This window comes from Arthrobacter sp. B3I9 (assembly GCF_030816935.1).
Taxonomy (GTDB): Bacteria; Actinomycetota; Actinomycetes; order Actinomycetales; family Micrococcaceae; genus Arthrobacter.
Window position 1 is genome coordinate 2,160,230 of record NZ_JAUSYO010000001.1, and the last position, 57,671, is coordinate 2,217,900.

48 protein-coding genes and 2 pseudogenes (2 of these 50 running past the window's edge) are annotated in these 57,671 nt (G+C 67.1%); 38 read left to right on the forward strand and 12 right to left on the reverse strand.

Annotation, left to right across the window (positions count from 1 at the left end):
• The 17 genes and pseudogenes from QFZ65_RS10185 to QFZ65_RS10265 form a co-directional block, all read left to right on the forward strand.
• Positions 1-395, forward strand: the end of a protein-coding gene (locus QFZ65_RS10185) for a replication-associated recombination protein A (RefSeq protein WP_306910063.1). The gene continues 1,066 nt to the left of window position 1, outside the view; 395 of the gene's 1,461 nt are visible here — the last part of the coding sequence; the start codon falls outside the window, past its left edge; it ends in the stop codon at positions 393-395.
• A 201-nt stretch (positions 396-596) separates the two neighbouring features.
• Positions 597-974, forward strand: a complete 378-nt coding sequence (locus QFZ65_RS10190; protein ID WP_306910065.1) for a cupin — start codon at positions 597-599, stop codon at positions 972-974.
• 205 nt (positions 975-1,179) lie between these two features.
• On the forward strand, positions 1,180-1,806 hold the full coding sequence (gene rpsD, locus QFZ65_RS10195) for a 30S ribosomal protein S4 (protein WP_138769222.1): 627 nt from the start codon (positions 1,180-1,182) through the stop codon (positions 1,804-1,806).
• 145 nt (positions 1,807-1,951) lie between these two features.
• Positions 1,952-2,326, forward strand: a complete 375-nt coding sequence (locus QFZ65_RS10200) for a DUF948 domain-containing protein (protein ID WP_306910069.1) — start codon at positions 1,952-1,954, stop codon at positions 2,324-2,326.
• Between the two features lie 19 nt (positions 2,327-2,345).
• A pseudogene (locus QFZ65_RS10205) lies at positions 2,346-2,555 on the forward strand (DUF6167 family protein); the annotation flags it as partial.
• 237 nt (positions 2,556-2,792) lie between these two features.
• Positions 2,793-5,471 carry an alanine--tRNA ligase gene (alaS, locus tag QFZ65_RS10210; protein WP_306910070.1) on the forward strand — a complete coding sequence of 893 codons (2,679 nt, stop codon included), beginning with the start codon at positions 2,793-2,795 and terminating at the stop codon, positions 5,469-5,471.
• 10 nt (positions 5,472-5,481) lie between these two features.
• Positions 5,482-6,066, forward strand: a complete 585-nt coding sequence (ruvX, locus tag QFZ65_RS10215) for a Holliday junction resolvase RuvX (RefSeq protein ID WP_306910072.1) — start codon at positions 5,482-5,484, stop codon at positions 6,064-6,066.
• Positions 6,063-7,427: an endolytic transglycosylase MltG gene (gene mltG / locus QFZ65_RS10220; RefSeq protein ID WP_306910074.1), complete on the forward strand. Its 1,365-nt coding sequence runs from the start codon at positions 6,063-6,065 to the stop codon at positions 7,425-7,427. The genes ruvX and mltG overlap by 4 nt, the downstream gene beginning before the upstream one ends.
• A complete protein-coding gene (locus QFZ65_RS10225; protein ID WP_306910076.1) occupies positions 7,424-8,353 on the forward strand; it encodes a shikimate dehydrogenase in 930 nt (309 codons plus the stop codon). Before mltG ends, QFZ65_RS10225 begins: the two co-directional genes overlap by 4 nt.
• 26 nt (positions 8,354-8,379) lie before the next feature.
• A complete protein-coding gene (aroC, locus tag QFZ65_RS10230) occupies positions 8,380-9,579 on the forward strand; it encodes a chorismate synthase (protein ID WP_306910077.1) in 1,200 nt (399 codons plus the stop codon).
• Positions 9,579-10,169, forward strand: coding sequence for a shikimate kinase (locus QFZ65_RS10235; protein WP_373427577.1), 591 nt, complete (start codon positions 9,579-9,581; stop codon positions 10,167-10,169). Before aroC ends, QFZ65_RS10235 begins: the two co-directional genes overlap by 1 nt.
• On the forward strand, positions 10,166-11,257 hold the full coding sequence (aroB, locus tag QFZ65_RS10240) for a 3-dehydroquinate synthase (RefSeq protein WP_306910079.1): 1,092 nt from the start codon (positions 10,166-10,168) through the stop codon (positions 11,255-11,257). The genes QFZ65_RS10235 and aroB overlap by 4 nt, the downstream gene beginning before the upstream one ends.
• On the forward strand, positions 11,257-11,775 hold the full coding sequence (locus tag QFZ65_RS10245) for a tetratricopeptide repeat protein (RefSeq protein ID WP_306910081.1): 519 nt from the start codon (positions 11,257-11,259) through the stop codon (positions 11,773-11,775). The genes aroB and QFZ65_RS10245 overlap by 1 nt, the downstream gene beginning before the upstream one ends.
• A 237-nt stretch (positions 11,776-12,012) precedes the next feature.
• Complete coding sequence (gene efp, locus QFZ65_RS10250) at positions 12,013-12,576, forward strand: elongation factor P (RefSeq protein WP_306910083.1); 564 nt, start codon at positions 12,013-12,015, stop codon at positions 12,574-12,576.
• Positions 12,576-12,986: a transcription antitermination factor NusB gene (gene nusB, locus QFZ65_RS10255; RefSeq protein ID WP_056429591.1), complete on the forward strand. Its 411-nt coding sequence runs from the start codon at positions 12,576-12,578 to the stop codon at positions 12,984-12,986. Before efp ends, nusB begins: the two co-directional genes overlap by 1 nt.
• A gap of 206 nt (positions 12,987-13,192) precedes the next feature.
• On the forward strand, positions 13,193-13,621 hold the full coding sequence (locus QFZ65_RS10260; protein ID WP_306910088.1) for a serine hydrolase: 429 nt from the start codon (positions 13,193-13,195) through the stop codon (positions 13,619-13,621).
• A complete protein-coding gene (locus tag QFZ65_RS10265; protein ID WP_306912549.1) occupies positions 13,600-14,094 on the forward strand; it encodes a serine hydrolase domain-containing protein in 495 nt (164 codons plus the stop codon). The genes QFZ65_RS10260 and QFZ65_RS10265 overlap by 22 nt, the downstream gene beginning before the upstream one ends.
• 25 nt (positions 14,095-14,119) lie before the next feature.
• On the opposite strand, the gene QFZ65_RS10270 is transcribed toward QFZ65_RS10265, so the two are convergent.
• Positions 14,120-15,358, reverse strand: a complete 1,239-nt coding sequence (locus QFZ65_RS10270; protein WP_306910090.1) for a PrsW family intramembrane metalloprotease — start codon at positions 15,356-15,358, stop codon at positions 14,120-14,122.
• Between the two features lie 41 nt (positions 15,359-15,399).
• Positions 15,400-17,174 (reverse strand): annotated as a pseudogene (locus tag QFZ65_RS10275) (endonuclease).
• Positions 17,175-17,447: 273 nt separating this feature from the next.
• Between QFZ65_RS10275 and pyrR the strand changes: the two are divergent.
• The 13 genes from pyrR (at position 17,448) to QFZ65_RS10340 (ending at position 33,010) form a co-directional block, all read left to right on the forward strand.
• Positions 17,448-18,047, forward strand: a complete 600-nt coding sequence (gene pyrR / locus QFZ65_RS10280) for a bifunctional pyr operon transcriptional regulator/uracil phosphoribosyltransferase PyrR (RefSeq protein WP_306910091.1) — start codon at positions 17,448-17,450, stop codon at positions 18,045-18,047.
• Positions 18,044-19,045 carry an aspartate carbamoyltransferase catalytic subunit gene (locus QFZ65_RS10285; protein WP_306910093.1) on the forward strand — a complete coding sequence of 334 codons (1,002 nt, stop codon included), beginning with the start codon at positions 18,044-18,046 and terminating at the stop codon, positions 19,043-19,045. Before pyrR ends, QFZ65_RS10285 begins: the two co-directional genes overlap by 4 nt.
• Positions 19,045-20,448: a dihydroorotase gene (locus tag QFZ65_RS10290; protein WP_306910095.1), complete on the forward strand. Its 1,404-nt coding sequence runs from the start codon at positions 19,045-19,047 to the stop codon at positions 20,446-20,448. Before QFZ65_RS10285 ends, QFZ65_RS10290 begins: the two co-directional genes overlap by 1 nt.
• On the forward strand, positions 20,448-20,966 hold the full coding sequence (locus tag QFZ65_RS10295; RefSeq protein WP_306910097.1) for a hypothetical protein: 519 nt from the start codon (positions 20,448-20,450) through the stop codon (positions 20,964-20,966). The genes QFZ65_RS10290 and QFZ65_RS10295 overlap by 1 nt, the downstream gene beginning before the upstream one ends.
• The gene (gene carA, locus QFZ65_RS10300; protein ID WP_306910099.1) at positions 20,947-22,275 is read left to right on the forward strand and encodes a glutamine-hydrolyzing carbamoyl-phosphate synthase small subunit; all 1,329 of its coding nucleotides are present in this window, start codon (positions 20,947-20,949) and stop codon (positions 22,273-22,275) included. Before QFZ65_RS10295 ends, carA begins: the two co-directional genes overlap by 20 nt.
• Complete coding sequence (carB, locus tag QFZ65_RS10305; protein ID WP_306910101.1) at positions 22,275-25,637, forward strand: carbamoyl-phosphate synthase large subunit; 3,363 nt, start codon at positions 22,275-22,277, stop codon at positions 25,635-25,637. The genes carA and carB overlap by 1 nt, the downstream gene beginning before the upstream one ends.
• Positions 25,630-26,535: an orotidine-5'-phosphate decarboxylase gene (gene pyrF / locus QFZ65_RS10310; protein WP_306910104.1), complete on the forward strand. Its 906-nt coding sequence runs from the start codon at positions 25,630-25,632 to the stop codon at positions 26,533-26,535. The genes carB and pyrF overlap by 8 nt, the downstream gene beginning before the upstream one ends.
• A 173-nt stretch (positions 26,536-26,708) precedes the next feature.
• Entirely contained in the window at positions 26,709-27,026 is a 318-nt protein-coding gene (gene mihF, locus QFZ65_RS10315; protein WP_306910105.1) for an integration host factor, actinobacterial type, read from the forward strand.
• A 37-nt stretch (positions 27,027-27,063) separates the two neighbouring features.
• Positions 27,064-27,636 (forward strand): guanylate kinase, encoded by a 573-nt coding sequence (gene gmk, locus QFZ65_RS10320; protein WP_306910107.1) that lies wholly within the window; start codon positions 27,064-27,066, stop codon positions 27,634-27,636.
• A gap of 39 nt (positions 27,637-27,675) precedes the next feature.
• On the forward strand, positions 27,676-27,936 hold the full coding sequence (gene rpoZ, locus QFZ65_RS10325; protein WP_306910109.1) for a DNA-directed RNA polymerase subunit omega: 261 nt from the start codon (positions 27,676-27,678) through the stop codon (positions 27,934-27,936).
• Between the two features lie 34 nt (positions 27,937-27,970).
• A complete protein-coding gene (locus QFZ65_RS10330; RefSeq protein ID WP_306910111.1) occupies positions 27,971-29,305 on the forward strand; it encodes a phosphopantothenate--cysteine ligase family flavoprotein in 1,335 nt (444 codons plus the stop codon).
• Between the two features lie 78 nt (positions 29,306-29,383).
• Positions 29,384-30,619 (forward strand): methionine adenosyltransferase, encoded by a 1,236-nt coding sequence (metK, locus tag QFZ65_RS10335; protein ID WP_306910113.1) that lies wholly within the window; start codon positions 29,384-29,386, stop codon positions 30,617-30,619.
• A gap of 153 nt (positions 30,620-30,772) precedes the next feature.
• Complete coding sequence (locus QFZ65_RS10340) at positions 30,773-33,010, forward strand: primosomal protein N' (RefSeq protein ID WP_306910115.1); 2,238 nt, start codon at positions 30,773-30,775, stop codon at positions 33,008-33,010.
• A 182-nt stretch (positions 33,011-33,192) separates the two neighbouring features.
• Here QFZ65_RS10340 and QFZ65_RS10345 read toward each other — a convergent pair whose 3' ends face one another.
• Genes QFZ65_RS10345 through QFZ65_RS10355 form a run of 3 tightly spaced genes read right to left on the reverse strand, consistent with a single transcriptional unit; the run spans position 33,193 to position 36,079 of the window.
• The gene (locus tag QFZ65_RS10345; RefSeq protein ID WP_306910117.1) at positions 33,193-34,275 is read right to left on the reverse strand and encodes a glycosyltransferase family 1 protein; all 1,083 of its coding nucleotides are present in this window, start codon (positions 34,273-34,275) and stop codon (positions 33,193-33,195) included.
• Positions 34,272-35,198, reverse strand: a complete 927-nt coding sequence (locus tag QFZ65_RS10350) for an alpha/beta fold hydrolase (RefSeq protein WP_306910118.1) — start codon at positions 35,196-35,198, stop codon at positions 34,272-34,274. Before QFZ65_RS10350 ends, QFZ65_RS10345 begins: the two co-directional genes overlap by 4 nt.
• Positions 35,199-35,209: 11 nt before the next feature.
• Positions 35,210-36,079 carry an aldo/keto reductase gene (locus QFZ65_RS10355; protein WP_306910119.1) on the reverse strand — a complete coding sequence of 290 codons (870 nt, stop codon included), beginning with the start codon at positions 36,077-36,079 and terminating at the stop codon, positions 35,210-35,212.
• 533 nt (positions 36,080-36,612) lie between these two features.
• Here QFZ65_RS10355 and QFZ65_RS10360 point away from each other — a divergent pair.
• On the forward strand, positions 36,613-37,362 hold the full coding sequence (locus QFZ65_RS10360; protein WP_306910121.1) for an MIP/aquaporin family protein: 750 nt from the start codon (positions 36,613-36,615) through the stop codon (positions 37,360-37,362).
• A gap of 53 nt (positions 37,363-37,415) precedes the next feature.
• Positions 37,416-38,930 carry a glycerol kinase GlpK gene (gene glpK / locus QFZ65_RS10365; protein ID WP_306910122.1) on the forward strand — a complete coding sequence of 505 codons (1,515 nt, stop codon included), beginning with the start codon at positions 37,416-37,418 and terminating at the stop codon, positions 38,928-38,930.
• Positions 38,931-39,021: 91 nt separating this feature from the next.
• Here glpK and QFZ65_RS10370 read toward each other — a convergent pair whose 3' ends face one another.
• Genes QFZ65_RS10370 through QFZ65_RS10385 form a run of 4 tightly spaced genes read right to left on the reverse strand, consistent with a single transcriptional unit; the run spans position 39,022 to position 46,756 of the window.
• The gene (locus QFZ65_RS10370) at positions 39,022-39,951 is read right to left on the reverse strand and encodes a hypothetical protein (protein ID WP_306910124.1); all 930 of its coding nucleotides are present in this window, start codon (positions 39,949-39,951) and stop codon (positions 39,022-39,024) included.
• Between the two features lie 34 nt (positions 39,952-39,985).
• Entirely contained in the window at positions 39,986-43,129 is a 3,144-nt protein-coding gene (locus QFZ65_RS10375; RefSeq protein WP_306910126.1) for an efflux RND transporter permease subunit, read from the reverse strand.
• 1 nt (position 43,130) lies between these two features.
• Positions 43,131-43,583, reverse strand: coding sequence for a hypothetical protein (locus tag QFZ65_RS10380; RefSeq protein WP_306910127.1), 453 nt, complete (start codon positions 43,581-43,583; stop codon positions 43,131-43,133).
• Positions 43,580-46,756 carry an efflux RND transporter permease subunit gene (locus tag QFZ65_RS10385; protein WP_306910129.1) on the reverse strand — a complete coding sequence of 1,059 codons (3,177 nt, stop codon included), beginning with the start codon at positions 46,754-46,756 and terminating at the stop codon, positions 43,580-43,582. Before QFZ65_RS10385 ends, QFZ65_RS10380 begins: the two co-directional genes overlap by 4 nt.
• Positions 46,757-47,569: 813 nt before the next feature.
• On the opposite strand from QFZ65_RS10385, the gene leuS reads away from it, so the two are divergent.
• The 5 genes from leuS to holA all read left to right on the forward strand — a co-directional run bounded on the left by leuS (position 47,570) and on the right by holA (position 55,208).
• Entirely contained in the window at positions 47,570-50,095 is a 2,526-nt protein-coding gene (gene leuS / locus QFZ65_RS10390; RefSeq protein ID WP_306910131.1) for a leucine--tRNA ligase, read from the forward strand.
• Positions 50,096-50,174: 79 nt separating this feature from the next.
• On the forward strand, positions 50,175-51,173 hold the full coding sequence (locus QFZ65_RS10395) for a DegV family protein (protein WP_306910133.1): 999 nt from the start codon (positions 50,175-50,177) through the stop codon (positions 51,171-51,173).
• Positions 51,174-51,490: 317 nt separating this feature from the next.
• Entirely contained in the window at positions 51,491-52,165 is a 675-nt protein-coding gene (locus tag QFZ65_RS10400; protein WP_306910135.1) for a helix-hairpin-helix domain-containing protein, read from the forward strand.
• A 191-nt stretch (positions 52,166-52,356) separates the two neighbouring features.
• On the forward strand, positions 52,357-54,261 hold the full coding sequence (locus tag QFZ65_RS10405) for a ComEC/Rec2 family competence protein (RefSeq protein ID WP_306910136.1): 1,905 nt from the start codon (positions 52,357-52,359) through the stop codon (positions 54,259-54,261).
• Positions 54,195-55,208: a DNA polymerase III subunit delta gene (gene holA, locus QFZ65_RS10410; protein ID WP_306910138.1), complete on the forward strand. Its 1,014-nt coding sequence runs from the start codon at positions 54,195-54,197 to the stop codon at positions 55,206-55,208. Before QFZ65_RS10405 ends, holA begins: the two co-directional genes overlap by 67 nt.
• A gap of 202 nt (positions 55,209-55,410) precedes the next feature.
• Here the strand turns inward: holA and QFZ65_RS10415 are convergent, their stop codons facing one another.
• The 3 genes from QFZ65_RS10415 to QFZ65_RS10425 all read right to left on the reverse strand — a co-directional run bounded on the left by QFZ65_RS10415 (position 55,411) and on the right by QFZ65_RS10425 (position 57,160).
• Positions 55,411-55,740 carry an Lsr2 family protein gene (locus QFZ65_RS10415; protein WP_306910139.1) on the reverse strand — a complete coding sequence of 110 codons (330 nt, stop codon included), beginning with the start codon at positions 55,738-55,740 and terminating at the stop codon, positions 55,411-55,413.
• A gap of 338 nt (positions 55,741-56,078) precedes the next feature.
• Complete coding sequence (gene rpsT, locus QFZ65_RS10420) at positions 56,079-56,339, reverse strand: 30S ribosomal protein S20 (RefSeq protein ID WP_056739236.1); 261 nt, start codon at positions 56,337-56,339, stop codon at positions 56,079-56,081.
• A gap of 176 nt (positions 56,340-56,515) precedes the next feature.
• Positions 56,516-57,160 carry a type II toxin-antitoxin system PemK/MazF family toxin gene (locus QFZ65_RS10425; RefSeq protein WP_306910142.1) on the reverse strand — a complete coding sequence of 215 codons (645 nt, stop codon included), beginning with the start codon at positions 57,158-57,160 and terminating at the stop codon, positions 56,516-56,518.
• 263 nt (positions 57,161-57,423) lie between these two features.
• Between QFZ65_RS10425 and lepA the strand changes: the two genes are divergently transcribed.
• Positions 57,424-57,671: the beginning of a translation elongation factor 4 gene (gene lepA / locus QFZ65_RS10430; protein WP_306910144.1), read on the forward strand. 1,606 nt of this gene lie beyond the right edge of the window; the window shows 248 of its 1,854 coding nt (coding positions 1-248); it begins with the start codon at positions 57,424-57,426; the stop codon falls past the right edge of the window.

Sequence of the window (57,671 nt, forward strand, 5' to 3'; positions counted from 1 at the left end):
CGCTGCAGACCGCCGTCGCCGCGGCGCAGGCCGTGCAGCTGATCGGAATGCCCGAAGGCCGCATCGTCCTGGCCGAGGCAGTGGTGCACCTTGCCACGGCGCCGAAGTCCAACGCGGCCTACATGGGCCTGAACCAGGCGATCGCCGACGTCCGCGCCGGACTGGGCAACGGCATCCCCGCGCACCTGCGCGACGCCCACTATCCCGGCTCCAAGCAGCTGGGCCACGGGAAAGGCTACAAGTACGCCCACGACGCGCCGCACTCCGTGGCCACCCAGCAATACCCGCCGGACGACCTGGTGGGCCGCAACTACTACCAGCCGACCGCCAACGGCGCGGAGCGGGACATCGCCACCCGGCTGGAGCGGCTACGGAAGATCGTCCGCGGCCAGTAAGCCGCCGAGGGCAAGATGCCGTGGGTAAGCCGCGGCGGGGGAAAGACGGCCGGGGGAAATGCCCGTTGACTTCCCGCCCGGGAGGTCTAACGTTGAAATACGTCAGCACGGATCTGCTGCACGTGCATGCTCCCGAACGTCTCCTTCCCAGGTTTTCCCGTTCTCAGGTCGTGTCCGATGTCGGTAAATTTCGTCACAGCTATGGCTATCAAGTCTTTTGATGTCCCGGACAAGAAGCGGTGTCCGGACGACAAGGCCGAATTCGACCTCGTCACTGTGAACGATTTCTCCGTGACGCGCCTCATCCTTGGCCCCGGCTGGCGATGGTCGGAATGCATGAAGCTGCTCGAGCGGACCGAGCTGTGCCAGCACCACCACTTGGGATTCTGCGTTTCCGGGTCGATGGAAGTTGAAACTCCGGAAGGCCTGCGATCCACCATCCATGCCAACGACACCTATGCGATCCCGCCGGGCCATGACGAATGGGTGGTCGGGTTAACCTCGTTCGTCGCTGTGGAGTTCCTGGGTGCGGCGTCGTTCGGGCGGCGCGGCAGCACGGGCGTGCACGCGAGGATCTGACCGGCCGCCGGTCCTGCCGTGCTAGGATTGTTCGTTGTCTGGCAAGGCACGGACGCACAATCCACCCGTATTCAGCAATTCTTGCTGTCTGAAGTTTTTTCGGTGGGTTCGCCCTGTGCCCAGTAGCAAAAGGCAGCGGTTGGCCGATGCTCTCCATCGTGGAGGCCAGTAACACTGACACACCGCAGATATTGGAAGGACACAAGTGGCTAACAACACTCGTGCTCGCCGTACCGCACGCCTTTCGCGTGCACTCGGCATCGCTCTGACCCCCAAGGCCGCCAAGTACATGGAGCGCCGCCCGTACGGCCCCGGTGAGCATGGCCGTGCCCGCAAGAAGCAGGACTCCGACTACGCCGTACGTCTGCGCGAAAAGCAGCGTCTGCGCGCCCAGTACGGCATCCGCGAAGCCCAGATGACCCGCGCCTTCGAAGAAGCGCGCCGCACCAAGGGCCTGACCGGTGAAAACCTGATCGAACTGCTCGAAATGCGTCTCGACGCCCTCGTGCTGCGTGCAGGCTTCGCCCGCACCATCGCCCAGGCCCGCCAGCTGGTTGTCCACCGCCACATCCTGGTTGACGGCATCCGCGTTGACCGCCCGTCTTTCCGCGTCTCCGAGGGCCAGCTGGTCCACGTTCACAGCCGCAGCGAGACCATGCCCCCGTTCCAGGTTGCAGCAGCCGGCGCCCACCGCGACGTCCTGCCCATGGTTCCGGCATACCTGGACGTCAAGCTTGACGCCCTGCAGGCCCGCCTCGTGCGTCGCCCCAAGCGTTCCGAGATCCCCGTGACCTGCGAAGAGCAGCTCGTCGTGGAATTCTACGCACGCTAAATTCAGCGCAACACCTTACGAAGAAGCCCGTGGCAAGCGCCGCGGGCTTCTTTGTATGTAAGGTACTTGGGGGAGTTCTGCGGTTGCCGGCTGATCAGCCGGAGCAGGGCGCAGAAACTACAACGCAACAAGGAGATGAACGACTATGTCTGGTGGCGATATTGCCGGCCTGATCGCGGCCGGAGTGTTTGCACTGCTGGTCCTGCTGCTCGCCGTGCCGATCCTGAAGCTCGGGGGAGTGTTCGACGAAGTGCGCGCCTCCATCCGCTCGATCAGCGACGGCGCCACCCCCCTCATGGACGAAGTCACGGCCACCGTCTCCACCACCAACCAGCAGCTGAAGAAAGTCGACGGGATCGCAAACAACGTCTCCGACGCTTCGGCGAACATCTCCGCGCTGTCCTCGCTGGTGGCCGCCACCGTGGGCTCACCGCTCATCAAGGTCGCCGCGTTCAGCTACGGTGTGCGCTCTGCCTTCAGTTCCCGCAAGAAGCCCACCACCGGCCGCCGCAGCCGCTAATCCAGCTGGAGACACAGACATGAACAGAATCATCTGGATGGGAATCGGCGTCGCCATCGGCGTCATCGCCTTCCGCAAGGTCACCGCGGTGCAGAACACTCTCGGCCCCGAAGGCCTGAACCGGGCCGTGGGGCGGCTTGCCGACGGCCTGTTCGACTTCGCCGACGCCGTCCGGGACGGGATGCAGGAGCGGGAAACCGAGCTCCGCGGCGCCCTTGGCATCGATACAGGCATTGATACAGGCATCAACGCCGGCACCAACGCAGCCATCGGCAGCGGCGCCAGTGCCGCCGTGGGCCGGGATGCAGTACGCCGCTAGCCGGGAGAGAATAAAAGGGCCGCACCCGTAAGGGCGGCCAGGCCGGTTTGCGGACCGGAACCACATTGTCCCGCGGAGTACACGCGCGGACCACGAACGCAGTGCATATTGAAACGCAGTGCATATTGAAGGGTAAGTAATCAGCTCATGAAGTCGCAGGAGATCACTAAGCGCTGGATCGACTTTTTTGCCAGCAAAGGACACACGCCGGTCCCTTCCGCGTCCCTGGTTTCCAGCGACCCCTCCCTGCTGTTCACCGTGGCCGGCATGGTCCCGTTCATCCCGTACCTGACCGCGCGCGAGGAAGCGCCCTACAGCAGGGCAACCAGTGTGCAGAAGTGCATCCGTACCGGCGACATCGAGGAGGTCGGCAAGACCGCCCGCCACGGCACGTTCTTCCAGATGTGCGGCAACTTCTCCTTCGGCGATTACTTCAAGGAAGACGCCATCAAGTTCGCCTGGGAACTTCTCACCACCAGCGTTGACGACGGCGGCTACGGACTGCCGCCGGAACTCCTGTGGGTCACCGTCTACGAAGAGGACGACGAGGCCGAACAGCTCTGGCTCCGGAACACCGGCATGCCGGCCGAGCGCATCCAGCGGATGGGCAAGTCCGACAACTACTGGTCCACCGGCCAGCCGGGCCCGGCCGGTCCGTGCTCGGAGATCTACTACGACCGCGGCCCGTCCTACGGCGTCGAGGGCGGCCCCATCGCCGATGAAAACCGCTACGTCGAAATCTGGAACCTCGTGTTCATGCAGTACCAGATCGACAACGTCCGCTCCAAGGTGGACTTCGACATCGTCGGCGAGCTGCCGAAGAAGAACATCGACACCGGCCTCGGCATGGAGCGCCTCGCGATGATCCTGCAGGGCGTCGAGAACATGTACGAGACGGACCAGGTCCGGCCCGTGATCGACCGGGCAGCGGCCCTGTCCGGCAAGGAATACACCTCCGCCGAAACGCCCGAGGACCCGCACCACACCGACGACGTCCGGATGCGCGTCGTCGCCGACCACATCCGCTCGGCCCTGATGCTGATCGCCGACGGCGTCACCCCCTCCAACGAGGGCCGCGGCTACGTTCTGCGCCGCCTCATCCGCCGCGCAGTCCGCTCGATGCGCCTGCTCGGCGTCGAAAAGGCCTGCCTGCCCGAACTTCTGCCGGCCTCCCGGGACGCCATGAAGGGCGTCTACCCGATCGTGGAGACCGACTTCGACCGGATCAGCCGCATCGCCTACGCCGAGGAGAAAGCGTTCCTGCGCACGATCGCCTCCGGCACCGCCCGGCTGGAAGACGCTGTCCAGGAGTCCAAGGCCGCCGGCCGCCCGCTCTCCGGAGCCGACGCCTTCGCGCTGCACGACACCTACGGGTTCCCGATCGACCTCACCCTGGAAATGGCCGAGGAGGCGGGGCTGAAGGTCGACGAGCCCGAGTTCCGCAAGCTCATGCTCGAACAGCGCCAGCGCGCGCAGGCCGACGCCAAGGGCAAGAAGGGGTCCCACGCGGACCTCAGCGCCTTCCAGGAACTGCTCTCCGCCGGCGAGACCGTCTTCACCGGCTACACCGATCTCACCGGCGAATCCAAGGTCCGCGGCATTCTCTCCGGCGGCCGGAAGGTGTCCCAGGCCTCCACCGGCGACGAAATCGAACTCGTCCTCGCGGAGACCCCGTTCTACGCCGAGGCCGGCGGCCAGGCCGCCGACACCGGCCTCATCACGGGCGACGGCTTCGTCGTCGAGGTCCTGGATGTCCAGCGCCCCGTCAAGGGGCTCAGCGTGCACAAGGCAGTGGTGCGGGAAGGCGAAATCGGGGCCGACTCGCTCGTCCAGGCCGCCGTGGACCGCGAACGCCGGCATGCCGCCGAGCAGGCCCACACCGGCACGCACATCGTCCACGCCGCACTGCACCAGATCCTCGGCCCCGAGGCTCTGCAGCGCGGTTCCTTCAACAAGGCCGGCTACCTGCGCTTCGACTTCGCCTGGGGTGAGGGCCTCAGCGCCGCCACCCGCTCCGAGATCGAGGAAGTCTCCAACCTGGCCATCCGCAACAACTACCGGGTGGAGACCAAGGTCATGGGACTGGCCGAGGCCAAGGCCCTCGGCGCCATGGCACTCTTCGGCGAGAACTACGGCAACGAGGTGCGCGTGGTGGAGATCGACGGCGCCTGGTCCCGTGAGCTCTGCGGCGGCACGCACGTCGAGAACACCTCGCTGATCGGCAGCCTGTCCCTGCTGGGAGAGCAGTCGGTCGGTTCGGGAAACCGCCGCGTCGAGGCCTTCGTGGGCATGGACGCCTTCCGCCACCTTGCCGCCGAACGCGCCCTCGTCACCGAACTGACGGAAATGCTCAAGGTTCCGTCCGGCCTCCTGGCAGACCGGATCGCCACGACGCTGACCAAGCTCAAGACGGCCGAGAAGGAACTGGAACGCCTGCGCAAGGAACAGCTCACGGCTGCGGCCGCGCAGCTCGTCGGCACCGCCAAGGACGCGGCAGGGGTCAGGGTCATCGCCCACGACGCCGGCCAGGTCAGCGGCGCCGATGATCTGCGGGGACTGGCACTGGACCTCCGGACCCGCCTCGGCTCCGACCCGGCCGCCGTCGCGGTGGCCGGCGTCAGCAACGACCGTCCCGTCATCCTGATCGCCACCAACGAAGCCGCCCGCGCGGCCGGGGTCAAGGCCGGCGCGCTGGTGCGGCTCGCCGCCGGAATCCTCGGCGGCGGCGGAGGCGGCAAGGACGATGTCGCCCAGGGCGGCGGCACGGACTCCACCAAGGTCGGCGCGGCACTTTCCGCCGTCCTGGATGCCATTACCCGGCGATAAGCGGACACTGGTGAACGAATCTGCTGTGCCCGGTGACTACCCCAAGGGCGTGAAGCTCGGGGTGGACGTCGGCACCGTCCGGGTGGGCGTCGCGGTCTGCGACCGCGACGGCATCCTGGCGACGCCCCTGCGCACGCTGGAACGGAACGCGAAGAAGAACACGGACGTGCGGATCCTGGCGGCCCTGGCCGACGAGCTCCACGCCGTGGAGATCTTCGTGGGGCTGCCGCGGACGATGAAAGGCGAAGAGCACGCCTCGGCGCGGATGGCCACGGAGTATGCAACGCTCCTGGCGGGCGCCCTCCGGGACCGCGGCGCCGATGTCCCGGTGCGGCTCGTGGATGAGCGGCTGAGCACGGTGACCGCCCACCGCAACCTGCACGAAGCTGGCATGAGCAGCCGCAATCACCGTAAAGTAGTTGATCAGGTCGCGGCCGCAGGTATCCTGCAGCACGCGATTGATATGCAAAGGGCCAGGGGAACGGAGATCGGAAGCCGCGTTGACGCGCGTTCCGCTGCGGGGCCAACCCGGGACGGCGCATCCGCCGGCCGGGACGTACACACGCAATCTGCGGAAAACGGAAGGCTACAGTGAGCCCGGTCAACAGTGACGATTCCCCAGGGGACGCGGTCGGCGCCTCCGGCGACCCGCTGACGCGCAAAGAAATCCGGGCGCGCGAAAAAGCCCTGACGACCCAGGGCCACGACGTTGTCCCGCCCGAGGCCTCTGAGGCCGCGGAGGAACATCCAGGGGCGGAGTATTCCGGGCACGGCATCCACATCCTCGATGAGGCGCCCGGCTATCACCATGAGGATGCCGGGCACGGCGTACATGAGGAAGCCGGGTACGTCGCCGTCGCAGCGGCTTCCGTGGTCGGAAACGGCACGGGACCGTCCAGAAAGGCCCGCCGCCGCCGCCGTTTCCTCGCGCTCATCCTGACACTGGCGGTCTTCGTCGCGGCGGTGGTCGTGATGGCGCAGTTCATCAAGCCCCTCCTCGGCGGCGACACCCTGGCCGACTACCCGGGACCGGGAACCGGTGAGGTGACCATCACGGTACCCAAGGGCGCGGGACCCCGGTCGGTGGCAGCTGAACTGCAGGACAAGAAGGTCGTCGCCAGCGCCGATTCCTTCCTGAAGGAATTCGCGGCCTCCGGGGGAGCACTGAGCCCCGGTGACTTCAGCATGCGCAATGAGATGAAGAACTCCGACGCCGTGGCCGTGCTGCTGAACAAGGACAAAGACAAGGTCATGTACTTCGCCCTCAGCGCCGGCCTCCGCATCGGCGAATCGCTCCAGGCGATCTCCGAGGGCACCGGAATTTCGATCGCGGAGCTGAAGGCCCTGAGCGATGCACCGGCCCAGTTCGGCGTTCCGGCAAAGTCAAAGAACCTTGAGGGCTTCCTCGCCCCCGGCGAATACCGCTTCCCGCTCGGCACCGCTGCCAAGGACATCCTGCAGAAGCTCTCCTCCACCACCCTGGACGAGCTCAAGGCCCAGGGCATCACGGACCCGGCCAAGCAGTACGACGTCGTTACGGTCGCCAGCATCGTGCAGGCTGAAGGCGGGCAGGCGGAATACCGGGACGTGGCCGGGGCGATCTACAACCGGCTCAAGCCCGACAACACCGAAACCAACGGGCTGATCCAGTCCGATGCGACCGTCACCTACGGGCTGGGAATCCGCAGCTTCCACATTGATGACGCGCAGAAGAAGGATGCTGCCAACCCGTATAACACCTACGCGAACAAGGGGCTGCCGGCCGGCCCCATCGGGTCGCCGGGAAAGACGGCCATCGATGCCGCGGCGAAGCCCCAGTCCAACGACTACCTCTACTGGGTGACCATCAACCTGGACACCAAGGAGACCAAGTTCTCGAAGACCCTGGCGGAGCACAACGGCTATGTGGAGCAGTACAACGCCTGGTGCGAGGCCAACCCCGGACGCTGCGTATGACGCTGCGGGCCGCCGTGCTTGGGCATCCCATCAGCCACTCGAAGTCACCGGCCCTGCACGGGGCCGCCTACGCCCACCTCGGCCTCGACATCAGGTATTCGGCAATCGACGTGGCAGAACAGGATCTACCGGCCTTCATGGCACGCGTGCGGGAGGAAACCGCCCGCGGTGAAGGCTGGTGCGGACTCTCCGTCACGATGCCCCTGAAGTCCGCCATGGTCAAGGAAGTGGACGAGGTCCGCGGTGTGGCCCGGGCGCTCGGGGTCATCAACACCGTAGCCTTCGAGCCCCCCGCGGGCGACGGCCGTCTCTCGGGCGCCGGCGCCGCACCCGCGCGGCTGGTGGGCTACAACACGGACGTCGCCGGCATTGTGAACGCCCTGCGCCACGCGGGCACAGGCGCCGCGCCGACCGCCGCCATCCTCGGCGGCGGCGGAACCGCTGCCGCCGCCATCGCGGCCCTGAAGGAACTCGGCGCCGCGAGCGGAGATGTCTTCGTGCGCGACGTCGGGCGGGCCGCCGAAGCGCGCGCGGCCTCCGCCGCCGTCGGGCTCCCCATCCGGGTGCTGCCGGTCGCCGGCGCCGCGGCAGCAGTCGCCTCCGCCGACGTCGTCATCTCCACCCTGCCGCCACGTGCGGCGGATACCCTGGCGGCAGCACTGACCCAGGTCTTTGCCGCGGGGAGCGGCGCGGAAACCGGCCGCCGCCGGCCCGGCGTTTTGCTGGACGTCGCCTACGACCCCTGGCCTAGCCGGGTGGCCGCGGCGTGGCTTGAAGCCGGTGGCGTCGTCGTTCCGGGACTCGAGATGCTGATCTACCAGGCCGTGGAACAGGTACGCCATTTCACCGGCCTCGGCGACGCCGTCCCGGCGGAAGTCATAGATGTGATGTGTGACGCAGTGGGGGCACCCAGACGGGTGTTCTGAGGGCCTTACATGGCAGGATGGAAATTATGTTGCGTTGGTTGACTGCCGGAGAATCCCATGGGCCGGCCCTGGTCGGAATTATTGAAGGCGTCCCCGCCGGTGTTGAACTCACCAGCGCCCAGATCGCCGATGCGTTGGCGCGGCGGCGGCTCGGTTATGGCCGCGGGGCACGGATGAAATTCGAGCAGGACGTGGTGACCATTCTGGGCGGCGTCAGGCACGGCATCACCCAGGGCGGACCCGTAGCCATCCAGGTCGGCAATACCGAATGGCCGAAATGGGAGCAGATCATGTCTGCCGATCCCGTGGACCCCGACGTCCTGGCGGACCAGGCCCGCAACGCCCCGCTGACGAGGCCGCGGCCCGGCCACGCCGACTTCACCGGAATGCAGAAATACGGCTTCGACGAGGCACGTCCTGTGCTCGAACGCGCAAGTGCCCGCGAAACCGCCACCCGCGTGGCGCTCGGCACGGTGGCCTCGGCCCTGCTCAGGCAGCTCGGCATTGAACTGGTCTCCCACACCGTCTCGATCGCCAGCGTGTCCGTCCCCGAAGGCCGTCCGCTGCCGCTTCCGGGCAACGTCCTTGCCCTCGACGCGGACCCCCTGCGCTGCTTCGACCGGGAAACCTCCGACGCGATGGTTGCTGAGGTCGACGCCGCGCACAAGGAGGGCGAAACGCTTGGGGGCGTGGTCGAGGTGCTCGCTTACGGCCTGCCGCCGGGACTGGGCAGTTACGTCCACTGGGACCGCCGCCTCGATTCGCGCCTCGCCGGGGCCCTCATGGGCATCCAGGCGATCAAGGGCGTCGAAGTCGGCGACGGTTTCCTCACGGCATCCCGCCGCGGCTCGGCAGCCCATGACGAGATTGTCAAGGACGCCGACGGCAGGATCGTCCGCACGTCCAACCGGGCCGGCGGCGTTGAAGGCGGCATGAGCATCGGTGACGTGCTGCGCGTCCGTGCGGCAATGAAGCCGATCGCCACGGTGCCGCGTGCCCTCCGGACCGTCGATGTCAGCACAGGGGAGGCCGCCAAGGCCCATCACCAGCGCTCCGACGTCTGTGCCGTCCCGGCCGCCGGAGTCGTCGCGGAAGCCATGGTGGCCCTCGTCCTCGCCGAAGCCGTCACGGAGAAGTTCGGCGGCGACTCGGTGGAGGAAACCGCCCGCAACATCAAGGGTTACCTGGACAGCATTCCGGCGTCCCTGGACTCGATCGGCCAGTAGTGCCGGCCGAGAACAATGCCGCCTTCCGTCCCATCGCCCTGATCGGTCCGATGGCCGTGGGCAAGTCGGCCATCGGAAGGCTGCTGGCCCAGCATCTGGGCGCGGCATTCGTGGATACCGACGTCGTGATCGTCGTCAACCACGGAAGCATCGCGGAGATCTTTGCGGGCCGGGGCGAGCACGCCTTCCGGGAGCTGGAGGCGCGGGCCGTGGCGAAAGCCATCGAGGACGCCCGGCGCCAGAGCACCGTGATCTCCCTGGGCGGCGGCGCCGTGCTGGACACCGGAACGCAGCAGCTGCTGGAGCAGTGCACCGTGGTGTACCTGGAATGCGACGCGGACACGGTGCGGGACCGCATCGCCAGGAACACCGGCCGGCCATTGCTGGCCGGAGACGCCATGGAGCGCTGGGAGGCGCTCTTCGCGACCCGGCGGCCCGTCTACGAACGGCTGGCCGACCTTGTATTCGACGTCCGGAGCGGAACCGTTCCGGAGCTCGCGCACCGGCTGGAAGATGCGCTGGGTGGGTCCCAAGCCGCGAGAACCGCGGCAGGATCCACACCGGCGGCGACAAAGGAAGTTGAAAAGTGAACACTGAATCAACCGTCATCAAGGTCACAGGCCAGACGCCCGGAGAGAATTACGACGTCGTGGTCGGCCGAGGCCTGCTCGCCGGGCTTCCGGCGTTGCTGGGGGAGCGCGTCAAGCGCGTCCTCGTCATCCACCCCCGGGCCCTGCGGCTCACCGGGGATACTGTCCGGGAGGAGCTGGCTTCAGCCGGCTTCACGGCGCTGACGGCCGAAATCCCCGACGCCGAAGAAGGCAAGCACATCGAGGTGGCGTCCTTCTGCTGGCAGGTGCTCGGACAGAACGACTTCACCCGCTCGGATGCCGTCGTTGCGGTCGGCGGCGGGGCCGTCACCGACCTCGCCGGTTTCGTGGCGGCCACCTGGCTCCGCGGCGTCAAGGTCATCCACATGCCGACCAGCCTGCTGGCGATGGTAGACGCTGCGGTGGGCGGGAAGACCGGCATCAACACGGCCGAGGGCAAGAACCTCGTCGGGGCCTTCCACCCGCCCGCCGGGGTCCTGGCGGATCTCGACACCCTCGACACGCTGCCGAAAAACGAGATAATTTCGGGCATGGCCGAAGTCATCAAGTGCGGCTTCATCGCCGACCCCGCCATTCTCGACCTGATCGAACGGGACACCTCCGCCGTCGCCGATCCCCGCTCCGACGCGGTGCGCGAACTGATCGAACGAGCCATCGCGGTCAAAGCCAAGGTCGTCTCGGCGGACCTCAAGGAAGCCGGCGAGCGTGAAATCCTCAACTACGGCCACACCCTGGGCCACGCGATCGAACTTGCCGAACGCTATTCCTGGCGCCACGGTGCCGCCGTCTCCGTCGGCATGATGTTCGCCGCCGAGCTGTCCCGCAGCGTCGGCCGGCTCAGCGACGCCGACGCCGACCGGCACCGGAGCATTCTGGAGAGCCTCGGGCTTCCCATCACCTACCGCCGGGACCGCTGGCAGGCGCTGCTGGACGGCATGCGCCGGGACAAGAAATCGCGCGGCGACCTGTTGAGGTTCGTGGTGCTCGACGGCGTCGCCCGCCCCGGTATCCTCGACGTTCCGGACACCTCGCTCCTGTTCGCCGCCTACCAGGAGATCGCCTCCTGATGAACGGTCTGAGGATCGGAACCAGCGAATGGCCTGACGGCGGGTTCCCCGGGATCAGGATCAATCCGGTCAGCCTGATGCCGGAGATCGTCAACGAGGAAGCGTGCGCCGTGGCGCTCTCTGCCTCGTCGGACCCAGCGGACCTGATCTTCGTACGGCTCGTCGAGGGGCGTGCGGCGGAAGCCGCGGAACTGCTCGCCGAGGCCCGGTACAAGGACCCCGGCTCGCTCCGGCTGCGGATCTTCGAGGCCGACGTGCTGCGGGTCTCGAACCGCTATGACCGTGCTGTCGGGCTGTTCCGGCAGTTGCTGGCTGAAACCCGGGGGACCCCGGACGAAGCCGCGATCCGCCAGCAGCTTGGCCGCTCCTATTTCGCCGCCGGCAACATCGCCGCCGCCGTGGACTCCTTCGCGGCCGCCCTGGACCTCCGCGTCGCCGGTTCCGCCGATGCCGCGCTGATCTATGCGTCCACCGTGGCCCTGCAGCGGGCGCGGGAAGTCCTCGACCTCGCTACCTGAGGCGCGGCCAGAGGGCCTTTCTTCGCTCGTGAGCCGGACGCCGTCGGGCACGTGAGCCGGACGCCGTCGAGTACGTGTGCGGCAGGCCACCCGGCGCCCGTCCGGCGGCAGTCCGCGGGAACCGGTAGAATGGTTCTTGGATTTTTGATAACTACGCGCTGGTGGCCCGCATGGCATGCCTGCCCGACATAAGCAGCTGGCAGCTAGAACCAGCCAGAAAAGAAACCAGAGGATACAGTGGCAACCACTAACGACATCAAGAACGGCACCGTCCTTAAGCTTGAAGGCCAGCTCTGGAACATCATCGAGTTCCAGCACGTCAAGCCCGGCAAGGGTGGCGCGTTCGTGCGCACCAAGATGCGCAACGTGATGTCCGGCAAGGTCGTCGACAAGACCTTCAACGCCGGACTCAAGATCGAGACCGCCACGGTTGACCGCCGCGATTACCAGTACCTGTACCAGGACGGCGCAGACTTCGTGTTCATGGACACCACGGACTTCGACCAGCTCACCGTGCCGGGAGCCACCGTTGGCGACGCCACCAACTTCATGCTCGAGAACCAGATGGTCAACATCGCCATCCACGAGGGCAACCCGCTGTACATCGAACTTCCCGCGAGCGTCGTGCTCGAGATCACCTACACGGAGCCGGGCCTGCAGGGCGACCGCTCCTCGGCCGGCACCAAGCCCGCCACGCTCGAGACCGGCTACGAGATCCAGGTGCCTTTGTTCGTCGAGAACAACACCAAGGTCAAGGTCGACACCCGCGACGGCAGCTACCTCGGCCGGGTCAACGACTAGTGAGCGCCCGCGGTAAGGCCCGCAACCGGGCCCTGGATGTCCTCTTCGAGGCCGAGCAGCGCTCCGTCTCGGCGTTTGACGTACTGAAGTCCCGGCGCGAACAGACGGACCAGATCGTCAATCCGTACACCCTCGAAATCGTTGAGGGGGTCGTCTCGCACCAGGTGGCCATCGACGAGTTCCTGGAAACCTATTCGCAGGGCTGGACCCTGGAGCGGATGCCCTCCGTGGACCGCATCATCCTGCGGATCGGGACCTGGGAGCTGCTCTACAACGACGACGTACCGGACGGCGTGGCGGTGAGTGAGGCTGTGGCACTGGCCAAGACCCTCTCCACCGACGAGTCGCCGCAGTTCATCAACGGCCTGCTGGGCCGCCTGCAGCAGCTGAAACCCTCGCTGCTCGCCTGAAACGTAGCACGAAGAACCCCGTCCGGCTCCGCTGGACGGGGTTCTTTTTTGTCCGGGCTGTCCTTACCGGAAATGTCGGGGCCCGGCCGCTAAGGCAGATCCGGCCGCTGAGGCGGATATTGTAGGCGGATGACTCCCGATCCGGTGCTGGCGGCGGCGCTCAGGAACGGCTGGGGCCTGGGCATTCCCGGTTCGCAGCCGCCACCGTGACGCCCGACGAAACCACAGTGGCGGTCCACGGGGTCTCCCCGGACGCCGACTTCGAAATCGGTTCCATTTCTAAGGGACTAACGGGCCTGCTGTATGCGGATGCCTGTGCGCGCGGCGAGATCGGTCCGGAGACAACCCTGGGGGAGCTCCTGCCGCTGGCCGGTTGTGCCGCCGGGGGCCTCAAGCTTTCGGCCGTCAGCCGGCACTCCTCCGGACTCCCGAGGCTTGCGCCGGGATTAGCTGGTTCGCCATCCAACTTCAAGCGCGTCGTTTCGTTTTACCTGCACGGAACGAATCCGTACGGGGAGAGCCTTGGGGAACTGCTCGAGCAGGCACGTGCGGTGCGGCTTGGCCGCCGCGCCCACGGTACTCGAACTTCGGCTTTGAACTCCTCGGCCACGCGATCGCCTCGGGCGCCCGGCTGAGCTACCGGGAACTCGTGGCAACCCGGCTCTGCGCGCCGCTGGGCCTCGGCTCGGTGTATCTGCCCGCGACAGCGGACGAACTCGGCCCTGAAGCACTCAGCGGACGCAGCCGCTCCGGCCGGGCGCAGGACCCGTGGACGGGCGAAGCCTTGGCCCCCGCCGGCGGCGCCCGGGCGTCTATCGGCGACATGGCCAGGCTCACCCGGGCGCTCCTGGACCGCTCGGCCCCGGGTGTGTCCGCCCTTGATCCAGTAGCGGACTTCGCCGGTCCGGCCGCGCGCATTGGCGCCGCTTGGATCACCCTGGAAGTCAAGGGGCGCCACGTCACCTGGCACAACGGCGGAACCGGCGGATTTCGCAGCTGGATTGGCCTCGACCGAGAGGCGGGCGCCGGAGCGGTGCTGCTGTCCGCCTCCTCGCGACCGGTGGACCGCCAGGGGTTTGCGCTGTTGCGGGAGCTGTCCTGCCGTTGACGGCAGTGCCGGGATCTGCGGGCAGCTAGCTGACGACGGCGGCGCGCAACCCGGCGACGTCGGCGAGCAGGCGCTGCTCGTCGAGCTGATGGCCCGGCACGTCCCGGCCGCTGAGGATCCGCTGCCGGGTGAAGGCAAGCTGCGTCGCGGCATGCAGGAAGGCCTTCATCTCTGCTCGCCGGCCTTTGGACCGTGCCCAGCGCAGTGCTGCCCGGCGGCCTGCCGCGGTGGACAGCATCTCCACCTCTGCAGGCGTGAACCAGCCGGCCACCGCGTACTCCTTGAGCCGCTGGCGGGTCAGGCGACGCTCCGCGACCCGCAGCAGCACTATGACCAGGACCGCCAGCAGGAAGATCGGCACCTGGACCAGGATGTACTGGGCCAGGAAGTCCTGGCCCATGCTGTTCCAGCCGCTGTGCAGCAGCATCGCGGGAACCAGCCCGACGGCGAACGCCACCACGGACAGCCCGCGGTTCCAGCGCCTGGCGGCGAGGCCCAGGATCAGCCCGGTGGTGCCAGTGAAAATGGCGTGGGCGAACGGCGACATGACACCGCGCAGGAAGAACACCACCGCGAGGTCGGTGCCCGGGTCGGATGATTCGGCGATTGCCCGGCCGAAGTAAAGGATGTTCTCGGTGAAGGCGAAGCCGCCGGCGATCGTGAAGGCGAACACCACGCCGTCGACCGGTCCGTCGAAGTGCCGGCGCGCGAAGAGCAGGAGCATCAGCAGGCCCAGCGACTTGGAGAACTCCTCGATCACCGGAGCCTGGACGGTGGTAGCGAAGGTCCGGTAGTCCAGGCCGGACGCGGGTCCGGCAGCGAGCGAGAAGTACGGCTCGATCGACAGTGTGACCGAGATGGAGACCACCGCACCCCAGATGAAGGCAAAGAGCAGCAGCCGTTTGGGCTCGGGCTCCCAGCGGTCGATCACGCGCACGGCGAGCAGAACGGCTCCCAGCGGCAGCAGCGAAGCGACAAAGCCGATGGCGAAGCCCGCGATGCCTGTGTTGCCCAGGAGGAACGGCAGGACCGTGAAGAGGCCGAGGAAGCCGAACACCCCGCCGCCTGCCACCAAGCCAACCGCACCCGTGGACCGCCGGCCCATCGCGCCCCGAGCGGAGGTGGGCAGGGCGGCCTGTGGAGGGCCAGCGAGGTTCGCCGGTGCCAGCCGGTAGTGCTGTTCGGGAATCTGTCCCATCCAGCTCGGGTTGGCTTGCTGCGGCAACGGCGTGTTACGGCCGGACCAGGGATTGGAGCTCGTCATGTACAAGAGCCTAGGGGATTCGACCGGCACGGCGGACTGGTTCAGGCACTCTGGAGCAGGTGGTTTTCTGGAACGGGGTCATCGAGGGGCGCTGCCCAGGACTCGTCGACCGTTTCCGCTGCGGGCACGGGGCGCCAGCCCGGGAACGAGTGCCCGCTCGCGAACAGGTACCAGTCGGGGAATGGGTCGGTGGGCAGTTCCGGTTCGGGACCGTAGCGCGCGTCCTGTTCCGGAAGCGGGTCTTGGCCAGTGCGCAGCTCCGGTTCCGTATCCAGGTCAAACCGGTCGGGCTCGTCCGCCACCCAGCTACGGGGCGTGTCCGCGGGGATGTGGGCTGGCCAGTGGGGTGGTTCCCAGTCCGGGTGTTCGCTGGGGTAGTGCCGCCCGGTGGGTGAGGTCCATCCCGGCGTGTGGTCTTTGCTGGCTCCGGACGGTGTCCAGGCCGTGCCGTGTTTGAGGCGGTGGTGTTTGCGGCAGAGCTGGCCGAGGTTGGCGATTCCGGTGGTGCCGCCGGCGGCCCAGGCCAGGATGTGGTCCGCGTCGTTGTCCAGGGACGGGTTGCGGCAGCCCGGGAACGTGCAGGTGCTGTCGCGCAGCCGGAGCCATTGCCGCTGGGGTTTCGTCAGCCGGTAGCTGGTCCGTCCGATTTCCAGGGGCGCACCGTCGCGCGGGTCGATCAGGACCCGGTGGAAGGAATCGGAACCCTCGGCGACCAGCCGCCGCGCCATCGAGGGCGGGATCGGCCCGTACCCGTCCAGGACGGCGGGTTCCTCCGTGAGGCCCAGCAGCGACAGGACCGGAACGGTGACCAGCACCTGCGCCCGCGGCGACGGAACACCCCCGCCCGGACCGGCCGGTCCGCCGACAGTGGTGGCGCTGTTGCCGGCGGCGGCTCCGTCACCATCAGCGCCGGTGGTGCCACTGCCAGCGGTACCGGCTCCGTCACCCTCACCGTCACCGTCAGCGCTAGCATCCGCGCTGCCGGTGGTGAGGAGCCAGGTCGCGGTGACGTCGGCGCGGAGCTGGGGAAGGGTCCGGGGCTCGGCCGGGCCCTGGAGGGCGCGGGCGGCCGCGGTGGCCCGTTCCCAGATGCCCGCCGCGGCGTCGGCCGGGAGGTATGCCGAGAGCCAGGCCATGCCGTCCCGGTCCGGAACGAACTCCACGCGCCGGTCCGCGGCGCTCTTCGCGTGGCGTTCTTCGATGCTGACCGGGTGGTGGCGTTCGCGCCAGGTGCGGGCCTTGGCGCGGAACCGGGACGCGGTGAGCTCCCCGGCGTGGCAGCCGCGGGCCCGTCCCGGCGCGTCGGGGTCCAGGAAGTGCGCCTCGAGTGCGGCCGCTGCGGCGGGGTCCAGGCCGGTGGTCTCGTCGATGAGGATCCGGGCGTGCTGCCAGGAGATCGTCCCTTCCTGCAGGGCCGCCAGGGTCAGCGGCAGCGAATCCGTCAGGACCCGGCACCGAGCGTGCCGGCGCTTCGTTCGCGGACCGTCAGGGCGCAGGCAACCTCGGCGACGACGGACATTTCCTGGGCGGTGCGTTCCTGCGGGGACGCTGCCGAAGGCGCCAGAGCCTCGGCTGCCCGCGCGTATTCGGCGGTCAGCCGGGCCTTCAACGCGGCAGTCCGGGCTTCCAACCGGGCCACCTCGCCCAGGCCGTCCAGGAACGCATCGGCCCGAGTCCGGAACGGATCGGCGTCTCGGACGCTATCGGCGCCGGACAGCTCCGCGCGGGACAGCGAATCCGCAAGCGCAGCAGCGGACGCGGCAACGGCCGCCATTGCCTCCCGGGTTTCCACACTCAAAGCCGCTCTGCTTTCCATACACAAAGCCGCTCTGCTTTCCATACACAAAGGCTATAGACAGGCACCGACAATTTAAGGCGGTGCGTCCGAAATCAGACGGGTGGGGACCGGGAACCCAGAGCTGGATTTTCGCGAGGCGTGAGGGTAGTGGTGCAGCACCACGGGCGTGGCGGTTGTGACGAACAACGCCCCCTCCCGGCGCGGGCCCCGGCAGCCGCTGTGGTAATTTGGGTGGGCAAAATGATCCTTTTTTAATTCCGTCCCGTGAGGCGGGGAAAGGGGAGACGAGCGTTGACTTCTGTTCCAGAAGCACCGGTTCCGGCCAAGGTTGTGCATACCCGCGTGGTACTCAACCAGGCGGACATCGACCGTGCACTCACTCGTATCGCCCATGAAATCCTCGAGTCCAACAAGGGCTCCAAGGACCTGGTCCTGCTTGGCATCCCGCGGAGGGGCTACCCCCTCGCCGTCCGGCTCGCGGAGAAGATTGCCGCCGCAGACCCAACCGTGAACGCCGCCGCGATCGTAGGCCAGCTCGATGTCACCATGTTCCGCGATGACCTCTCGCACCAGCCCACCCGGCCGCCGTATCCCACCCAGCTTCCCCGCACCGGGATCGACAACAAGGTCGTTGTGCTGGTTGACGACGTGCTCTACTCCGGCCGCACCATCCGCGCCGCCCTCGATGCGATCATCGACCTCGGCCGCCCCCGCATTGTCCGGCTCGCCGTGCTGATCGACCGCGGCCACCGCGAACTGCCCATCCGCGCGGACCACGTCGGCAAGAACCTGCCCACGTCCTCGGCGGAAAAAGTCCGGGTCAGGCTTGCGGAGACCGACGCCGTCGACGGCGCCCCCGTAAATGAGGTCGTCATCGAGGCCACTTCATGAGGCATCTGCTCTCCACCGAAGACCTGAGCCTGCATGACGCCGTCCGCATCCTCGACACTGCCGAAGAAATGGCCGCGGTGGGGGAGCGCGAAGTCAAGAAGCTCCCCGCGCTGCGCGGCCGCACTGTGGTGAACCTGTTTTTCGAGGACTCCACCCGCACCCGGATCTCCTTCGAGGCGGCCGCCAAACGGCTCTCCGCCGACGTCATCAACTTCGCCGCGAAGGGGTCCTCCGTCTCCAAGGGCGAGTCGCTCAAGGACACGGCACAGACCCTGGCCGCAATCGGGGCGGACGCAGTGGTGATCCGGCACTGGGCCTCCGGCGCGCCGCACCGGCTGGCGGCGACGGACTGGATCGACGCCGCCGTGATCAACGCCGGAGACGGCACCCACGAACACCCCACCCAGGCTCTCCTGGATGCGTTCACGATGCGCCGGCACTGGTCCAAGCTCGCCGGAACCCCCTCCGCCGGGGCGGACCTCACCGGCATGCGCGTCGCGATCGCGGGCGACGTCCTGCACTCCCGGGTTGCGCGTTCCAACGTCTGGCTCCTGCGGACCCTGGGCGCCGACGTCACCCTCGTGGCGCCGCCCACCCTGCTGCCGTTCGGCGTCGAAAAGTGGCCCTGCACCGTCAGCTACGACCTCGACGAGACCCTCGCCAAGGGTGTGGATGCGATGATGATGCTCCGCGTCCAGGGCGAGCGGATGAATGCCTCGTTCTTCCCGACCGCGCGGGAATACTCCCGCCGCTGGGGCTTCGACGACAACCGGCTCCGCGCCCTGGACGGGCTCGGCCTCAAGGACACCATCATCCTGCACCCCGGCCCCATGAACCGCGGGCTGGAAATTTCCTCGGCGGCCGCGGATTCGCCCCGTTCCACCGTGCTCGCGCAGGTGCGCAACGGCGTTTCCATCCGCATGGCCGCGCTTTACCTGCTGCTCTCCGGAGATACCCGCGAGACAGCAGCCACTAATTCCACGAAGGAGAGCCACTGATGGCAACACAGCAACAGGACACGGGCAACGAAGGTGCCTACCTGATCCGCGGCGCCGCCATCCTCGGCGGTGCCGCCGAAGACCTCCTCATCCGGGACGGCGTCATTGCCGAACGCGGCCAGCAGTTGAACGCCGACGGCGCCGGGGTGAGGAACGCAACAATAATCGAGGCCGCGGGCCTCGTGGCCCTGCCCGGCATGGTGGACATCCACACCCACCTCCGCGAGCCCGGCCGCGAGGACGCCGAAACGGTCGAGACCGGAACCCGCGCCGCGGCGCTCGGGGGCTACACGGCCGTCCACGCGATGGCCAACAGCACGCCGGTCGCGGACACCGCGGGCGTCGTCGAGCAGGTCCTCACCCTCGGCCGGACCGCCGGCTGGGTGGACGTGCGCCCGGTCGGCGCCGTCACGGTGGGCCTTGGCGGGGAGCAGCTGGCCGAGCTGGGCGCCATGGCCGATTCCCGCGCCCGCGTCCGCGTGTTCTCCGACGACGGCGTCTGCGTCTCCGACCCCGTGCTGATGCGCCGGGCCCTCGAATACGTCAAGGCGTTCGACGGCGTCGTGGCCCAGCACGCGCAGGAACCGCGGCTCACCGCCGGGGCCCAGATGAACGAAGGCGTTGTCTCGGCGGTCCTCGGGCTCACCGGCTGGCCCGCCGTCGCCGAGGAAAGCATCATTGCCCGCGATGTCCTCCTCGCCCAGCACGTCGGTTCGCGGCTTCACGTCTGCCACGTCTCCACCGCCGGCTCCGTGGAAATCATCCGCTGGGCCAAGTCCCGCGGCGTCAACGTCACCGCCGAGGTCACCCCGCACCACCTCTGGCTCACGGACGAGCTGGCCCGCAGCTACGACCCCGTCTACAAGGTCAACCCGCCGCTGCGCACCGACGCCGATGTGCAGGCTCTGCGCGCCGGCCTGGCGGACGGAACGATCGACGTCGTCGGGACCGACCACGCCCCGCACCCGAGCGAACACAAGGAATGTGAGTGGGCGCAGGCCGCCATGGGCATGACCGGCCTGGAGACGGCGCTCTCGGTGGTGCAGCACACCATGATCGAAAGCGGCCTGATGGGCTGGGCGGACTTTGCCCGCGTCACCTCCACCGCCCCGGCCGCGATCGGCCGGCTCGAGGACCAGGGCCGCCCGCTTGAGGCAGGGGAGCCCGCCAACGTCACACTCGTGGACCCGGCTGCGCGCTGGACCGTGGACCCTTCTAAGATGGCAACTATGGGCCGTAACTCTCCGTTCGCCGGCCGGGAACTGCCGGGCAAGGTGGTGGCGACGTTCTTCAAGGGCCACCCGACCGTCCTCGACGGCAAACTCAACACCCCGTACCGCTGGCAGCCGGAGGCTCCGGACGCGTCGGGAAACGCAGGCACGGCAGCGGCGGGCCGCAACTGATGGTCAAAGACCTTTCGTTGCTCCTCACTGTGGTCCTGGTCGGCGTCGCGCTGGCCCTGATCTGGCTCGGTTGGCGGAACCGCCTGCGCCGCCAGGCCGACGTCGAACCCCTGCCCCAGGTTCCGGCGGAACTCGGCTCCCCGCTGGCGGCAGCCGACGGACAGTACGTCGCGTCCACCACCGCCGGTGACTGGCTGGACCGGATCGCGGTCCACGGCCTCGGCATCCGGACGAACGCCGAACTCAGCGTCCGCCCCGAAGGAGTGCTCTTCGAGCGCTCCGGCGCCGGCCCGCTCTTCATCCCGGCCGCCCGGCTCACCGGCGTACGCCAGGAAAGCGGCATGGCCGGAAAGTTCGTCGAAAAGGACGGCCTGCTGGTTCTGAGCTGGATGCTCGGCGCCCACGAGCTGGACACCGGGTTCCGCACCCGGCACGCCGACGACAAAACAACCCTCCTCAACGCCCTGCGGGATCTGATCTCCGCAGCCCCTCAGGCCAATGCCGATAGTGGAAAGTGACAACGTGACGGAAAACCCCACAGGAACTGAAACGGAAGCGACGGCAACCCCGGCCGCATCCACCCCCGCGGCCCTCGTGCTCGAGGACGGACGGATATTCCGAGGCACCAGCTACGGCGCCACCGGAACCGCCCTCGGCGAGGCTGTCTTCGCCACCGGGATGACCGGTTACCAGGAGACCATCACCGACCCCTCCTACGCCCGCCAGCTCGTGGTCCAGACGGCGCCGCACATCGGCAACACCGGCGTGAACAAGGACGACGCCGAGTCCCGGCGCATCTGGGTCGCCGGCTACATCGTCAGGGATCCCGCGCGGCGCCCGTCCAACTGGCGCTCCGAGCGGTCCCTTGACGCCGAACTGGCGGAGCAGGGCATCGTCGGCATCCAGGGCGTCGACACCCGCGCCATCACCCGCCACCTGCGCGAACACAAGACCATGCGCGCCGGGATCTTCTCGGGTGACGCCGTCCGCGCCACCGACAAGGAACTGGTGGACACCGTCCTGGCCAGCGCGCCCATGGAAGGTTCCAAGCTCGCCGAGGAAGTGAGCGTGGACGAGGCCTACACGGTTGAGCCCAAGGACTGGGGCTGGGACGGCGAGCCGCGCTTCAGCATCGCGGCCATCGACCTCGGCATCAAACGGATGACACCGATCCGCCTCGCCGAGCGCGGCATCCGCGTGCACGTGCTGCCGGCGACCGCCACCATCGACGACGTCAAGGCCACCAATCCCGACGGCTTCTTCATGTCCAACGGACCGGGCGACCCCGCGACGGCGGACAACCAGGTCGCGTTGCTCCGCTCGGTCCTGGACGAGCAGATCCCGTACTTCGGCATCTGCTTCGGCAACCAGATCCTCGGCCGCGCCCTGGGCTTCGGCACGTACAAGCTCCGCTACGGACACCGCGGCATCAACCAGCCGGTGATGGACCGCCGCACCGGCAAGGTGGAGATCACCTCCCAGAACCACGGCTTCGCCGTGGACGCCCCGCTCAACGGGGCCACCCAGGCGCCCGAGGCGCGCTTCGGCCGTGTCGAGGTCAGCCACGTCAGCCTGAACGACGACGTCGTGGAGGGCCTGTCCTGCCTCGACATCCCCGCGTTCTCGGTGCAGTACCACCCCGAGGCCGCCTCCGGCCCGCACGACGCCGCCTACCTCTTCGACCGCTTCATCGACCTGATGGAGGGTACCCGGGACGGCCGCACGGCCAACCTGTCCAAGGACCCCGTGGACTCCGCGCACCCCGTGCAAGCGGACAACAACAGCGCCGAGCACAAAAACGACAACAACACTGAGGACAAGAAGTAATGCCTAAGAGAACTGACCTTAAGAGCGTCCTGGTCATCGGTTCCGGCCCCATCGTGATCGGCCAGGCGGCCGAATTCGACTACTCCGGCACCCAGGCACTGCGCGTCCTCAAGGAGGAAGGCCTGCGCGTCATCCTCGTCAACTCCAACCCGGCGACCATCATGACGGACCCGGAGTTCGCTGACGCCACCTACGTCGAGCCGATCACCCCCGAGGTGGTTGAAAAGATCATCGCAAAGGAGCGCCCGGACGCGGTCCTGCCCACCCTGGGCGGCCAGACCGCGCTGAACACGGCGATCGCGCTGGACAAGAACGGTGTCCTCGAGAAGTACAACGTGGAGCTGATCGGCGCGAACATCGCCGCGATCGAGCTTGGCGAGGACCGCGAGAAGTTCAAGGGCGTGGTGGAACGCTGCGGCGCCGAATCGGCCCGCAGCCACATCATCCACACCATCGACGAGGCGCTGACGGCGGCCGAGGACCTCGGCTACCCGATGGTCGTGCGGCCCTCCTTCACCATGGGCGGCCTCGGTTCCGGCCTCGCCTACGACGAAAGCGACCTCCGCCGGATCGTCGGGCAGGGCCTGCAGTACAGCCCCACCAGCGAGGTGCTGCTCGAAGAGAGCATCCTCGGCTGGAAGGAATACGAGCTTGAGATGATGCGCGACAAGAACGACAACGTCGTTGTTGTCTGCTCCATCGAGAACTTCGACCCGGTCGGCGTGCACACCGGCGACTCCATCACCGTGGCCCCGGCCCTAACCCTGACGGACCGCGAATACCAGCGCCTGCGCGACATCGCCATCGCCGTCATCCGGGAGGTCGGCGTCGACACCGGCGGCTGCAACATCCAGTTCGCCGTCGAGCCGGACACCGGCCGCGTCGTCGTGATCGAGATGAACCCCCGCGTCTCCCGGTCCTCCGCCCTCGCGTCCAAGGCCACCGGCTTCGCAATCGCGAAGATCGCCACCAAGCTCTCCCTCGGCTACACGCTGGACGAGATCCCGAACGACATCACCCAGAAGACGCCGGCCTCCTTTGAGCCGACCCTGGACTACGTCGTCGTGAAGGTCCCGCGCTTCGCCTTCGAGAAGTTCCCGGCCGCGGACCCCACCCTGACCACCACCATGAAATCGGTGGGCGAGGCCATGGCGATGGGGCGCAACTTCAGTGAGGCCCTCCAGAAGGCGCTGCGGTCGCTCGAGCAGAAGGGCTCCCAGTTGGACTTCAGCCACGTCCCGGAATGGGAAGTCGCCGAGCTGGTCGAGAAGTCCAAACGGCCCACCACGGACCGCCTCCACCAGGTCCAGCGCGCCCTGCTGGGCGGCGCCACCGTGGAGCAGCTCTTCGAGGCCACGAAGATCGACCCCTGGTACCTGGACCAGCTCCAGCTGCTGAACGAGATCTCGCTCGAAATCCGCCAGGCCGCCGCCCTGACCCCGGAGATGCTCCAGCGCGCCAAGCGCCACGGCTTCTCCGATGAGCAGATCGGCGCCCTTACGCACAACTCGGAGGACGTCGTCCGCGGCGTCCGGCAGGCCCTCGGCATCCGCCCCGTCTACAAGACCGTGGACACCTGCGCCGCCGAGTTCGCCGCCTACACGCCGTACCACTATTCGTCCTATGACCAGGAGGACGAGGTCGCGCTGCACGCCAAGCCGTCGATCATCATCCTCGGTTCCGGCCCGAACCGGATCGGCCAGGGGATCGAGTTCGACTACTCCTGCGTCCACGCCTCGATGGCGCTCCGCAAGGCCGGCTACGAGACAGTGATGGTCAACTGCAACCCGGAAACCGTCTCCACCGACTACGACGTCTCCACCCGCCTGTACTTCGAGCCGCTCACGCTCGAGGACGTGCTGGAGGTCATCGCAGCCGAGGAACGCACCGGCGGCGTGATGGGCGTCTTCGTCCAGCTCGGCGGCCAGACGCCGCTGAAGCTTGCCCAGCAGCTCGCCGACGCCGGCGTGCCGATCCTCGGCACCTCTCCGGAGGCGATCGACCTGGCGGAGCACCGCGGAGCCTTCTCCCGTGTTCTTGAGCAGTCGGGGCTGATCGCGCCGAAGAACGGCACCGCCGTGTCCTTCGAGGACGCCAAGAAGATCGCCGACGAAATCGGCTACCCGGTCCTCGTCCGCCCGTCCTATGTCCTCGGCGGCCGCGGCATGGAAATCGTCTACGACGAGCCGAACCTGTCCCGCTACATCGCGAACGCCACCGAGATCACCACCGAGCACCCGGTCCTGATCGACCGCTTCCTCGAGGACGCTGTCGAAATCGACGTCGACGCGCTGTACGACGGCAAGGAGATGTACCTCGGCGGCATCATGGAGCACATCGAGGAGGCCGGCATCCACTCCGGTGACTCGGCCTGCGTGCTCCCGCCGATCACCCTCGGAAACAACGTGCTCGAACGCGTCCGGGCCGCCACGCTGGCGATCGCCGAAGGCGTGGGCGTCCGCGGCCTGATCAACATCCAGTTCGCGCTGGCCTCGGACGTGCTTTATGTCCTGGAAGCCAACCCCCGGGCCTCCCGCACGGTCCCGTTCGTCTCCAAGGCCACCGGCGTGCAGATGGCCAAAGCCGCGGCCCTGATCGGCACCGGCGTGACCATCAACCAGCTCCGCTCCGCGTACAAGATGCTGCCGGAAACCGGCGACGGCTCGACGCTGCCGCTGGACGCCCCGGTCTCGGTCAAGGAAGCCGTGCTGCCGTTCAGCCGCTTCCGGACCCCCGAGGGCAAGGTGGTCGACTCGCTGCTCGGCCCCGAAATGCGCTCCACCGGCGAGGTCATGGGCATCGACAAGCACTTCGACACCGCTTTCGCGAAGAGCCAAGCAGCGGCCAACAACGCGCTGCCGACCGAAGGCAAGATCTTCGTCTCGGTGGCCAACCGGGACAAGCGTTCGGTGATCATGGGCGTGAAGCGGCTCTCGGACCTCGGCTTCGAGATCGTCTCCACCGGTGGCACCGCCGACGTGCTGCGCCGCAACGGCATCCAGGCCACCCCGGTCCGGAAGGTCGCCGAGGGCTCCAGCGCGGAAGGGGAGGGCACCATCGCCGACCTCATCATCGCCGGTGAGATCGACATGGTCTTCAACACTCCTTCCGGAGGCGAAGCCCGCAGCGACGGCTACGAACTGCGTGCCGCCGCGACCTCGATCGGCATCCCGTGCATCACGACGGTCGCTGAATTCAATGCCGCCGTCCAAGCAATCGAGGCGCTGCGCACGTACGAATGGTCCGTCACGAGCCTGCAGGAGCACGCGGCGGCCCTCGTGGCCTCGCTGGCGGCCCAGGCCGGCGCCGGACAGCCGGCTCTGCAGACGGCGGCGCCGGTTGCGGCCCCGCAGAATGCCTGAGGCAGCAACGGCCGGCCGGGAGTCCTTCGGCTCCCGGCTCGGCCGCGCCATGGCCGACCGCGGTCCGCTCTGCGTGGGGATCGACCCGCACCCGGCGCTGCTGCAGCGCTGGGGCCTGAACGACGACGCCGCAGGGCTGGAGCGCTTCTCGCTCGCCGTCCTCGAAGCGGTGGGTCCGCTCGCTGCCGCGGTCAAGCCGCAGGTGGCCCTTTACGAGCGGCACGGCTCCGCGGGGATGGCCGTGCTGGAACGGACGCTGGCCGAGGCCGCGGACGCTTCGGTCCTGACCATCGCCGACGCCAAGCGCGGTGACATCGGCTCCACCATGGCCGCCTATGCCGATGCCTGGCTGCGGGACGGGTCAGCCCTGGCCGCGGACTCGGTGACCCTTAGCCCGTACCTGGGCTTTGAGTCGCTGCGGCCGGCGCTCGAGCTCGCGGCGCAGACCGGTCGCGGCGTGTTCGTCCTCGCCCTGACCTCCAACCCCGAGGGCGCCTCCGTGCAGCACGTTGGCGGTGCGGATTCCGTGGCCCGCCGGATCGTGCAGGCGGCGGCCATGGAAAACCAGCGGTACATCGGGTCTCCGGAACCGGAAAACCAGCAGCCGGCGGCCGGTCCGGGTTCAGCGGGCCTGGGTTCCGTAGGTCTCGTGGTGGGCGCCACGGTGGGTTCGGCGCTGACCGAGCTCGGCCTGGACCTCGCCGCAGTCCGCGGGCCTATCCTGGCCCCGGGCCTTGGTGCCCAGGGAGCCACGGCGGCGGATCTCCGCCGGACTTTCGGAGCGGCCTACGGCCAGGTCCTAGGTACCTCCAGCAGGGACATCCTTGGCGCCGGCCCGCGGGTCCAGGACCTGTATGACGCGGCCCGGCGCACCCTCGAGGAGCTGCGCACCGCCTGACCTTTGGAGAAGCTGGGGCCGGTGCAGCCGTCCATTGATTTCTGCAATGTCCAGACGGTAGGTTCAGGACACGCCCACGCAAACTGCCTGGGCGCTGTCCGGCACGGCCTGTACCACGCCAGTGGTGGCCCGCGGCCTGGCAGGCCCGGCAGCGCAGGCAGGAGGACTTTAGCGTGAGTTTGCGACCCCTCACCCCTCAGGAGCGTTCAGACGCGTTAGGCAAGGCCGCTGCCGCCCGGACCACGAGGGCGGCGGCCAAGGAGCGGCTGAAGTCAGGGGAGCTCAGCATAGAGGAGCTGCTCACTTCCGGCGACACCGATGACGCCATCGCCCGGATGCGGATCGTCGAACTGCTCGAGGCCCTGCCGGGGATCGGCCGGGTGCGGGCCGCAGCCATCATGGACCAGCTCGGCATCGCCGCTTCCCGCCGGGTCCGCGGCCTCGGAATTCACCAGCGCCGGGCGCTGGTAGATTTTATAGACGACAAGTAGCTGCACCAGCTATGCCAAATACCGTCCAAAGGAATATGTGAGCAAGAAACCGGGATTGACAGTCCTCGCCGGGCCGACGGCTGTTGGTAAAGGCACCGTGTCCACGTACATCCGCGACAACTATCCCGAAGTCTGGCTCTCGGTATCGGCGACGACCCGCGCGCCGCGTCCTGGCGAGATCGACGGGGTGCATTACTACTTCAAGTCCAAAGAAGAGTTCGATTCCCTCGTGGCAGCAGGAGAGTTGCTGGAATGGGCCGTGGTGCACGGGCAGAATACGTACGGCACCCTCAAGAGCACTGTGGACGAGGCCATCGCCGAGGGCCGCTCCGTGCTGTTGGAGATCGACCTGCAGGGCGCACGCCAGGTAAAGCAGGCTGTTCCTGAGGCGCAGTTCGTCTTTCTCGCCCCGCCCAGCTGGGAGGAATTGGTCCGCCGTCTGGTGGGCCGCGGCACGGAAAGCCCGGAGGAACAGCAGCGACGGCTGGAAACCGGTAAAGTAGAACTTGCCGCTGAACCGGAGTTTGACCACACCGTCATCAATGATGACGTTCGACGCGCAGCGGACGAGCTTGTTTCACTCATGGGGCTGACCCCGCACCCGCACTAACCGCAGGGTCGGATCGGCCCGTTAGAATTTGGAGAATTCGTGTCCACGAACCTTGAAGGCATCATCAACCCGCCGATCGACGAGCTGCTGAAGGCCGCCGACTCGAAGTACGGACTGGTGATCTTCGGCGCCAAGCGCGCACGCCAGATCAACGCCTACTACGCCCAGCTGCACGAGGGCCTCTTCGAGTACGTCGGCCCGCTGGTCGACACCAAGCTGAACGAGAAGTCGCTTTCCATCGCACTGCGCGAAATCAACGAAGGCAAGCTCGTATCCGCCCCGATCGAAGCTGCAGAGTAACACTGCAGCCTGACGTGCTGCTGACGGAGGTCACGTGCGCATAGTCCTCGGAGTCGGGGGAGGGATTGCCGCCTACAAGGTGGCATCGCTCCTCCGGCTTTTTACTGAAGCGGGCCATGACGTCACGGTCATCCCCACCGAAGCCGCCACGCGCTTTGTCGGTGTCGCGACCTGGGAGGCCTTATCCGGTCATCCGGTGAGCAACAGCGTCTTCGACGACGTCCACACCGTCAACCACGTCCGTTTGGGCCACGAAGCCGACCTTATCGTGGTGGCACCTGCCACCGCGGACCTGCTGGCGCGCGCGGCAACCGGACAGGCCGACGATCTGCTGACCAACACGCTGCTGATGGCCGGCCGCTGCCCGGTTCTGATGGCCCCCGCCATGCACACCGAGATGTGGCAGCACGACGCCACCCAGGCCAATGTCGAGACCCTGCGCAGCCGTGGTGTTACCGTCCTGGAACCGGCCTCGGGCCGGCTGACAGGAACGGACTCCGGGCCCGGCCGGCTGCCCGAACCGGAGGCGATCTTCCAGGCGGCAATGGCACTCGCCGGAGACCCGGCTGCGCCCAACAGCCCGACGGCGCCTGGCGGCCTTGCGGGGTCTGGCGGCCTTGCGGCGTCTGACGGCCGTGCCGCGTCCAACGGTTCTGCCGTGCCGCCGTCGGAACGCGGGCCGTTGTCCGGCCTGACCGTCACCATCAGCGCCGGCGGAACCCGCGAACCGCTGGACCCGGTACGTTTCCTGGGCAACCGGTCGTCCGGTAAGCAGGGCGCAGCCCTCGCCGTGGCCGCCCTCCAAGCCGGGGCGAAAGTCCGGCTGCTGGCGGCCCACATGGAGGTTCCCATTCCGGAGGGTGTGCAACTCATACGGGTGGAGACCGCCCTGGAACTGCGGAAGGCGGCACTGCACGCCGCCGCGGACTCCGACGTCATCATCATGGCCGCGGCGGTCGCCGACTTCCGTCCCGCGGACGTCTCCGGCACCAAGATCAAGAAGCGCGACGACGTCGCCGATCCTGTCATCGCGCTGGTCCGCAATCCGGACATCCTCCGCGAGCTCGTGGAAGTCCGGGACGCAGCCTCACGGAACCAATTCATTGTCGGCTTCGCGGCTGAAACAGGCGACGCGGATGGCAACGTGCTGGCGTACGCGGAGGCGAAACTGCGGCGCAAGGCCTGCGACCTGCTGGTGGTCAACCAGGTGGGCAAGGACCGCGTCTTTGGCGAGGACACCAACTCGGTAGTCATCCTTTCCCGCTCCGGCTCCGAACCGCAGGAGGCGTCGGGTGCCAAGTCCGACGTTGCGGCGGCCGTTATCGACCGGATCAGCGATGAGTTGAGCCGCGTTGTTCCGCCAGCCTAGCCCCGGCGTAACCAACGTCTCCTTAGCAGGGGGACACGTGCTGCCGGACGTCCGTTTTCCAACCAGTAAGGTAGTTGAGTGACTTTACCGCTGCACATTCCTGACTTCCACGGGTCCACCCCGGCTTCGCTCCGGCTCTTCACGTCCGAGTCCGTGACCGAGGGTCACCCGGACAAGATCTGCGACCAGATCAGCGATGCGATCCTCGATGCCCTGCTGGCCAAGGACCCGGAGTCCAGGGTCGCTGTGGAGACCTTGGCCACCACCGGCCTGGTACATGTGGCAGGCGAGGTCACCACCGACGCCTACGTCGAAATTCCGCAGATCGTCCGCGAAACCATCCTGGGCATCGGCTACGACTCCTCGGCCAACGGCTTCGACGGCGCCCGGTGCGGGGTGTCCGTATCCATCGGCCAGCAGTCCAACGACATTGCCGGTGGCGTCTTCAACTCGCTCGAGGCCCGCGAAGGCCGCCAGGAGGATGACTACGACCTGCAGGGCGCCGGCGACCAGGGCCTCATGTTCGGCTACGCCAGCGATGAGACGCCGTCCTACATGCCGGTTCCGATCTGGCTCGCGCACCGTCTTTCCGAACGCCTCACCGAGGTCCGCAAGAGCGGCGAGCTGGCCTACCTCCGCCCGGACGGCAAGACGCAGGTCACGGTCGGCTACGACGGTGACCGCCCGGTGTCGGTCGAGACGGTGGTCATCTCCAGCCAGCACGCTGAGGGCGCCAGCCTTGAACAACTCCGTGCCGACCTCGCCGCGCACGTTGTGGAGCCTGTTCTGGCGCTGTCCAACCTCGACACGTCGCGCTCACGCAACATCCTGAACCCGGCCGGCGCCTTCGTGATCGGCGGGCCCGTCGGGGACGCCGGCCTTACCGGCCGCAAGATCATCGTGGACACGTATGGGGGCATGGCCCGCCACGGCGGCGGCGCCTTCTCCGGCAAGGATCCGTCCAAAGTGGACCGCTCAGCCGCGTACGCGATGCGCTGGGTGGCCAAGAACGTCGTCGCTGCCGGACTCGCCAAGCGCGCCGAAATCCAGATCGCCTACGCGATCGGACAGGCCCGCCCCGTGGGCACCTACGTGGAGACCTTCGGCACGGAAACCGTCGACCCCGCGAAGATCAGTGCCGCCATCGCCGAAATCTTCGACCTTCGTCCGCGCGCCATCATCGACGCCCTGGACCTGAAGCGGCCCATCTACGCCAAGACCGCAGCGCACGGCCATTTCGGCCGGGAAGATCCCGACTTCACCTGGGAGCGGCTGGACCGGGTAGACGAGCTGAAGGCTTTCTTCAACGCGTGAATGTCGTAGCCGCGTGATGGACTGTTGCCAGGCCGCCGTTCCGGTGGCCTGGCAAGCTTTTTAAGAGGCCGGCTTTTTAACCGGCTTGTTTTAACCCTGCATGTTTTAACCGGCGCGCTTTAAGTCGGAACGTCCGAACGGAGGTGAGCACCCATGGCCCAGGTCCCAGCCCAAGTCCCTCCGCGAATCTCTGGCCAGATCCCTGCACAGGTGACGGCGCGGGCGGAGCCGCAGGAGGAGCCCTTCCAGCCGTCGCTGCTCTCCGGCTTCCCCGGCACCTCCGCTGCCCGCGCCGCCGTGGGACCTGCCCTCGCAGCCGAACTGCCGGTGGCGCGGGTGGTGATCGAATCATCGCTCCCGCACCTGGACCGGCCCTTCGACTACAGCGTCCCCGCCGACCTCGACGCCGCGGCCCGGCCCGGTGTGCGCGTGAAGGTCAAGTTCAACGGCCAGGAACTGCCCGGTTACCTCGTCGACCGGGTCACAGAATCCGACGCCGGCCATGCCCTCGTGCCGTTGCACAAGGTTGTTTCGCCGGTTCCCGTTCTGACGGCGGCCGTAGCAGAGCTCGCCAGGCGCGTAGCGGCCCGCTATGCGGGAACCCTCAGCGACGTCCTGCGCGTCGCCGTCCCGCCCCGGATGGCGAAACTCGAAAAGGAATTCGCTCCGGACGGGCAACTGGATCCGGCCCTGTTCGCGGACGCCGAAGCGGGTGCAGGAGCGGGTGCCGGGGCGGCCATTCCTGCAGCGTCCAGCTGGGCGGACTACCGCAACGGCCCGGCCTTCCTCCAGCATCTTCGGGCGGGGGAGTCGCCCCGCGCTGTGCTCGCAGCGCTCCAGGGCTACGGCACCGGGGGCTGGCCCCGTATGATCGCCGAGGCCGTCGCCGCGGTCCGGTTGTCCGGCCGGGGCGCCGTGGTGGTGCTGCCGGACTACCGGGACCTGGACCGGGTGGAAGCGGCCCTGCTGGACCTGCTTCCCGCAGGGGACGTGGCCCGGCTCAGCGCCGATGACGGCCCGACGCCGCGCTACCGGAGCTTCCTTCGCGTCCTCAGCGGCGCCGCCAGGGTGGCCGTCGGCACACGGTCCGCCGCATACGCACCGGTCCGCGATCTTGGCCTTGTGGTGTGCTGGGACGACGGCGACGACCTCCACATCGAGCAACGCGCACCGTACGCGCACGCCCGCGAAGTCCTATTGCTCCGGGCGGGCCAGGAGGGCGCAGCCTGCCTCCTCGCCGGCCACACGCGCAGTACCGAAACACAGCGGCTTATTGCCTCCGGCTGGGCCCGTGCGGTGGAAGCGGACCGCACGGTGGTGCGCCGCATGGTTCCGCGCGTACAGAACACCGCTGACAGCTACGAACTGGAACGCGACCCGCTCGCCCGGATTGCCCGGCTGCCCGCCGCAGCGTGGCGGGCAGCCAAAGAGGGCCTGGAACGGGGGCCGGTCCTCGTCCAGGTGGCCCGCGCGGGCTACGCCCCCTCGCTCGCCTGCGAGACCTGCCGCGAGCCGGCCCGGTGCACCGCCTGCAGCGGCCCGTTGGCCATTGCGGGACCCAGCGGGAGTTCTGCCGTGCCGCAATGCCGCTGGTGCTCGGCGCCTGCACCCGAATGGCGCTGCAGCACCTGCAACGGTGCCCGGCTCCGGCGAGGTGCCACCGGGGCGTTGCGCACCGCGGAGGAATTGGGCCGCGCGTTTCCGGGCACGCCTGTTCTTACCTCGTCCGGTGACCGGGTGCTCGCCACGGTTCCGGACGCGAAGGCACTTGTCGTGGCGACTGTCGGTGCGGAACCGGTCGCCGCCACCGGGTACGCCGCCGCGCTGCTGCTTGACGGCGACTCCCTGCTGCGCCGCGAGAACCTGCGGGCGGGGGAGGACGCCGTCCGCCGCTGGTTCAACGCCGCGGCGCTCGTGCGCTCCGCTGCGGCCAGCGGACTGGTGGTGATCACAGCCGATGACTCGGCCGGCGTAGGCGCCCTTCTGCGCTGGGATCCCGCCGGGTACGCGCAGCGGGAGCTGGAGCTGCGGCAGGAGCTGCAGTTGCCGCCGGCGGTGCGGGTCGCCTCCGTCACCGGTGGCCGGACCGCCGTCGGACACTTCACCCAGGCAGTCGAGCAACGGCTGGGCACGCAGGGGATTGTCCTGCGGACCGCCGGCCCGGCGCCGCTGGTGCTCAGCGCAGGCGCAGCGGCCGCGGGAGGCCCCGGAGCAGCTGGTGCCCCGAAAACTCCGGCCCGGACGGAGGCCGACGTCCGCACCCTGCTGTTCATCCCTTATGCCCAAGCCAACGAGGCCACGAAGGTGATGCGTGCGGTCAAGGCAGCGTCAGCCGCGAAGCGCACCGATGATGCTGTCCAGCTGCGCCTCGACGGCGTGGACGTTCTCTAGGACGGCCACCGGCTTGCAGGCGCGGACATGTGTGGCCAGTGCGTGCTCAGCGGCTCGTGGGTTTCGGCGGCCATTTGCCGCAGATGGCCGGAACGCCGGCACCTATTGCGGCCATTTGTGGCAAACGGGTACTGAACGGCTCGCGGGCCCGGGAGTTACCCAGGGCGCACGCGGGACCCCCGCTAGAGCCGGCCTCGGCGAAGCGCGACGGCCTCCTCGGCAGCTGCCAGCAGCCTCCGCGCGGACTCGTCCCAGCTGAAGTCGGCCGCGCGTTCCACCGAGCGGCGGGAGCGCTCCTTCCAGAACTCCGGCTGCTCCAGTTTCCGCACGGCTGCGGCGAATTCGGCGGGGGAGTCCGGGTGCACGTAGCTGACCGCGTCGGCGCCGACCTCGCGGAAAATCGGGATGTCGCTGGCGATCACCGGTGTGCCGTGGGACATCGCCTCGACGAGGGGCAGGCCATAGCCTTCGGCGCGGGAGAGGCTGATCAAAGCGGTGGTACGGGCCAGCAATGCCTCGTACTCCGCGTCCGTCACACCGTTGTGGAACACAAGGTTGGAGCCGGCCGGGGCCAGGGCTTCGAGCTCCGCGCGGCGTTCCGGTGTGATGCGGCTGAGGAGGTGCAGGGTCAGGTCCGGCAGGTCCGCCATGCCCCGGATCATCGTCTCCACGTTCTTGTAGGGCATGAACGAGCCCATGTAGAGCAGCGTCTTGTCCGCCCCGGCTCCGGGGTCGCGGGGATGAAGTCCGGGCTGCGGTGCGTTGCCGACAATCCGGACCGGCCGCCGGGTGAGCCGGTACTTGGAGATCAGCGCCGCCGTCGTGGAGCTGATGGTTGCGACGACGTCGGCCCGGTTCAGCAGGAGCCGCTGGGGCCAGTAGGCCTTGTGGTACAGGCGCCAGAGCACCCGGACGGGGGCCGGGAGGAAGCCCGGAGGGGCCGGGTGCTCGTAGTAGATCAGGTCGTGCAGCGTCAGGATAAGGGGATATTTCCGGCCCCAGCTCCCCATCGTCTGCATGGGGCATACGACGACGTCGGCGTCCAGCTTGTTGACCCGGCCCGCGACGAACAGCTCGGCCGGAGACAACGGGCTGTTGATCAGCGTATAAGGAACGTCCGGCAGCAGCGCGAGCTGCCGTTCGTCGCTGACCAGCATGGAGACATCAGCGATCCGGGCCGTGGCCGCGATGAGGCTGGCACCGTAGCGGCTGATGCCGTCATGGTGGTCCAGGCGGGTGAAGCGGGCATCGATGAGGATTTTCACGCGGTGTGGTCCTTCAGGAAGCGGCGGATGAAGCCCGCGGCGGGCTCCGGGGTTTCGTAATGGATCAGGTGGCCGACGCCGGGGATCACGTCCAAGTGGCCGTCCGGCAGCAGGGCGAGGAGCGTGTGCTGGTCCGGGAGGGCGGCAATCTCATCTTGTTCACCCGCGATGAGGAGAACCGGCAGGGTGAGCCGGTCCGCTACTTCACCGACGTTGTTTCCTACCGAGGCCTTGAACGCTTCGAGCAGGCTGTCCCGGTCGGCGAACGCGGAGAAATAGGCGCTGTGCTGGGCATGCACGAACCGACGCAAGGTCTTGTCCCGGGTCTTCGCCATCGCCTCGCTCATTACGCGCACGATCAGCTGGCTGCGCAGCAGGGCCTGCCCCAACCGGTAGGGGAGCCGGGCTGCGGCCTCGTAGTAGAGGATGGCGAGCTTTGTCATCAATCCCTTGGCGCCTTCAAGGGCCGGGGCAGCGATGGGGTTGACCAGGATCAGCTCGGCCACCGCTCCGGGGTTGCGCGCAACGAAATGGCTCGCGACGATCGACCCGAACGAGTGGCCGAGCAGCACCGTCTCGGCGCCGAGGCCCAGCGCCGCCATGAGTTCGCCGAGGAAGCGTCCGTACCGTTCCACGCTGTGTGGGTCCGCCTCGAATGCCGCGGAGCTTCCGAAGCCCGGGAGGTCCGGCATGATCAGGCGCATCTCGGGGAGCTGGTCGGCCACCCGGAGCAAGCCGTGGTGGTCGCCGCGGAAGCCGTGGACCACCAGGATCGTTCGGGTTTCGGGCGTGACCTGGACCGGTTCGTACGTCCAGTACGCCACGCGCACACCGTCAAGGACCACCTCGGAGGGGACGGTACGGCCCTCGAGGTCGTTGCTGAACAGGGGCTCGGAGGAGGACGCGGTGTCCACGGTATCCATTCGTTGAGGTCCTAATTGACGTGGTCAGGGTGGGAACCGGTGCGGAAGCCGCGCTCCAGCGCGGCAATATCGGCAAGATCCGCGGCCGAGAGTTCGAAGTCGAACACGGCCCGGTTTTCCTGGATCCGGTCCGACGAGCTGGCCTTGGGGACGGTGATGTTGTCCAGCTGGAGCTGCCACCGCAGGATGATCTGGGCCGGGGTGCGTTCATGTTCGGCGGCCAGGGCCAGGATGACCGGGTCACGCAGTACCTGGCCCCGCCCCAGCGGGCTCCATGCCTCCGTGCGGATGCCGAGCGTGTCGTGCTTCTTCCGGAGTTCAGCCTGCTGCAGCCAGGGGTGAAGTTCGATCTGGTTGACTGCCGGGACCACCTCGGCGGTCTCCATCAGCCGGTCCAGATGGTCGGGCTGGAAGTTTGATACGCCGATCGCCCGGACCTTGCCTTCGTGGTAGAGCGTTTCCAGAGCCCGGTAGGTCTCCGTAAAGAGCCCTTTCCCGGGGCAGGGCCAGTGGATCAGGTACAGGTCAATGTACTCGAGGCCAAGGTTCGCCATGGACGTATGGAACGCCCGCAGCGTGGCATCGTACCCGTGATCGTCGTTCCAGACCTTGGTCGTGACGAAGAGATCCTCCCGGGACAGGGCCGGGGACAGTTCGCCGGATCCGCCGCCGGCGCCGTGGAACCGCTCAAGGCCCGCGATAGCCTTGCCCACCCCGGTTTCATTGCCGTACATGGCTGCCGTGTCGAAGTGCCGGTAGCCTGCTTCCAGAGCCATGGTCACAAGTCCGGTGGCGTCCCCGGGCGGTACTTTATACAGCCCGAATCCCAGGCGGTCGATCAGCACGCCGTTGTTCAGGGGGGTCCGGGGGGAAATTCTCATAGCAACGACTCTACCCATTGCCCGGGAAGTTGCCCGGGATGCGGGCCGCCGGCGTGCACTTTCCGTTCCGATCATTTCTGCATAATGCTTGACTCCATTTTGGATTATTCCAAACAATAGTCTTGAACGTTCGACGCGTCCTTATTGAGCGCCGCGCACGGCAAACCCAAGGAGCAGCGTTGGGCCACAAATGTTTAGCCCGGAACCCGGACCGACCGGGCACCCGCCCGCCGGAAGCGGGCCAGCGGCTGTTCGGGGCGACGGGATCCTCCGGTCCGCCGGGCCGGGACGGGGCAGCCCGAACCTCCGGAATTATCCACGCTCAGGAGGTGCTCAAGCGGTTTCACGGCGTCCGGGTTCGCATCCTGGTCTCCTGATACAGCCCCGGCGCCGAGCCCCATAGGTCCGGGACCAAGGACTGCGGGGCCCCGGCGGGGACTGACGCAGTTGCCGGCCAGCGGCGCCAACATGCTGCCGGTCCAACAGCCCTACCAATACACGAGGGCTGACTACAGAAAATAAAGGAGTCAAAGATGTCTCTTGGAATTGTTTTCTTGTCCGAAGTATTCGGTACGGCCATGCTTACCCTGCTGGGCTGCGGCGTTGTGGCCAACGTTGCGCTCAAAGGCACCAAGGGCAACAACGGCGGGTTCCTTATGGTTACCTGGGGATGGGGCATCGCCGTCTTCGCCGGCGTCTACGTCGCTGCCAAGTCCGGGTCGCATCTGAACCCGGCCGTCACTTTCGGCCTGCTGCTCAACGGCAAGAAGGAGTATGCCTCCGGCGTCAACGTCGATTTCGCCTCCACTCTCACCTACTTCGGCGGTGAACTTCTCGGTGCCTTCCTGGGCGCCGTGGTGATGTGGCTGGCCCACAAGCAACACTTCGACACCGAGCCCGAGCCCGCCAGCAAACTGGCCGTGTTCTCCACGGGCCCGGCGATCCGCTCCACCGCATGGAATCTCATCACGGAAATCATCGGCACCTTCGTCCTTGTTTTCGTCATCCTGGCCTTCGGCGGGATACCCTCCGGGCTCGGCCCGCTGGCGGTGGCCCTGCTGGTCGTCGGTATCGGTGTTTCGCTCGGTGGCCCCACGGGGTACGCCATCAACCCCGCCCGCGACCTCGGCCCCCGGATCGCGCACGCGCTGCTTCCGATCAAGGGGAAAGGTTCCAGTGACTGGAGCTACTCCTGGATCCCGGTCGTCGGCCCACTGATCGGCGGAGGGCTTGCCGGCCTGGTCGCCCTGGTGGTGCCGATCATCGGCACCGCAGCTTCCTAATTCCCCTCGTCAGCACTCCAATAACCGCAGGCCATCCAGACAAGGACGTCACCATGAACCAGTACGTAATCGCCATTGACCAGGGCACCACCAGCACCCGCGCCATCGTCTTCGACCATGGCGGCAACATCGTCTCCTCCGGCCAGATGGAGCACGAGCAGATCTTCCCGCAGGCGGGATGGGTGGAACACGATCCGGCAGAAATCTGGGACAACACCCGCGAGGTGATCGGCTCGGCGCTGTCAAAGGCGAACCTGACCCGTCACGATATTGCCGCCGTCGGCATCACCAACCAGCGCGAAACCGCCGTCGTCTGGGACAAGACGACCGGTACGCCCGTCTATAACGCGATCGTCTGGCAGGACACCCGCACGCAGCCGATCGTCGATGAGCTGGCCAAGGACGGGGGACCGGAGCGGTTCAAACAGAAGGTGGGCCTGCCGCTCGCGACCTATTTCTCCGGCACCAAGATCAAGTGGATCCTTGATAACGTCGAGGGGGCGCGAGCCAAAGCGGAAGCAGGTGACCTGCTCTTCGGCAACACCGACTGCTGGGTGCTCTGGAACCTGACAGGCGGGACCGACGGCGGTGTGCACGTCACCGATGTCACGAACGCATCCAGGACCATGTTCATGGACCTGGAGACGCTGTCCTGGGACCAGGACATCCTGGACGCCTTCACCGTTCCGGCGTCCATGATGCCGGCCATCAAGTCCTCCTCCGAGGTCTACGGCACGGTCCACACCTCACAGCTGCTGCGCGAGGTACCCGTTGCCGGCATCCTGGGCGACCAGCAGGCGGCGACCTTCGGCCAGGCGGCGTTCGACACCGGCGAGGCCAAGAACACCTATGGCACCGGCTGCTTCCTCATCTTCAACACAGGCGAGGAGATCGTCCATTCGAAGAACGGGCTGCTGACCACGGTGGGTTACAAGCTCGGAGACGCGGCCCCGCATTACGCGCTGGAGGGTTCGATCGCCGTCACCGGGTCGCTGATCCAGTGGCTACGGGACAACCTGAACATGATCAGCAGTGCCCCGGAAGTGGAAAGCCTCGCGGCCTCCGTCGAGAACAACGGCGGCGTCTACATCGTCCCCGCGTTTTCGGGCTTGTTCGCGCCCTACTGGCGCTCCGATGCCCGCGGCGCGATCGTGGGGCTGACCCGGTTCGTGAACAAGAACCACATCGCCAGGGCCGCGCTGGAGGCCACGGCCTTCCAGACCCGCGAGGTCCTCGACGCGGTCAACGCGGATTCCGGTGTGCCGCTCACGGAACTCAAGGTCGACGGCGGGATGGTAGCCAACGACAAGCTGATGCAGTTCCAGGCGGACATCCTCGGTGTTCCAGTCATCCGTCCGAAGGTCGTCGAGACGACCTCCCTCGGTGCCGCGTACGCGGCGGGCCTTGCAGTCGGCTTCTGGAAGGACCTCGGCGAGTGTTCTGCCAACTGGTCCGAGGACAAGCGCTGGGAACCGCAGCTGGACCAGGCTGAGCGGGAGCGCCAGATGCGCCTCTGGAAGAAGGCCGTCACGAAGTCCATGGACTGGGTTGATGACGATGTGAAGTAAGGCAGCCAGCACAAGGAGCTCCGGCCGGGTGTCCCGGCCGGAGCTCTTTTGTGGCTGGCGCCCTGTGGCTGGCCTCTTACGGCACGTGCCGCTACTGGCGCCCGGGCTTGGCCACGACAGCGTGGGGTGTCTTGGCGTAGACGTCCTTGCTGACGGTGTAGCCCCTGTTGTCCAGCGCCAGGGCCTGCTCATTGACGGTCTTTAGCTGCGAGTCGCTGAGTTTCTTGACCTTCACCAGGTCCAGGGACTCCTGGTCCTCGCCGCCCACGGGTTTGACCTGGACCAAGCCGGTCTTCCTGTCGTAGAACTTCCGCTGCAGGCCTGCGACGCTTCTCGGCTCCAGCGGATTCGATTCCTCGATGACCAGTACATTGTGATAGTTCCCGGCCGGAACACAGACATCTTCATGCCGCTCCACGACCTTCGCGCAGTCCAGGAAGTCCACGCTGGGTGCGTAGGCCTGGGGATAGGCGGGGGCTTTCGGGCGGGGGTGGTCCAGCATGGCGATCCCCGCCTGGGCCTTGTCGATTCCACTGATGAACGTGCTCGGCGCGCCTACAAGCTTCCCGTCCTCATACTCTTCGGGATACTCGCCGAACAGCCACACGGTTCCTTTCTTCGTCTCGGCGAAAAACGCCAGTTCTGATTCCGCAAGTTCCCCGTCGCTGATGTCCCGGTCCCACACCACCAACGTGTTGACGCCGTCGATCTTCTTTGTCAGACCGGTCACCGTGGAGATGACCGTGCGCTTGGTCGTCGTTTTCTCGACAGTGTTGACCACTTTGCCCGTTGTGGTGAACTGCATGCCGGGCTCCAGCGGCAACCACTTGTTCCCGATCTCCGGCTTTGACGGAAATTCGGAGCGGTCCAGGGAGATCGCCGTCCCTGGACCGCAGAGGTCCTTGGCCGGGTCGGCTGCCGCCGCCGTTGCCGGGGCCGCCGTCGTCACCGCCAGCGTGGCCAGCACAAGGAGGGTGGCAGAACCGTACGCCGTGAACCGCATTCTTCTGATGTTTGGCATCTGTAGAACCTCTCCTTGGTTGAGTTGGCGGCGGCTAAACGGCCGCCGCCGGTTTGGGCTGGCGGGGCCGGCGTTCGCGCGCCGGACCCTTCTTGGCGAAACGTAGGTACAGCGACGGGACGATGAACAGATTGACCAGTGTCGATGTGACCAGCCCGCCCAGAATCACCACCGCCATCGGGTGCTCGATCTCATGGCCCGGGATGTTTCCCATGACCACCAGTGGCACCAGGGCCAGCGCGGTGGCAAGGGTGGTCATCAGGATCGGCGACAGCCTCTCCGCAGCTCCGCGAAGCACCAGGTCCCGCCCGAAGGGCATGCCCTCGTACTGTTCAAGGTGCTGGCAGTGGTTGATCAGCAGGATGCCGTTGCGGGCCGCGATGCCCATCAGCGTCAGGAAGCCAACCAGGGAGCCCAGCGACAGGATGCCGCCGCTGAGGTGCGCGGCGATCACCCCGCCCACCAGGGCGACGGGCAGCGTCAGGATGGCGAGGATCGCCAGCCTCCAACTGCGGAACGCGGCCTGGAGCAACAGGAAGACCACGATGACGGCTCCGATCGAGAAGAGCAGCAGCCGCTGCGAGGCAGCCTGCCGTTCCGCGTATTCCCCGAGCACTACCGCCTCGTAGCCGACCGGGAACTCAACCGACTTCATCTGCGATTCAAGGTTCTGGACCACCTTCGCCAGGTCGCCCTCCTTGACGTTGGCGCTGACGTCGATGCGCCGTGAGCCCTCCGAACGTTCAATCACGTTCGGTGTCGGCTTCACCGAGACCTTGGCGACATCCGCCAGCCGGATCCGCTGCCCGCTCGGCGTGTCGAGGGGGAGGTTCTCGATGCTCGTGACACTCGTGCGGGTCTCCGGGGCGCTCCAGACCTGCACGTCGTAGGCCTTGCCGTCCCGGTAGACGTCGCCCACTTCCTCGCCGGAGACCATGGTGGCCGCCATACGGCGGACATCGCCGGGCTTCAGCCCGTGCCGGTTGGCGGCGTCCAGGTCCACTTCCACATCGATCTGCGGAACGTTGGCCTGAAGTGCGACCTTTGCACCGATTGCTCCCTGGATGCCGCCCAAGATGTTCTTGAGCTTGTCCGCCTGCTCCTTCAGGACGGCCAGGTCGTCGCCGTACACGCGGATGACGACGGCGTAACCCGTGCCCGTCAGGACCTCGCGGATCCGTTCCTTCAGGTAGGTCTGGACGTCGCGTGTGATGCCCGGATACCCGTCCACCACGGACTGGATTGAGGCCAGAGTGTCGTCGTAGTCGACGGCGGGGTCAACGCTGATCCAGTTCTCACCGAAGTTGACGCCCACCACCTCGTCCGCGGCGAAGGCCTGGCCAATATGGGACCCGCAGTTGTTCACGCCCGGAATCGTCATGAGTTCCTTGCAGGCCAGCTGGCTGACCCGGACTTCCTCCGAGTTCGACGTGCCGGGCGTGGTGACCCAGTGCATCAGGAAGTCCCGTTCCTTGAAGGACGGCAGCAACGACTGACCCAGAAGCGGGGCCAGGACGATGCCGACGATGCCGAGGCTGGCGAGGGCCAGGTATCCCGGAACAGGCCGGCGGACGATAGGCAGGAGCGCCCTGGCGTAGAAGCGCTTGAGCACCCTGACCACCGGCGGATCCCGGTCCTCCAGCTTGGCGTTCCGGAGGAAGATATACGCCAGAGCCGGGGTGACGGTCAGCGCGACGAGCATTGACGCCATGACCGCGAGTGTGTAAGACGTCGCCAAGGGCCGGAAGAACGCGCCGGTCAGCCCGTCCAGGAAGAAGATCGGCACCGTGGCTGCCACGATGATCAGCGTGGCGTAGACAATCGGCCCGCGGACCTCGAGGGAGGCATTGACCACCACCCTGGCAGTACTGTCGGTGCTGCCGCTCGCCCGGTGGTGGCGAAGGCGCCTGACGATGTTTTCGACGTCGATAATCGCGTCGTCCACCACCACCCCGACGGCAATCACCAAGCCGGCAAGCACCATCGTGTTGACTGTGCCTCCGGTCCAGTACAAGACGAGCGCCGCGGCCACCAGCGACAGCGGAATGGCCGTCACGCTGACCAGGGCAGTCCGCCACTGGAAGAGGAAGATGCTCAACACCAGGATGACCAACAGGCAGCCGAGCAAAAGCGCCAGGCTCAGGTTGTGGAGGGACTCCTCGATGAAGGTCGCCGGCCTGAAGATGGTGGTATCCACCGAGATGCCGGTGAGCCCGGGCTGGAGCTGCTTCAGCGCCTCTTCCACCCCCCGGGTCACTTCGAGGGTGTTGCCCCAGGGCAGCTTCTCCACGATCAGCATCAGTCCGGGCCCGCCGTTGATGACGGCGTCGCCAATCAGCTGCTGATGGTCCTCCACGACGTTTGCCACATCGGCGAGCCGCAGCGGGGGCTGGTCCCCCCGGTCCTCCACGGCCACCTTCGCCAGCTCTTGCGGCGAGGTGATGGGCTGTACGTGGCGGATTCCTATGCTCTGGGTGGGCGTATCAAGGGCGCCCCCGGTACCGATGAGGGCCCCCGGGGAATACTTGAGCAGCCCGGCGTCCAAGGCATCGGAGGTGGAGTTCATCACCGTTTCCAGCGTCACGTTGTTCGCGGCCAGCCGGGCGGGATCGACCTGGACCTGCAGCATCTGGAGACGTTCTCCCCAGATGGCGACATTGGCGACGCCCGGCACCCGCAGCAGATGCGCCCGGATGTTCCAGTAGGAAATCATGGACATCTCGATGAGGGAGCGGGTGTCGGAGGACAATCCGATCTTCATGACGCGGCTGGTCGAGGACAGCGGCTGCAGCATCAGCGGCGGTGCCGCCCAGGTGGGAAGCGTCGGTATGACCGTGGCCATCCGTTCGGACACCAGTTGCCGGGCCGTGAGCAGGTCGGTACCGTTCTCGAATTCCAGCACGATCGACGAGAGCTGGGATACCGACTTGGACCGCATCTGATGCAGCCCGTCGATTCCGTTGAAGGCTTCCTCCATCGGAACGGACACGAGTTCCTCTACTTCGGCGGCGGTGAGCCCGAGGCACGCTGTCTGGACTTCCACCTTCGGCGGTGCGAACTCAGGAAACACGTCCACCGAAGCACTGCTGAGTTGTGCGCCGCCCACGATCATCAGCGCAGCGGCCATCGCGATGATGATCGATCTGAACCGTAGACTGGCGGCGACTATCCGGCGCATGTCATTTACCTGAGGTGAATTCGGCGCCGAACAGTTCCGCCGCGCCCACCGTCACTACCGCGGTCCCGGGCGCGGGTCCGGCGCTGGCCGTGACCACGCCGCCTTCCACCCTGGTGACGGCGACGGCCTGGCGCTCGTAAACCCGCGGGGCCGGGTTGGTGTAAACCCACGTCTTGCCGCTGGCGTCATACATCAAGGAGGCGTACGGCAGCAGCACGTCCGTTCCGGCACCGGCAGCAACGGGCTCGGTCTTTACATCGATCCGTTTCATGCCGTTCTCGCTCAGGGTCAGTTTTGCGATACCGGTTGCGGCGTTCTTCTCCACCTTGGCGGGGGCTTCGCCCACCGATGCGGGGGTTGCCACGGGCTGGGCGCATGCCGGAAGGGCGAATACGAGGGCTGCACAGACAGCGGCCGCCAGGGGCAGACGCCGTTGGGGCTTTTGGCTGGTCATTTTGCTTCCACCTTTTCCTGCATGACGGGCTGAACGGGGGTTTCCGATTCGTAGACTTCCGACCACTCTTCCGGTGCGGTGCGGGGACCAAACCAGAGGGTCAGCAGAGGCAGTACCACCAGCGCCACGAGGGTTGTGGTGATGAGGCCGCCCCCAATGATCAGCAGCATCGGAACCATCAGGGCCCGGCCCACGGTCCCGCCGAGCAGGGCGGGCGGAATCAGGACCACGAGGGTGATCACAGCCGATTTGAGGACCGGTGCGACGCGGTCCCGAGCTGCGGCCAGCACGACGTCGGCACGGGGCGTCTGGGGCGCGGAGCGCCACAGTTCATCGACCCGGGCGGAGAATGTTGCCGCATTGCGGGCCGCGATGGCCAGAACCGCTGCCAGCGCCGTAAGCGTGAGCAACGAGAGCGAGCCGGAGCTCATCCAAGCTCCGAGGGCCGCGCCGGCGAGGGCCGCCGGGAGAGCCAGGAAGACGGCGAGCGCCAGCTTCCAGCTCCGGACGGCAGTCTGGAGCAGCAGCAGCACGCCGAGCAGGGCAGCCGCTGCCAGCCACAGCACGAGTGTGCTGCCGGCTTCCAGCTCGCCATACTTCTTGGGGATCTCGGCGTGGTATTCCAGCGGGAACTGGATCTGCTTGACCGCAGCTTCGATGTCGCGCTGGACATCCGCCAGCGGCCTTCCGCTGACGTCGGCAACGACGTCGATCCGCCGCGAGGTGTCATCGTGCTGGATGACCACTTCGTTGGGCACCAGACGGACCGCGGCAATCTCACCCAGCTGGACGTGGCCGCCGCTGGGGGTGTCAAGCAGCAGTTCACGGATACTGGTCAGATCATCCCTGACGCCCACGGCGCCGCGTACGACGACTTCAAACACCTTTTGCTGCTCGAAGAGGTTGCCGACGACGATACCCTGCATGAGCGCCGCCGCGGCACGCCTGGCGTCGCCGGGCTTGATGCCGACCTTCTGGGCGGCTTCAAGGTTGACCTCAACTTCCACGATGGGGGCGGTGGGGCTGGCATTGATAGTCGGGTTCTTGACGCCGCTGATGTTCTCGAGCGCCTTGCGCACTTCTTCGGACTTTTCGCGCAGGACGTTCAAGTCCGTGCCGTACACCCGGACCGCGAAGCCCGGCTCCAGACTCGTCCGCATGTCGCCGATCTTCTGCTGGGAGTAGTTCACGACGTTATGCGCAATGCCGGGGTAGCCCTGCACCACGTCCCGGACGGCCTGCTCGGTTTCGCCGTAGTCGGCGTCGTGTGCGACTGACACCCACAGCTCGGCCGAACTGTTGCTGACCACCTGATCGGAGGTGATGGCACGCCCGATGTGGCCGCCGACTCCGGATACGCCAGGCAAGGCGCGCAGTTCCTCGGACGCCTTCGAGGCGATCCGGCGGACTTCGTCATTGGACGTACCGGCCATCGCGTCCCACTGGACGAGGAGCGTTCTGTCCGGCAGTGTCGGAATCAGCGGACGGTTCCCAACCAGCTGGGATCCGGCGGCAATGCCCAGCACGCCGATAACAGCGACAGCAACAAGGGCCAGCGCCTTCCGGGAGCGGGCACCTTGGAGGACATTGTCGTAGTAAGCACGCGAGCGGCCGGCGGCAGGGGACTCCCGCCGCGGGGCGGTCTTCCGCGGCAGCAGGAGATGCGCAAGCACAGGGGTAACAGACAGCCCGACAAGCAGCCCGGCCGCAAGCGCCAGCGCCAGGGACCAGAAGAGCGGCTGGAAGAAGGAGCCACCCACCCCGGTGACGAACAACGTCGGGATAAGGATGATCACCATGATGAGGGAGGCGTGGAAAAGCGGCGTGCGTATGCCCCTGACAGCCTGGACGATCCGGGACCGCCGGGTGGCGTCCGTTTCCGTCGCCGTGGTGGTCAAAGGCCGGCGGCGTTGGGCCTGCACGTCCTCCACGATGTCGCCCACGATGACCGACATGCCCAGCATGATGCCTACCAGGACGGTGACGTTAAGCGTGGCGTGTTGCGTGTACAGCACTAACGCCGCCACCACCACCGTGGCCGAAATGGCTACGAGGGAGATCACAGCAACCCGCCAGGAGCGGAAAAGCAACCAGAAAAGTGCCACCGCAACCAGCAGGCTGATCAGAAGCCCCACACCGAGACCGTCCAGGGAATCCTGCACGGCGGTAGCCGGGCGGAAAACACTGGTGTCGATCTGGACTCCCGTGAGGCCCGGTTCCATGTCCTTAAGGGCTGCCTCGATATCCTCGGTCACCTGTACCGTGCTGGTTCCGGGGAACTTTTCAATGACGAGCATCAGGCCTGCATCCTGGCCGACGACGGCGTCGCCGATCAGGGGTTGATGGTCTTCCTTCACCTGAGAGATATCGCCGAGCAGCATCGGCGTCGGCGCACCCTCCACACTGACCTTGGCCAGGTCGGCCGGGGTGCGGATCGGCAGGACGTGCTGGATGCCCAGGCGTTGGCTGGGCGACTCGACAAACCCGCCGGTGCCCGGTGTGGACGCTTCGAGGAAGCTCAACGGCGAAACCCAGACTGCGTTACCGGTGGTCTTGATGACCTGCTCCAGTGTGATGCCCCTGTCGCGCAGCTGGGTGGGGGTCACTTCGACCTGGAGCTGTTGTTCGCGCTGGCCCCAGATGGACACGTTCGCCACACCCGGAATGCCGATCAGGCGCGGCTTGAGCTTCCAGCGCGCCAGGACGGACATCTCGATGCCGGAGAGTTGCTTCGAGGTCAACCGGACCATCAGGACGCGGCTGGTGGATGACATGGGCTGCATGATCAGTGGCGGAGCCGATACGTTCGGCAGGGCAACGGCCTGTGTCATTCTTTCGGCGACCAGCTGGCGGGCACGCAGAAGATCCGTGCCGGGCTCGAAAACGAGTTCGATCGATGACAGCCCCGGCACGGACTTCGACCGGATCTCGTCCAGCCAGGCGACTCCGTTGAGGAGATCGGCTTCCATCGGCGACGTGATGAGCTGCTCAACCTCTGCAGCGGAGAGGCCAAGGGCCTCGGTCTGGATCTCCACCTGCGCGGGCGCGAACTCGGGCATGGTGTCCACGGCGATGCGTGGAACATTGACGACGCCGACTGCGATGACTCCGGCCGCGAGCGCGAGAACCAGGATGCGGAACTGCAGACTGAACCGGGCTATCCAGCCAAACATGGCTAAGCCTGTTCCTGGTGGCCTAAGGCCCGGTTGCCCCTGGCCCGTCGGGGAAATTTAGGCACGGCAAAAAAGCGCAAAAGTAACATGACAGGCTCCTCAACCTGAGACCTCCTGTGAATTCCCCCCAGAGATCTTGGGAGAATAGTGGGCCGGTTGGAAGGGTTTGGCAAGACCGCCGGAATAGGGGCGAACGGGCGGTTTCGGTGTGCCTAAACCAACAAGGTGCTGTGTTTTCCTAGGCCGACGGCGGACTACGCGAACGGCGGGCTGGGCCTACTTGCAAGGCGAGCGGCATCTACCTGATTAAGGGATAAAACTACCCGGGAAAGGACATTCCCTACTTGCCTCGGAGGGCCAAATAATAAAGTAAGTATGACGATTTCCAAAGACCGGGCATTATAACAATTTGGGTTCGCCCGGCAGCGTCAGACCTGCCGGCCGCGGGTTCCGGCGGGGACGCAGCGCCGGCACCGGTGGACGGCCGAGACTGCTGGCCGGCAACGGCGGACGGCGGGCCGGCAACGGCGGACGGCAGCGGCAGGGCAGGTTGCGTCGAGGCCGGGGCGCGTCAGGCCCGCGAACCTGCTGGAGGCGCTAAAGTAGTTGTATGCGTGCGATCCTTCTGCTTAGCTAGCCGCCCGGCGCCCGAGGAGAACTCGGAATGTCGAGCGGCCGCCCCTCCGTGTTGAGGGGCTTTTGTGTGTCTGGGGCCCTTTCGGGGCCGACGGCAGGGGACAGGGGCCACAGCGGGACGGCCCCGGCAGTACGGACTTGACGGTAATCAGGCTTGAAGAACAGAAGAGGCCAGCAGTGAGCGTTCAGCCGGAGACAGCAACCGGAACAGCAGGAGTCGGATCGGAAGGCCCTGAAGAGGGTGCCTACAGTTTTGCGGCGATGGAAGCCAAATGGCCGCAGGTCTGGGAGGACCTCAAGGTCTTCACGCCCCTCGATGACGGCTCCAAGGAACGCCGCTACGTGCTGGACATGTTTCCGTACCCGTCCGGGGACCTGCACATGGGCCACGCCGAAGCGTTCGCGATGGGCGACGTCGTCGCGCGTTACCTGAGGCAGCAGGGTTTTGACGTGCTGCACCCGATCGGCTGGGACTCCTTCGGGCTGCCGGCGGAAAACGCTGCGATCAAGCGCAATGCGCACCCCAGCGAGTGGACCTACGCCAACATCGACACCCAGGCGGCGTCGTTCAAGCGCTACGCGATTTCTGCCGACTGGTCACGACGGATCCATACCTCGGATCCGGAGTACTACCGCTGGACGCAGTGGCTGTTCAAGCGCTTCTACGAGCGCGGGCTGGCCTACCGCAAGAATTCGCCGGTCAACTGGTGCCCCAAGGATCAGACGGTACTGGCTAACGAACAGGTCGTCAACGGGGCCTGCGAGCGTTGCGGCACCCCCGTCACCAAGAAGTCGCTGAACCAGTGGTACTTCAAGATCACCGACTACGCCGACCGGCTGCTCGATGACATGGAGGAACTGCGCGGGCACTGGCCCGAGCGGGTCCTGGCGATGCAGAAGAACTGGATCGGCCGCTCCGAGGGCGCACACGTGCGCTTTGAAATCGAGGCCGACGGCGACAAGCCGGCGAAAGACGTCACGGTCTTCACCACCCGGCCGGACACCCTGTACGGCGCCACGTTCTTCGTGGTTGCCGCCGATGCGCCCCTGGCTGTCGAGCTGGTGACCGAGGAGCACGCGCCGGCCCTGGCCGCCTACCGCGAGCAGGTCAAGGCGCTCTCCGAAATCGAACGCCAGTCCACCGAGCGCGAAAAGACCGGAGTGTTCACTGGCCGCTACGCCACGAACCCGCTCAACGGGGAGAAGCTGCCGGTCTGGGCCGCGGACTACGTCCTGGCTGATTACGGCACCGGTGCGATCATGGCGGTGCCGGCCCATGACCAGCGCGACCTCGACTTCGCGAAGACTTTCGACCTTCCGGTCCGGGCTGTGCTGGACACCGGTGAGGAGGATCCTGCCGTCAGTGGCGTGGCCACCGCGGGGGAGGGCACCCTGATCAACTCGGGTGCGCTGGACGGCCTGCCCAAGTCGGAGGCCATTCCGGCCGCCGTCGAAATCCTGCAAAAACAAGGCACGGGCGAGAAATTCGTGAACTTCCGGCTGCGCGACTGGCTGCTGAGCCGGCAACGCTTCTGGGGCACGCCGATCCCGATCATCCACTGCGAGGCCTGCGGCGAGGTTCCCGTGCCGGACGAGCAGCTGCCGGTTGAACTCCCGGCCGGACTGCGCGGTGAGGACCTGTCCCCGAAGGGCACCTCGCCGCTGGCCGCGGCGGAGAGCTGGGTCAACGTCGAGTGCCCGAACTGCCACGGCCCCGCCAAGCGGGATACCGACACGATGGACACCTTTGTGGATTCGTCCTGGTACTTCCTGCGGTTCGTGTCCCCGCAGTACACCGACGGCCCGTTTGATCCTGCAACGATCAACGACTGGATGCCGGTCGGCCAGTACGTGGGCGGCGTGGAGCACGCCATCCTGCACCTGCTGTATGCGCGGTTCTTCACCAAGGTGATCCACGACCTCGGCCTGATCGAGGCCGACGAGCCCTTCCGGGCCCTGCTGAACCAGGGACAGGTGCTCAACGGCGGGAAGGCGATGAGCAAGTCGCTGGGCAACGGCGTCGACCTCGGTGAACAGCTGGACAAGTTCGGCGTGGATGCCGTCCGCCTGACCATGATCTTCGCCTCCCCGCCGGAGGACGACGTCGACTGGGCGGATGTTTCGCCGTCGGGTTCCGCAAAGTTCCTGGCGCGCGCCTGGCGCCTGGGGCAGGACGTGGCAAGCGAGCCCGGCTGCGACTTCTCCACCGGTGACCGGGCCCTGCGCACGGTGACCCACCGGACAATCGCCGACGCCGAAGCCCTGCTGGACGCCAACAAGTTCAACGTCGTTGTGGCGAAGCTTATGGAACTGGTCAATGCGACCCGCAAGACCATCGACACCGGTGCCGGCGGAGCGGACCCTGCTGTCCGCGAAGCCGTCGAGGCAGTGGCGGTGATCCTGAGCCTGTTCGCGCCCTACACCGCCGAGGACCTGTGGAACGTGCTGGGACACCCCGCTTCCGTCGCCAACGCCGGCTGGCCCACGCACGACGAGGGCCTCCTCGTACAGGAAACGGTGACCGCCGTCGTCCAGGTGCAGGGGAAGGTCCGGGACCGCCTGGAGGTCGCTCCGGGCATCGGCGAGGACGAACTCCGCGAGCTGGCCCTGGCTTCCGAAAACGTCCAGCGGGCCCTCGACGGGCGGGGAATCCGCACGGTGATCGTGCGGGCGCCTAAGCTGGTCAACATCGTCCCGGCATAACGCCGGACCACACCCAAGCGGCCGCCGGTACACGCCGGCGGCCGCAAACTTTACTGACCACCACACAGGAGGTGCCCCCGTGGCTGACCGCGAGCCAGCAGGCCGGCCGCGGCTGAGGGAGCGCCTCGCGCGGCTCCGCCCGGCCGCGCGTCCCGGAGCTGAATCCGGAGCCTCCGCTGCCGTGATGCGCACTGCCGTGGTCACGGATTCCGCCGCCGCCCTGCCCGTGGACTGGGCGCGTGCCTTCACCGCCGACGGCCGGCTGACCGTCGTCCCGATGCCGGTCATGGTGGGCGCGGAAATCTATGGCGAGGGTGAGGACGACATCACCGAGAGGATCGCCGTCGCCATCGCCGGCGGCACATCGGTCAAAACCTCACGGCCCTCTCCCGGACAGTTCGAGCAGGCGTTTCTCGCGGCGCAGCGGGCCGGGTTCGATGCCGTCGTTTCGGTGCACATATCCGGTGGACTCTCCGGAACAGCCGACTCCGCCCGCGTCGCGGCCACCAGGGTGGGTATCCCGGTGGAGGTCCTGGATTCCCATACCGTTGGAATGGCCCTGGGGATGGGCGTCCAAAGCGCTGTGACCGCCGCCGTGAACGGTAGGGATGCGGGCGGCGTCCGCACTGCCGCCGAGGAACGGCTGGCACGCACGAGAGTCTATTTCTACGTTCCGAGCCTTGAGCAGCTCCGCCACGGAGGACGGATAGGCGCTGCGGCCTCGATGTGGGGCACCATGTTCTCCATCAAGCCCATCCTGGCCGTCGAGGACGGCAAGATTGTCCCGCTTGAAAAGGTCCGTTCCGGCCCCAAGGCCGTGGCCCGTCTCGAGGAAATTGTCGTTGCCGACGCCGCTGCCAGACCGGCCGGGCAGGCCCGCCTCGCCATTCACCATTTCGGCAACCATGCAGAGGCCGAACGGCTCGCCGCCCGCCTCGCGGTCGCTCTGCCTGATTGTCCGGCGGCGCAGACCAGCGCCCTTCCGGCCGTGCTGGCCGCCCACGCCGGGCTCGGAGTGCTTGCGGTGATTGTGGGGGAGAGCAGCGCGCCGATGATCGTGCCTCCGCTGTCCACGTAGAGACGCTGTCCACATAGAGATGCTGTCCACATAGGACCGGCCGGGGATTTGCGCCGGGACGGGATCTTTCTACCGTTGGTGCTATGTCACGCCGGAGCCTGCCACCCCGGAAGCCCGGAACTGAACTTCCCGGCGGGCCGGTTGCCCGGCACCGGCTGGCGGCCGGACTCGGCGTACCGGAGGGCGCCGGGAGCGGGACAGGAAGCGGGTCAGGGAGCGGGACAGGGCTGCTGGAGCCCGCAGGGCCCGATGGCCCGTTCGCGCATCATCCTCGCGAGCACACGCCGGCCACACCAGGAGTGCGGAGCCGCACGGGATTGAGGGCCGCCGCGCTGCTCGGCGTTGTGGCCGTCGTGCTGGGCTGCTGGTTCTGGTGGCAAGCCGTTGCCGGTGCGCCCGAGGTGGCTTCCCTGAGCAAGGTCTCCCCGGCGGGCGTCCAGTTGCAGGACACCGGACCCTCCGCCGGTTCTTCGTCCGGGCAGGAAGATTCCAGCTCGGAGCCGACGAGGATCACCGTCCACGTGGCAGGGGCGGTCGCGCGCCCCGGCGTGGTCGAGCTGCCGGCCGGGAGCCGGTTGCATGAAGCCCTCACTGCGGCCGGTGGCCCCACCGCGGCGGCGGATCCGGACCGACTCAATCTCGCCGCCGTTCTCGAGGACGGCCAGAAAATCCTCGTTCCTGAACGGGGTCAGCCGGAGGCGGCGGACGGTGGAGCAGCCAGCCCGGCGGATTCAGAGAGTGGGGACGAAGGGAACGCGGGCACAGGGAGTACAGGGGCTCAAGAAGGCGGGCCGGGAGGAAGCAGGATCAACCTCAATACCGCTGGCGTCGAGGAACTGGGGACGCTGCCCCGCGTCGGCCCTGTCCTGGCCCAGCGCATCGTGGACTGGCGCAAACAGCACGGCCGCTTCCAGAAGGTGGATGAGCTGGATGCCGTGGAGGGGATCGGGCCGAAGCTGCTTGAAGCCCTGCTTCCGTTGGTGCGGGTCTGATGGCGCGGCAGAGCCGCTGGCAACGGTACGTCGACGCAGCGGTGCACGGGCCGCTGCCCGGCGGCTTCAGGCAGGGCTCTGCCACCCCCGGACCTACCGGACCCGACGGACCCGACGGTCCGTCGCCTGCCGGACCCGCCCGATTGACGGGGCCCGCCGTTCCTGCCCCGGCTGGAACGGGGCGGCAAAGAATGCGTGCCTGGCTGGACAGGCAGCAGAGCGCTGCACTCGGGGTCCGATCCGGTTCCCGCCGCTCCGGCGAACGGGCACGCCGGACGGACCTCCGCCTGGTTCCGGCGGCACTGCTGGTCTGGGCTACGGCGGCTGCCGGCGGCTGGCTGGAACCCGCCGCGCTCGGCGCCGTGTGCGCGGTACTCCTGGTGGGCTCGGGCGCGTTGTTCCTCCATGCACGGGCGCGGGGGCGAAGGGGACGTGGGAGGGGAGTTCGGGACGGCGGCGGGAGTGCCGGTACTGCCCGCAGTACGGGATCGCCCGGGCGGGCCGGGGCGGCACCACGCAGTGTACTCGCGACAGCGGCCGTGGCGCTGCTGCTGTCCGCGGTCGCAGGGTCCCACTCAGCCGTTGCTTCCGTCCAGCGCCACGACGCCGACCTGGCCGGTGCCTCGGGGGCACGCGCTCCGGTAGTGGCCGAACTCGTCGTCGCCGGGTCCCCTCGGAGGCTCACGTCGCCAGCAAGGTCCGGGCTTAGCGACCGCTGGGCCGTCCCCGCCACACTGATCTCCGCAGACTGGAATTCGCACCGGATCCGAGCAGCAGCCGCGGTGCTGGTCATGGGTGACGCCGGCTGGGAACACGCCTTGCCTGGACAGCGGATCAGGACGACCGGCAAGCTCAGCCCCGCCGAGCCGGGGCGGGTTGAGGCGGCGGTGCTGTCGGTCTCCTCCGCCCCGAAAACCTTGACGGACCCGGGAGCGTTGCAGCGGGCGGCCGCGTCGCTCCGGAAGGCCCTCTCGGAGGCGGCAGGTCGGTTCGGTGCAGATGCCGCAGGACTGGTGCCGGGGATGGTCATCGGAGATACCAGCAAACTCGACCCGCAGCTGGAAGCCGCGATGAAAATAGTCGGAATGACGCACCTCACGGCGGTCAGCGGAGCGAACTGCAGCCTCATCCTGGGCATGTTCCTGCTGGGCGCCCGCAGCCTCCGCCTGGGTCGGGCCGCCGCCACTGCAGTGTGCCTCGCCGGGTTGGGCCTGTTTGTCCTGGTCGTGGGGCCGGACGCTAGCGTCCTGCGGGCCGCCGTTATGGGAGCGATCGGCTTGGCGTCCCTGGCCGGGGGCCGGACCGGGAGTGGCCTCAGCTTCCTCTGCCTCGCCACTATCGGGCTGTTGTTGGCGGACCCGGCACTCGCCACGACTTTTGGGTTCCTGCTTTCGGTGCTGGCCACGCTGGGGATTGTCGTGGCTGGGAGGCGGATCATGGCATGGCTGCCACATGTCCTGCCGCGTTGGGTAGCAGCCGGACTTGCCGTTCCTCTGGCAGCGCAGGTCTTTTGCGGCCCGGCGATTGTCCTCCTTCAGCCGCAATTCACCACCTACGCCCTGGCCGCCAACCTTGCGGCCTCCGCGCTGGTTCCGCCCGTGACCTTGTTGGGAACGGCCGCCGTGCCGCTCGTGCCGTTCTTTCCCGGGCTGGCGACGGCCCCGCTGGCCATAGCGGCGGTTTCCGCAACCGGAGTCGCCGGCATCGCCCGGTTCTTTGCGGGCCTTCCGGGGGCCGCCATGCCTTGGCCGGAGGGGCCCTACGGCATGGCCACCATGGCACTGTTCTCCGTGGTGGTTCTCACCTTTACCTGGCTGGTCCTGCACCCCGCCGCCGTCGCCGCCTTCGCCGTGGCGGCCCAGACGCGCATCGTCGTCCTCCTCGACGGTCTGGGGGCTGGCGAAACCAGGGGGTGGTCCGCGCGCTACGGGCTACATTGGGCGGCCGGACAGGGCCGCCGTGGCTTGGTGGACCGCCCTGGCCGTGGCACGCTTAGAGTCTGCAAACGAACTTTCCGGAGGAATGACCAGTGGCTGCTGCCCAGACCCCACGAGCCAGGACCGCGGCGTCGAACACCGCCACCTGGCGCGACGTGACCCCGGCCGCCGTGGTGCTGGTGGGTGGTCCCGAGGACTACCTCGGCACGCGTGCGATGGACCGCATCCGGTCCCAGGTGCGCGCGGCCGCGCCCGATGTTGAGGTCACGCGCCTCAACGCCGGTAACTACGAGGCGGGCTCGCTCGCCATGAATGTCAGCCCGTCCCTTTTTGGCGAGCGGAAGCTCATCGAGGTCGAGGCGCTTGAGGCCATGAATGACGCGTTCCTGGCCGATGCACTGAAGTACCTCGCGCAGCCAGAACCCGATGCCGTTCTGGTTCTCCGCCACGGCGGCGGCGTTCGTGGGAAAAAGCTGCTCGATGCCATCAAGGGTGGCGGCTGGCCGGTGGTTGACTGCCAGCCGCTGAAGAAAGACGCGGACAAGATTGCCTTTGTGACCGCAGAGTTCAAGGCCGCTGCCCGGCGCATCGACCCCGATGCCGTGCAGGCGCTGGTCAACGCTGTGGGCGCGCATCTGGCTGAGCTGGCCGCTGCCTGCAGCCAGCTGATCGCTGACGCCACCACGGGAGTGGATGCCGCCACGGTGGACCGCTATTACGGCGGCCGGGTGGAAGCCACCGCCTTCAAGGTGGCCGATGCTGCCCTTGCCGGAAATGCCCCGCTGGCGCTGTCCACGCTCCGGCACGCTCTCGCCACAGGCGCCGATCCAGTTCCGCTTGTGGCCGCGCTGGCTTCAAAGCTGCGCAGCCTGGCTAAGGTCGCCGGTGCTCAGGGCTCATCGGCGCAGATTGCCAAGCAGCTGGGGATGCAGCCGTGGCTGGTTGAACAGGCGCAGCGGGAGGTCCGGCGGTGGACGCCGGAGGGACTGGTCCGGTCCATCCAGGTAACGGCCGAGGCGGACGCCCAGGTCAAGGGACTTTCCCGGGATCCGGTCTACGCCGTGGAGCACGCCGTCACGGTGATAGCCACCTCGGTGCGCCGCTGAACGACAAAGCACCATCAGTATCGTGCGCAGCACCGGTGGGCAGTTCGCACTTATAGGTGATCGCCCGTCGCGTTCTATAAAGGCCGGTCGACCATTTTCCGATGCTGTACCGGCGCGATGGGAAACGGTTAAGTAAATCAGGGCCGGAATCGCTTGGATACCAGCCCTGATTCGTTTCGCGGGCGCTTAGCCGGCCCAGGCCCTAGTGGGCCGCTTCGTACTTCTCGACGATATCCGCCTGGATACGTCCGCGGGTATTCACCTGAATGCCGTTCTCAGCTGCCCACTGCCGGACTGCTTTAGCGTCCGGACCACCCTGGGAGGATTTCCGCGTAGTCGTGGGCCGGCCGCGACCTCCTGAAGTCTTACGGGCGTCAGCGGTGAAGCGTGCCAGAGCCTCGCGGAGTTCATTGGCGTGATCATTATTCAAATCAATTTCGTATTCAGTTCCATCAAGGGCGAATGATACGGTTTCGCTCGCTTCCGAGCCGTCGATATCGTCTTCCAGCAGTACTACTGTCTTCTTTGCCATGAAACTAAGCCTACTCCCTATCCGACCGGGGAAGAATCAAAATATAATCCAGCAAACCAAGAGAAGGATTCGTGCTGTGCCTGATGTATATGGCGGGACGGCGGGCATAAACTAACGTCCCATGAGGGCTGGGACCGCGAGGCGCCCTTTCACTTCGTCGGCGGTGTCGAGGGCGCCGTGGCCAGGCACACGACGCAGCACCTGTTGGAGGATCCCGTGGCGAGGGACCGCAAGTGTTGCGGAATCTCCATGCAGGCGTTTACAGCCTGCCGTTTAACTGGACGTGGCCGGCACCATGGGTGCCGGCCACATTCATCAGTTCAGTTGAACTGGAAACCTTACAGCGCGTTGACCTTCTTGGAGATCGCGGACTTGCGGTTTGCAGCATTGTTCTTGTGCAGAACGCCCTTGCTGACGGCCTTGTCCAGCTTGCGGCTGGCGGTAACCAGTGCAGCAGCCGCGGCATCCTTGTCGGTGGACTCAACGGCGGTGTTGACGGCGCGGATGGCCGTCTTCAGCTCGGACTTGACTGCGTTGTTGCGCAGGCGGGCCTTCTCGTTGGTGAGGATGCGCTTCTTCTGGGACTTGATATTAGCCACGTGTGAACTCTCTTTTTCAATGCGGAAAATGGTCTAGAGGGCTTTCAGATTGGCCATTGACTGAGCGGCGTGGGGATACCTATGGCGACCAACCATATGTGGCCGTCGACCTGCACGGACACACAGCTGTAAATCATAGCAGAGCCGCTGGCCCCGTGACGATCCCGGCGCCGGCGTCAGGTCCAGCCGTGCCGGCTCCGCAGTTCCGCGGCGATGAGGTTGAACCGGCCGGCGTCGAGGATGGCACCTTCGCGCCGGATGTCCGCCGGGTCGATCTGCAGGATGCGGTCCAGTTTTGCCTCGCTGGGGCGCAGCTGCCGGTCCCAGGCGCCGGTGCCGACATCCATGTAATCCTCGTCGTGGCGTCCGTCGCGGTCGTGGTCCTTGCTGGTCAGCATGATTCCCAGCAGACTGCCGCCGGCGTTGCCCACCAGCAGTACCGGGCGGTCCTTGCCCTGCGAATAGTCTTCCTCATAAGGCACCCAGGTCCAGACCACCTCACCGGGCTCGGGCAGGCCGTTGGGGGAGGGGGCATAGCGGACCGTCGCTGTGCCGTGGAAGTCCCCTGCATAACCTCCGCCGGTACCCCCGGTTCCGGCGGCGGTTCCCGGCCGGGGTGCCGTCCCGGGCCGAGGCGAAGCCGCCTTTCCCGGGTTCTTTCCACGCTTCTTTCCGCTCGGCACAGGGCTCTTTCCCCGCGGTGGGACCGAGGTCGGCGCCTGGGGAGTGCCGGAACTGCCGGCGGCAGAGCCGGACAGCCGGTCCAGAAGGCGCAGGGCAGTGCGGACTGTGTTGCCGATCAAGCGGAGGTTCAGAGCCATGGGGAAAGAATACCGGTGCGCGATACGGGGCCCGCGGCAGCCTGCCCGATGCACGCCGCGGCGGGGCCCGCGGCAGTTCGCCGCGGCGGCGCAGTCGCTGCAGCTGGCCGTCGTAGCCCGGCCGCTTCAGGCGCGGGTGCACTCCGGCGCGCCGGGACGTGGGAGACTATAGGAACGAGAAATGCGGCACGTCGCGGAATGGCAACACCATCCCCACCGATCCGTGCAAAAGCCAACAGTAATGCCAACAGTAAGGACCCTGCGTGTCTCCCATGGCCCGCACCGCCCCGGTGCCTGCCGCAACAGATCCGGCCCTCATCCGGAACTTCTGCATCATTGCGCACATTGACCACGGCAAGTCCACACTGGCCGACCGGATGCTCCAGTACACCGGCGTCGTCAAATCCCGTGACATGAAGGCCCAGTACTTGGACCGCATGGATATCGAGCGCGAACGCGGCATCACCATCAAATCCCAGGCCGTCCGCATGCCGTGGGAACTCGACGGCAC

Excerpts from the sequence above, each read along its gene's own strand:
- QFZ65_RS10190 (WP_306910065.1), top strand. The coding sequence starts at position 597 with ATGGCTATCAAGTCTTTTGATGTCCCGGACAAGAAGCGGTGTCCGGAC.
- QFZ65_RS10200 (WP_306910069.1), top strand. The coding sequence starts at position 1,952 with ATGTCTGGTGGCGATATTGCCGGCCTGATCGCGGCCGGAGTGTTTGCA.
- alaS (WP_306910070.1), top strand. The coding sequence starts at position 2,793 with ATGAAGTCGCAGGAGATCACTAAGCGCTGGATCGACTTTTTTGCCAGC.
- QFZ65_RS10225 (WP_306910076.1), top strand. The coding sequence starts at position 7,424 with ATGACGCTGCGGGCCGCCGTGCTTGGGCATCCCATCAGCCACTCGAAG.
- aroC (WP_306910077.1), top strand. The coding sequence starts at position 8,380 with ATGTTGCGTTGGTTGACTGCCGGAGAATCCCATGGGCCGGCCCTGGTC.
- QFZ65_RS10245 (WP_306910081.1), top strand. The coding sequence starts at position 11,257 with ATGAACGGTCTGAGGATCGGAACCAGCGAATGGCCTGACGGCGGGTTC.
- QFZ65_RS10270 (WP_306910090.1), bottom strand. The coding sequence starts at position 15,358 with ATGACGAGCTCCAATCCCTGGTCCGGCCGTAACACGCCGTTGCCGCAG.
- QFZ65_RS10285 (WP_306910093.1), top strand. The coding sequence starts at position 18,044 with ATGAGGCATCTGCTCTCCACCGAAGACCTGAGCCTGCATGACGCCGTC.
- QFZ65_RS10290 (WP_306910095.1), top strand. The coding sequence starts at position 19,045 with ATGGCAACACAGCAACAGGACACGGGCAACGAAGGTGCCTACCTGATC.
- QFZ65_RS10295 (WP_306910097.1), top strand. The coding sequence starts at position 20,448 with ATGGTCAAAGACCTTTCGTTGCTCCTCACTGTGGTCCTGGTCGGCGTC.
- carA (WP_306910099.1), top strand. The coding sequence starts at position 20,947 with ATGCCGATAGTGGAAAGTGACAACGTGACGGAAAACCCCACAGGAACT.
- carB (WP_306910101.1), top strand. The coding sequence starts at position 22,275 with ATGCCTAAGAGAACTGACCTTAAGAGCGTCCTGGTCATCGGTTCCGGC.
- pyrF (WP_306910104.1), top strand. The coding sequence starts at position 25,630 with ATGCCTGAGGCAGCAACGGCCGGCCGGGAGTCCTTCGGCTCCCGGCTC.
- QFZ65_RS10340 (WP_306910115.1), top strand. The coding sequence starts at position 30,773 with ATGGCCCAGGTCCCAGCCCAAGTCCCTCCGCGAATCTCTGGCCAGATC.
- QFZ65_RS10350 (WP_306910118.1), bottom strand. The coding sequence starts at position 35,198 with ATGGATACCGTGGACACCGCGTCCTCCTCCGAGCCCCTGTTCAGCAAC.
- QFZ65_RS10355 (WP_306910119.1), bottom strand. The coding sequence starts at position 36,079 with ATGAGAATTTCCCCCCGGACCCCCCTGAACAACGGCGTGCTGATCGAC.
- QFZ65_RS10360 (WP_306910121.1), top strand. The coding sequence starts at position 36,613 with ATGTCTCTTGGAATTGTTTTCTTGTCCGAAGTATTCGGTACGGCCATG.
- glpK (WP_306910122.1), top strand. The coding sequence starts at position 37,416 with ATGAACCAGTACGTAATCGCCATTGACCAGGGCACCACCAGCACCCGC.
- QFZ65_RS10370 (WP_306910124.1), bottom strand. The coding sequence starts at position 39,951 with ATGCCAAACATCAGAAGAATGCGGTTCACGGCGTACGGTTCTGCCACC.
- QFZ65_RS10375 (WP_306910126.1), bottom strand. The coding sequence starts at position 43,129 with ATGCGCCGGATAGTCGCCGCCAGTCTACGGTTCAGATCGATCATCATC.
- QFZ65_RS10380 (WP_306910127.1), bottom strand. The coding sequence starts at position 43,583 with ATGACCAGCCAAAAGCCCCAACGGCGTCTGCCCCTGGCGGCCGCTGTC.
- QFZ65_RS10385 (WP_306910129.1), bottom strand. The coding sequence starts at position 46,756 with ATGTTTGGCTGGATAGCCCGGTTCAGTCTGCAGTTCCGCATCCTGGTT.
- QFZ65_RS10405 (WP_306910136.1), top strand. The coding sequence starts at position 52,357 with ATGCGTGCCTGGCTGGACAGGCAGCAGAGCGCTGCACTCGGGGTCCGA.
- QFZ65_RS10415 (WP_306910139.1), bottom strand. The coding sequence starts at position 55,740 with ATGGCAAAGAAGACAGTAGTACTGCTGGAAGACGATATCGACGGCTCG.
- QFZ65_RS10425 (WP_306910142.1), bottom strand. The coding sequence starts at position 57,160 with ATGGCTCTGAACCTCCGCTTGATCGGCAACACAGTCCGCACTGCCCTG.